This is a genomic window from Rhodoplanes tepidamans, assembly GCF_030813915.1.
Lineage (GTDB): Bacteria > Pseudomonadota > Alphaproteobacteria > Rhizobiales > Xanthobacteraceae > Rhodoplanes > Rhodoplanes tepidamans.
This window is the reverse complement of the sequence record NZ_JAUSUJ010000025.1, coordinates 1-56,478: the sequence shown is the minus strand read 5'-3', so window position 1 is coordinate 56,478 and position 56,478 is coordinate 1. Positions and strand designations below refer to the sequence as shown.

Annotated in this window: 48 protein-coding genes, 1 tRNA gene and 1 pseudogene (1 of these 50 only partly in view); 24 read left to right on the top strand and 26 right to left on the bottom strand. The window is 71.1% G+C overall.

The genetic code is table 11. The annotated features are described in order from the left end of the window. On the top strand, positions 1-1,233 hold the 3' portion of the coding sequence (gene ilvD, locus J2S22_RS24500) for a dihydroxy-acid dehydratase (protein WP_272778401.1). Its footprint begins 618 nt before the window's first position; 1,233 of the gene's 1,851 nt are visible here — the last part of the coding sequence; the start codon falls outside the window, past its left edge; its stop codon occupies positions 1,231-1,233. Positions 1,234-1,511: 278 nt separating this feature from the next. On the opposite strand, the gene J2S22_RS24495 is transcribed toward ilvD, so the two are convergent. The 5 genes from J2S22_RS24495 to J2S22_RS24475 all read right to left on the bottom strand — a co-directional run bounded on the left by J2S22_RS24495 (position 1,512) and on the right by J2S22_RS24475 (position 6,397). Then, positions 1,512-2,852 carry an ABC transporter substrate-binding protein gene (locus J2S22_RS24495; protein ID WP_272778400.1) on the bottom strand — a complete coding sequence of 447 codons (1,341 nt, stop codon included), beginning with the start codon at positions 2,850-2,852 and terminating at the stop codon, positions 1,512-1,514. An 18-nt stretch (positions 2,853-2,870) separates the two neighbouring features. Next, positions 2,871-3,569: an ABC transporter ATP-binding protein gene (locus J2S22_RS24490; protein ID WP_272778399.1), complete on the bottom strand. Its 699-nt coding sequence runs from the start codon at positions 3,567-3,569 to the stop codon at positions 2,871-2,873. Between the two features lie 160 nt (positions 3,570-3,729). Further along, positions 3,730-4,488, bottom strand: coding sequence for an ABC transporter ATP-binding protein (locus tag J2S22_RS24485; RefSeq protein WP_272778398.1), 759 nt, complete (start codon positions 4,486-4,488; stop codon positions 3,730-3,732). Then, the gene (locus J2S22_RS24480) at positions 4,488-5,540 is read right to left on the bottom strand and encodes a branched-chain amino acid ABC transporter permease (protein ID WP_272778397.1); all 1,053 of its coding nucleotides are present in this window, start codon (positions 5,538-5,540) and stop codon (positions 4,488-4,490) included. Before J2S22_RS24480 ends, J2S22_RS24485 begins: the two co-directional genes overlap by 1 nt. Continuing rightward, positions 5,537-6,397 (bottom strand): branched-chain amino acid ABC transporter permease, encoded by an 861-nt coding sequence (locus tag J2S22_RS24475; RefSeq protein WP_272778396.1) that lies wholly within the window; start codon positions 6,395-6,397, stop codon positions 5,537-5,539. Before J2S22_RS24475 ends, J2S22_RS24480 begins: the two co-directional genes overlap by 4 nt. 245 nt (positions 6,398-6,642) lie before the next feature. Here J2S22_RS24475 and J2S22_RS24470 point away from each other — a divergent pair, with 245 nt between their 5' ends. Both J2S22_RS24470 and J2S22_RS24465 read left to right on the top strand, forming a co-directional pair. After that, the gene (locus J2S22_RS24470) at positions 6,643-7,440 is read left to right on the top strand and encodes a TrmB family transcriptional regulator (RefSeq protein ID WP_272778395.1); all 798 of its coding nucleotides are present in this window, start codon (positions 6,643-6,645) and stop codon (positions 7,438-7,440) included. Next, positions 7,437-8,507 (top strand): carbon-nitrogen hydrolase family protein, encoded by a 1,071-nt coding sequence (locus J2S22_RS24465; protein WP_272778394.1) that lies wholly within the window; start codon positions 7,437-7,439, stop codon positions 8,505-8,507. The genes J2S22_RS24470 and J2S22_RS24465 overlap by 4 nt, the downstream gene beginning before the upstream one ends. A gap of 118 nt (positions 8,508-8,625) precedes the next feature. Here the strand turns inward: J2S22_RS24465 and J2S22_RS24460 are convergent, their stop codons facing one another. Continuing rightward, on the bottom strand, positions 8,626-9,576 hold the full coding sequence (locus tag J2S22_RS24460) for a VOC family protein (RefSeq protein ID WP_272778393.1): 951 nt from the start codon (positions 9,574-9,576) through the stop codon (positions 8,626-8,628). Between the two features lie 718 nt (positions 9,577-10,294). On the opposite strand from J2S22_RS24460, the gene J2S22_RS24455 reads away from it, so the two are divergent. Next, a complete protein-coding gene (locus tag J2S22_RS24455) occupies positions 10,295-11,554 on the top strand; it encodes a YeeE/YedE thiosulfate transporter family protein (protein WP_272778392.1) in 1,260 nt (419 codons plus the stop codon). Positions 11,555-11,686: 132 nt separating this feature from the next. Here J2S22_RS24455 and J2S22_RS24450 read toward each other — a convergent pair whose 3' ends face one another. The 3 genes from J2S22_RS24450 to J2S22_RS24440 form a co-directional block, all read right to left on the bottom strand. Further along, positions 11,687-12,982 carry an MFS transporter gene (locus tag J2S22_RS24450; protein ID WP_272778391.1) on the bottom strand — a complete coding sequence of 432 codons (1,296 nt, stop codon included), beginning with the start codon at positions 12,980-12,982 and terminating at the stop codon, positions 11,687-11,689. 121 nt (positions 12,983-13,103) lie between these two features. Further along, positions 13,104-14,321 (bottom strand): mandelate racemase/muconate lactonizing enzyme family protein, encoded by a 1,218-nt coding sequence (locus tag J2S22_RS24445; protein WP_272778390.1) that lies wholly within the window; start codon positions 14,319-14,321, stop codon positions 13,104-13,106. 63 nt (positions 14,322-14,384) lie between these two features. Continuing rightward, the gene (locus J2S22_RS24440) at positions 14,385-15,800 is read right to left on the bottom strand and encodes an MFS transporter (RefSeq protein ID WP_272778389.1); all 1,416 of its coding nucleotides are present in this window, start codon (positions 15,798-15,800) and stop codon (positions 14,385-14,387) included. Between the two features lie 300 nt (positions 15,801-16,100). On the opposite strand from J2S22_RS24440, the gene J2S22_RS24435 reads away from it, so the two are divergent. The 3 genes from J2S22_RS24435 to J2S22_RS24425 all read left to right on the top strand — a co-directional run bounded on the left by J2S22_RS24435 (position 16,101) and on the right by J2S22_RS24425 (position 21,660). Further along, positions 16,101-16,904, top strand: coding sequence for an AraC family transcriptional regulator (locus J2S22_RS24435; RefSeq protein WP_272778388.1), 804 nt, complete (start codon positions 16,101-16,103; stop codon positions 16,902-16,904). A gap of 44 nt (positions 16,905-16,948) precedes the next feature. Beyond that, positions 16,949-17,875, top strand: a complete 927-nt coding sequence (locus J2S22_RS24430; protein ID WP_272778387.1) for a glycine reductase — start codon at positions 16,949-16,951, stop codon at positions 17,873-17,875. A gap of 173 nt (positions 17,876-18,048) precedes the next feature. Next, positions 18,049-21,660, top strand: a complete 3,612-nt coding sequence (locus J2S22_RS24425) for a hydantoinase B/oxoprolinase family protein (RefSeq protein WP_272778386.1) — start codon at positions 18,049-18,051, stop codon at positions 21,658-21,660. Between the two features lie 125 nt (positions 21,661-21,785). Here J2S22_RS24425 and J2S22_RS24420 read toward each other — a convergent pair whose 3' ends face one another. Further along, complete coding sequence (locus J2S22_RS24420) at positions 21,786-22,682, bottom strand: SDR family oxidoreductase (protein ID WP_272778385.1); 897 nt, start codon at positions 22,680-22,682, stop codon at positions 21,786-21,788. A gap of 140 nt (positions 22,683-22,822) precedes the next feature. On the opposite strand from J2S22_RS24420, the gene J2S22_RS24415 reads away from it, so the two are divergent. Then, a complete protein-coding gene (locus J2S22_RS24415; RefSeq protein ID WP_272778384.1) occupies positions 22,823-23,317 on the top strand; it encodes a winged helix-turn-helix transcriptional regulator in 495 nt (164 codons plus the stop codon). Positions 23,318-23,377: 60 nt separating this feature from the next. Here the strand turns inward: J2S22_RS24415 and J2S22_RS24410 are convergent, their stop codons facing one another. From J2S22_RS24410 to J2S22_RS24400, 3 genes are all read right to left on the bottom strand, one after another. Beyond that, positions 23,378-24,658, bottom strand: a complete 1,281-nt coding sequence (locus tag J2S22_RS24410; RefSeq protein ID WP_272778383.1) for a type II toxin-antitoxin system HipA family toxin — start codon at positions 24,656-24,658, stop codon at positions 23,378-23,380. Then, a complete protein-coding gene (locus J2S22_RS24405; RefSeq protein WP_272778382.1) occupies positions 24,655-24,939 on the bottom strand; it encodes a helix-turn-helix domain-containing protein in 285 nt (94 codons plus the stop codon). The genes J2S22_RS24410 and J2S22_RS24405 overlap by 4 nt, the downstream gene beginning before the upstream one ends. Positions 24,940-25,150: 211 nt before the next feature. Further along, positions 25,151-25,235: transfer RNA gene (locus J2S22_RS24400), tRNA-Leu, on the bottom strand. Between the two features lie 171 nt (positions 25,236-25,406). Between J2S22_RS24400 and J2S22_RS30965 the strand changes: the two genes are divergently transcribed. Continuing rightward, on the top strand, positions 25,407-26,195 hold the full coding sequence (locus tag J2S22_RS30965) for a flavin reductase family protein (RefSeq protein WP_437182553.1): 789 nt from the start codon (positions 25,407-25,409) through the stop codon (positions 26,193-26,195). A 10-nt stretch (positions 26,196-26,205) separates the two neighbouring features. Here the strand turns inward: J2S22_RS30965 and J2S22_RS24390 are convergent, their stop codons facing one another. Beyond that, positions 26,206-27,198 (bottom strand): hypothetical protein, encoded by a 993-nt coding sequence (locus tag J2S22_RS24390; protein ID WP_272778381.1) that lies wholly within the window; start codon positions 27,196-27,198, stop codon positions 26,206-26,208. 78 nt (positions 27,199-27,276) lie between these two features. Next, positions 27,277-27,759: a hypothetical protein gene (locus tag J2S22_RS24385; RefSeq protein ID WP_272778380.1), complete on the bottom strand. Its 483-nt coding sequence runs from the start codon at positions 27,757-27,759 to the stop codon at positions 27,277-27,279. Between the two features lie 277 nt (positions 27,760-28,036). On the opposite strand from J2S22_RS24385, the gene J2S22_RS24380 reads away from it, so the two are divergent. Continuing rightward, entirely contained in the window at positions 28,037-28,327 is a 291-nt protein-coding gene (locus tag J2S22_RS24380) for a hypothetical protein (protein WP_272778379.1), read from the top strand. A gap of 78 nt (positions 28,328-28,405) precedes the next feature. Further along, positions 28,406-28,939 (top strand): hypothetical protein, encoded by a 534-nt coding sequence (locus J2S22_RS24375; RefSeq protein ID WP_272778378.1) that lies wholly within the window; start codon positions 28,406-28,408, stop codon positions 28,937-28,939. A gap of 32 nt (positions 28,940-28,971) precedes the next feature. Here J2S22_RS24375 and J2S22_RS24370 read toward each other — a convergent pair whose 3' ends face one another. Then, a complete protein-coding gene (locus tag J2S22_RS24370; RefSeq protein ID WP_272778377.1) occupies positions 28,972-29,328 on the bottom strand; it encodes a DMT family protein in 357 nt (118 codons plus the stop codon). Between the two features lie 207 nt (positions 29,329-29,535). On the opposite strand from J2S22_RS24370, the gene J2S22_RS24365 reads away from it, so the two are divergent. Next, positions 29,536-30,600, top strand: a complete 1,065-nt coding sequence (locus J2S22_RS24365; RefSeq protein WP_307155885.1) for a hypothetical protein — start codon at positions 29,536-29,538, stop codon at positions 30,598-30,600. Here J2S22_RS24365 and J2S22_RS24360 read toward each other — a convergent pair. Beyond that, positions 30,582-31,844, bottom strand: a complete 1,263-nt coding sequence (locus J2S22_RS24360) for an NnrS family protein (protein ID WP_272780385.1) — start codon at positions 31,842-31,844, stop codon at positions 30,582-30,584. The genes J2S22_RS24365 and J2S22_RS24360 overlap by 19 nt on opposite strands. Before the next feature lie 499 nt (positions 31,845-32,343). Here J2S22_RS24360 and J2S22_RS24355 point away from each other — a divergent pair, with 499 nt between their 5' ends. Then, positions 32,344-34,602 carry a TonB-dependent receptor family protein gene (locus J2S22_RS24355; protein ID WP_272780386.1) on the top strand — a complete coding sequence of 753 codons (2,259 nt, stop codon included), beginning with the start codon at positions 32,344-32,346 and terminating at the stop codon, positions 34,600-34,602. A gap of 168 nt (positions 34,603-34,770) precedes the next feature. Here the strand turns inward: J2S22_RS24355 and J2S22_RS24350 are convergent, their stop codons facing one another. The 3 genes from J2S22_RS24350 to J2S22_RS24340 form a co-directional block, all read right to left on the bottom strand. Beyond that, a complete protein-coding gene (locus J2S22_RS24350) occupies positions 34,771-35,361 on the bottom strand; it encodes a cupin domain-containing protein (RefSeq protein WP_272780387.1) in 591 nt (196 codons plus the stop codon). 55 nt (positions 35,362-35,416) lie between these two features. Beyond that, a complete protein-coding gene (locus tag J2S22_RS24345; protein WP_272780388.1) occupies positions 35,417-37,222 on the bottom strand; it encodes a CocE/NonD family hydrolase in 1,806 nt (601 codons plus the stop codon). A 96-nt stretch (positions 37,223-37,318) separates the two neighbouring features. Further along, positions 37,319-38,692 carry an MFS transporter gene (locus tag J2S22_RS24340; RefSeq protein ID WP_272780389.1) on the bottom strand — a complete coding sequence of 458 codons (1,374 nt, stop codon included), beginning with the start codon at positions 38,690-38,692 and terminating at the stop codon, positions 37,319-37,321. 524 nt (positions 38,693-39,216) lie between these two features. Between J2S22_RS24340 and J2S22_RS24335 the strand changes: the two genes are divergently transcribed. Continuing rightward, a complete protein-coding gene (locus J2S22_RS24335; RefSeq protein WP_272780390.1) occupies positions 39,217-39,915 on the top strand; it encodes a TetR/AcrR family transcriptional regulator in 699 nt (232 codons plus the stop codon). A gap of 40 nt (positions 39,916-39,955) precedes the next feature. On the opposite strand, the gene J2S22_RS24330 is transcribed toward J2S22_RS24335, so the two are convergent. Continuing rightward, on the bottom strand, positions 39,956-40,201 hold the full coding sequence (locus tag J2S22_RS24330; RefSeq protein WP_272780391.1) for a hypothetical protein: 246 nt from the start codon (positions 40,199-40,201) through the stop codon (positions 39,956-39,958). A gap of 179 nt (positions 40,202-40,380) precedes the next feature. Between J2S22_RS24330 and J2S22_RS24325 the strand changes: the two are divergent. Continuing rightward, positions 40,381-40,584: pseudogene (locus tag J2S22_RS24325) on the top strand (VapC toxin family PIN domain ribonuclease); the annotation flags it as partial. Between the two features lie 43 nt (positions 40,585-40,627). Here the strand turns inward: J2S22_RS24325 and J2S22_RS24320 are convergent. Both J2S22_RS24320 and J2S22_RS24315 read right to left on the bottom strand, forming a co-directional pair. Beyond that, on the bottom strand, positions 40,628-41,263 hold the full coding sequence (locus J2S22_RS24320; protein WP_272780402.1) for a glutathione S-transferase family protein: 636 nt from the start codon (positions 41,261-41,263) through the stop codon (positions 40,628-40,630). A 238-nt stretch (positions 41,264-41,501) separates the two neighbouring features. Further along, positions 41,502-42,773 carry a glycosyltransferase family 87 protein gene (locus J2S22_RS24315; RefSeq protein WP_272780392.1) on the bottom strand — a complete coding sequence of 424 codons (1,272 nt, stop codon included), beginning with the start codon at positions 42,771-42,773 and terminating at the stop codon, positions 41,502-41,504. Between the two features lie 255 nt (positions 42,774-43,028). On the opposite strand from J2S22_RS24315, the gene J2S22_RS24310 reads away from it, so the two are divergent. From J2S22_RS24310 to J2S22_RS24290, 5 genes are all read left to right on the top strand, one after another. Continuing rightward, complete coding sequence (locus J2S22_RS24310; RefSeq protein ID WP_272780393.1) at positions 43,029-44,231, top strand: pyridoxal phosphate-dependent aminotransferase; 1,203 nt, start codon at positions 43,029-43,031, stop codon at positions 44,229-44,231. A 204-nt stretch (positions 44,232-44,435) separates the two neighbouring features. Beyond that, positions 44,436-44,909, top strand: a complete 474-nt coding sequence (locus J2S22_RS24305) for a DUF992 domain-containing protein (RefSeq protein WP_272780394.1) — start codon at positions 44,436-44,438, stop codon at positions 44,907-44,909. Between the two features lie 287 nt (positions 44,910-45,196). Then, the gene (locus J2S22_RS24300) at positions 45,197-47,245 is read left to right on the top strand and encodes an elongation factor G (protein ID WP_272780395.1); all 2,049 of its coding nucleotides are present in this window, start codon (positions 45,197-45,199) and stop codon (positions 47,243-47,245) included. Positions 47,246-47,319: 74 nt separating this feature from the next. Next, positions 47,320-47,577 carry a type II toxin-antitoxin system VapB family antitoxin gene (locus J2S22_RS24295; RefSeq protein ID WP_272780396.1) on the top strand — a complete coding sequence of 86 codons (258 nt, stop codon included), beginning with the start codon at positions 47,320-47,322 and terminating at the stop codon, positions 47,575-47,577. Between the two features lie 126 nt (positions 47,578-47,703). Further along, a complete protein-coding gene (locus J2S22_RS24290; RefSeq protein WP_272780397.1) occupies positions 47,704-47,973 on the top strand; it encodes a PIN domain-containing protein in 270 nt (89 codons plus the stop codon). A 23-nt stretch (positions 47,974-47,996) separates the two neighbouring features. Here J2S22_RS24290 and J2S22_RS24285 read toward each other — a convergent pair whose 3' ends face one another. Continuing rightward, positions 47,997-48,545 (bottom strand): hypothetical protein, encoded by a 549-nt coding sequence (locus J2S22_RS24285; RefSeq protein ID WP_272780398.1) that lies wholly within the window; start codon positions 48,543-48,545, stop codon positions 47,997-47,999. A 311-nt stretch (positions 48,546-48,856) separates the two neighbouring features. Here J2S22_RS24285 and J2S22_RS24280 point away from each other — a divergent pair, with 311 nt between their 5' ends. From J2S22_RS24280 to msrP, 3 genes are all read left to right on the top strand, one after another. Then, complete coding sequence (locus J2S22_RS24280) at positions 48,857-49,696, top strand: EAL domain-containing protein (RefSeq protein ID WP_272780399.1); 840 nt, start codon at positions 48,857-48,859, stop codon at positions 49,694-49,696. Between the two features lie 320 nt (positions 49,697-50,016). Beyond that, entirely contained in the window at positions 50,017-51,435 is a 1,419-nt protein-coding gene (locus J2S22_RS24275; protein WP_272780400.1) for a caspase family protein, read from the top strand. A gap of 348 nt (positions 51,436-51,783) precedes the next feature. Then, positions 51,784-52,758 carry a protein-methionine-sulfoxide reductase catalytic subunit MsrP gene (gene msrP / locus J2S22_RS24270; RefSeq protein ID WP_272780401.1) on the top strand — a complete coding sequence of 325 codons (975 nt, stop codon included), beginning with the start codon at positions 51,784-51,786 and terminating at the stop codon, positions 52,756-52,758. Positions 52,759-53,533: 775 nt separating this feature from the next. Here msrP and J2S22_RS24265 read toward each other — a convergent pair. Next, the gene (locus tag J2S22_RS24265) at positions 53,534-54,427 is read right to left on the bottom strand and encodes a LysR family transcriptional regulator (protein WP_272780004.1); all 894 of its coding nucleotides are present in this window, start codon (positions 54,425-54,427) and stop codon (positions 53,534-53,536) included. A gap of 175 nt (positions 54,428-54,602) precedes the next feature. After that, positions 54,603-55,568 (bottom strand): thioredoxin-disulfide reductase, encoded by a 966-nt coding sequence (gene trxB / locus J2S22_RS24260; RefSeq protein ID WP_272780003.1) that lies wholly within the window; start codon positions 55,566-55,568, stop codon positions 54,603-54,605. A gap of 250 nt (positions 55,569-55,818) precedes the next feature. On the opposite strand from trxB, the gene J2S22_RS24255 reads away from it, so the two are divergent. Beyond that, positions 55,819-56,301: an Lrp/AsnC family transcriptional regulator gene (locus J2S22_RS24255; protein ID WP_272780002.1), complete on the top strand. Its 483-nt coding sequence runs from the start codon at positions 55,819-55,821 to the stop codon at positions 56,299-56,301. Positions 56,302-56,478 lie beyond the last annotated feature (177 nt).

The following is a 56,478-nucleotide window of genomic DNA, read 5'->3' as shown; positions in this document are numbered from 1 at the left end:
CTCACCGAGGCGCTGGGTCTCTCTCTGCCCGGCAACGGCACCCTGCTCGCCACCCATGCCGACCGCCAGCGCCTGTTCGTCGAGGCCGGTCACCTGATCGTCGACCTGTGCCACCGGTACTACGAGCAGGACGACGCGTCGGTGCTGCCGCGCTCGGTCGCCACCTTCCAGGCCTTCGCCAACGCCATGGCGCTCGACATCGCCATGGGCGGCTCGACCAACACGGTGCTGCACCTGCTCGCCGCCGCCCAGGAGGGCGAGGTGCCGTTCACCATGCAGGACATCGACAAGCTGTCGCGCCGCGTGCCGGTGCTGTGCAAGGTCGCGCCCTCGGTCGCCGACGTGCATGTCGAGGACGTGCACCGGGCCGGCGGCGTGATGGCGATCCTGGGCGAGCTCGACCGCGCCGGGCTGATCGACGGCTCGGTCGGCACCGTGCACACCAAGACGCTGGCCGAGGCGCTCGACCGCTGGGACGTCGCCCGCACCAATTCCGAGACCGTGCAGACGCTGTTCCGCGCCGCGCCGGGCGGCGTGCCGTCGATCGCGGCGTTCAGCCAGGACCGGCGCTGGGACGACCTCGATCTCGACCGCAAGGCGGGCGTGATCCGCAGCGCCGAGAACGCCTTCTCCAAGGACGGCGGCCTCGCGGTGCTGTACGGCAACATCGCCGAGGACGGCTGCATCGTGAAGACGGCGGGCGTCGACGCCTCGATCCTCACCTTCACGGGCAAGGCCCGGGTGTTCGAGAGCCAGGACGCCGCCGTGGAGGGGATCCTGGGCGGCGCCGTGAAGCCCGGCGACGTGGTGCTGGTCCGCTACGAGGGCCCGCGCGGCGGCCCCGGCATGCAGGAGATGCTGTATCCGACCAGCTACCTGAAGTCGAAAGGCCTCGGCAAGGTGTGCGCGCTGGTCACCGACGGCCGCTTCTCGGGCGGCAGCTCGGGCCTCTCGATCGGCCACGTCTCGCCCGAGGCGGCCGAGGGCGGCGCCATCGGCCTGGTCGAGGACGGCGACGCGATCGAGATCGACATCCCGAACCGCAAAATCCATCTCGCCGTGAGCGACGAGGAGCTCGCCCGCCGCCGCGCCGCCATGGAGGCGAAGGGCGACAAGGCCTGGCAGCCGGCGACGCGCGACCGCAAGGTCTCGGCCGCCCTGCAGGCCTACGCCGCCTTCACCACCAGCGCCTCCCGCGGCGCCGTCCGCGACGTGAAGCAGGTGCGGCGGTAAGCGACCGGCTCGCGTCGAATCGAGCCGCTGTTCACTTCGGATCCAGATGACGAGCGTCGGCGTTCGGGGCCTCCCCCCACCCCCGCCCCCTCCCCGCCACTCGCTTCGCGAGCGGGGGGAGGGGAGCCGCAGCGCCGTGCGCGATCACGTCGAGTCGTCCCCCTCCTCTCCCCTCCCCCCATTCGCCGTTGCGAATGGCGGGGAGGGGTCGGGGGTGGGGGGCGGTTCTTGCTCTGAGGCTGGTTTCTCTCGACCGAACCGACCAACCAAAAACGTCCTCACACCGCCTGCTTCGACAGGTCGAAGCGCACCGGCATCATGGCGGCGAGGTCTTCCTTCGCCACCTTTGTCTTGACCTGCAGCTCGTCGTTCTCCACCCGGCTGATGTAGCAGTCGATGATGCCGGAGTGGTCCTCCTTGCGGAGCGTCTTGGCGCCCTGGGGATGGCCGAGCGCGTTCGCCATCTGCATCCCTTCCAGCGCCTCGATGACGCCCTTGTCGTCCTTCTTGGTCTTCCAGCCGGACGCCTCGATGGCCTGCTTGAGGGCGAACATGTTCTCCCAGTTCTGCCAGGAGTGGCTCTTGGCGTTGACGCGCTCGGAGCCGGTCTCGCGGCCGTGCACGTCGTCGGTGCCGATCGCCTTCAGGTAGTCGCGGTGGAAGCCGTCGTCCTTGTACTTCGCCATGCGCGGAAAATTCTCGACGATGTAGACGCCCTCGGCGGCGCCCTTCAGATCCGCCGGCGCGATCGCCTCGATGGTGCCGGAGACCGAGTACATCCGCATGGTCTTCTCCAGGCCCATCGACTTCGCCTGGGTGTAGAAGGCGACCGACAGCGCGCCGAAGAACACCGAGAACAGCACCTCGGTATCCTGCGGGATCTTGGTGAGATACGGCACCAGATCCTTGGCGTCGAGCGGCACGAAGATCGGATCGTTGACGTGGCCGCCGAGCTTCTCGACCACCGCCTTGTGCTCCTTGTAGTGGCTGTGGCCCCAGGCGTAGTCGGGCGAGATGATGGTCCAGCGCTTGCCGAGGTTCTTGAACGCCCAGGGCGCGCCGGCGGCGGCGAGCCCGTAGGTGTCGGTACCGGTGCGGAACGAGTAGCGGGTGCCCTTCTCGCCGGTCGCCTCGGTCGCCTCGCCGGAGGAGAAGTAGACGGTCTTCAGCTCGGTCGCGACCGGGATGGCGGCGAGCATCACGCCGGAATGCACCGAGCCGACCACGAAGGAGGCGCCGTTGCGTTGGATCAGCGAGCGCAGCTTCCGGGTGCCGGTCGCCGGGTTCGACTCGGTGTCCTCGGTGACCAGCTCGACCTTGCGGCCGGCGATGCCGCCCATCTCGTTGATCAGCTTGACGGCGGCGGCGCCGCACTTGTTGTGCCAGTAGCCCCACGAGGCGAAGCCGCCGGTCAGCTCGCAGTGCTGGCCGATGACGATCGGCCCGCCCGCCTGGGCGAAGGCCGACATGTCGCGGCCGAGCGCCACATAGGCCGTCCCGGCGAGCGCGCCGCCCGCCAGCGCCGTCTGCAGGAAGCTGCGGCGCGACGGGTGCGCCGCGTCCGATCCCGTCGCGACATCTGCGCTCGTCGCCCTGTCCGGCCTGCGCTCCGTCGTCATGCCAAAGATCCTTTCTGGCTAGAGGGCGACACCGAGATAGCGGTGGACGGTGTCGGGGGTCTCGCGCAGCGCCGCCGGGGTCGCCTCGTGGACGACCTGGCCGCGCTCCATCAGATAGACGCGATCGGCGAGCCTCAGCGCCGTGCGGAGATTCTGCTCGACGATCAGCACGGCGATGCCGCGCTTGGCGATGGCGGCGATCTCGGTGCGGATCTGCGAGACGAGCTTGGGCATGATGCCCTCGGTCGGCTCGTCCAGCATGATCAGGCTCGGCCGCATGATCAGGCAGCGGGCGATGGCGAGGATCTGCTGCTCGCCGCCCGACAGCGTGCCGGCGGCCTGGCGGCGGCGCTCGGCCAGCCGCGGGAAGCGCTCGTAGAGCTCGGCGAACAGGTCGGCCGGCGGCTTGCCCTTCAGCCCGAGGCAGAGATTGTCCTCGACGGTGAGCAGCGGGAAGATGCCGCGCCCCTGTGGCACGTAGCCGAGCCCGAGCGCGGCGAGCCGGTGCGGTGCGAGGCCGCCGAGATCCTGGCCCTGATAGCTCACGCTGCCGCCGGTCCGGCGCAGCAGCCCGAGCACGGCGCGCAGCGTCGAGGTCTTGCCGACCCCGTTGCGGCCGAGAAGCGCCACCGTCTCGCCCGGCGCGACCGAGATCGACACGCCCTTGAGCACCGGGATGCGGCCGATGTCCGCCGTGAGGCCGGCGACGCTCAGCATGGGAGCCTCGCGTCGTGTCGCACAGTCCCGGTCATTCCGGGGCGCGGCGGAGCCGCGAACCCGGAATCCAGCCACGGGCACCGAATTCGCGGCTGGATTCCGGGTCCGGCGCTGCGCGCCGTCCCGGAATGACGAGAGCCATGGCCCGCCGCCCGCCGTGTCATTCGTCGTCCTCCGGGGCGCCCAGATAGGCCTCCTGGACGCGCGGGTCGCGGCTGATCTCGTCCGGCGTGCCCTCGGCCAGGATGGCGCCGGAGGCCATCACCACGATGTGCGAGGCGAGCGAGAACACCACCTCCATGTCGTGCTCGATGATGACGACGTCGACCTTGCTCGCCACCGCGCGGATGCGCGCCACCGCCCGCTCGGTCTCCTCCGGGCCCATGCCGCAGACCGGCTCGTCGAGCAGCAGGAGCTTCGGCTCGGCGGCGAGCGCCAGCGCCAGCTCGAGCAGCGCGACGTCGCCGTAGGAGAGCGCCGAGGCCTTGCGGTCGCGATGCCGGGCGAGCCCGACCTCGTCGATCAGCGCATCGACCCGTTCGCCGACGGCGCGGTACGACGCCGCGGGGCGAAACGCCGAGCGGATGCCCTGGTGCGCCATCACGGCGGCCCGCACGTTGTCGGCGACCGTGAGGCCGCCGAACACGCTCTTGATCTGCAGCGTCCGCGACACGCCCTCGCGGACGATCCGGTGGGGCGGCAGCCCGGTGATCGGCACGCCGGCGGCCAGCACCTCGCCGTCGTCGGGGCGCAGCTCGCCGGTGACCAGGTTGAACAGCGTCGTCTTGCCGGCGCCGTTGGGGCCGATGATGGCGTTGACGCGGCCGGAGCGCAGGCTGAACGACACGCCGTCGACCGCGACGAGGCCGCCGAACCGCTTGGTGAGGCCGCGCGTCTCCAGCGCGATCGCCGGCTCCATCAGCGGCCTCCCGGGACGGCGCGCGCATCGGCGGACGGCGCGACAGGGTCGGCGGGGGCTTCCGCAGGCGCCGCGCGCGGCGCCGTCAGGCGCCCGAGCGCGCCGCGCCACAGGCCGGCGAGGCCGAGCGGCGCGAACATCACCACCAGCACGGTGAGGCCGCCGACCGCGAACAGGTAGTTCTCCCACACGGTCGAGACGAGCTCGCGGAACACGATCAGCAGCGCGGTGCCGAACAGCGGCCCGAGCAGCGTGCCGATGCCGCCGACGATCGCCCACACCACCGCCTCGCCGGAGACGTGATAGACCATGTAGGAGGCCGACGCGTAGCGGCCGAAGAAGGCGAACAGCGCGCCGGAGACGCCGGCGAGCGCGCCGGCCAGCACGAAGGCGACGAGCCGGGTGCGGTAGACGTCGATGCCGATCAGCCGGGCGCGGCGGTCGTTCTCGCGCACCGCCGCGAAGGCGAGGCCGAGCGGGCTCCTCACCACCACGCCCATGATGGCGTAGCAGGCCGCCACCACGCCGAGCACGGAAAAGTACTGGGCGAGCGGATCGGCGAGCGTGACCGTGACGCCCGCCATGTCGAAGACGGCCGGGGCCGAGAAGGACAGGCCGTCGTCGCCGCCGGTCAGCGTCTTGTTGCTCATCGCCGCGAAGTAGAAGATCAGCGAGAACACCACGGTGATGATGGCGAAGTAGTGCCAGGTGAGCCGCACCGCGAGCGCGCCGGCCACCGCTGCCATGGCGGTCGCGGCGAGCGTGCCGGCCAGGAGCCCGGTCCAGAAGCCGGCCTCCCAGTGGATCACGGCGAGCGTCGCGCCGTACATGCCGAAGCCGAAGAACAGCGCCTGCCCGAAGGAGAGGAGCCCGACATAGCCGAACAGCAGGTTGACGCTGGCGGCGAGCAGCGACCAGATCAGGATCTCGGTGACGATGTTGACCCAGAACCCGTAGCCGAGCTCCGGCAGGACGAACGGCACGGCGAGAAGCGCGGCGCCGAGCAGCGCGAGGCCGCCGCGCCCGATCCAGGCGGCCGCGCCGCCGCTCATCGGGTCGCTCCCGCGAACAGGCCGTGCGGCCGGAACAGCAGGACACCGCTCATCACGGCGAGCGAGACGATGCGGGCGACGGTGGGGTCGGAGACGCTGGTCACCACGCCCTCCATCACGGCGAGCAGCACGGCCGCCGCCACCGTGCCCTGCAGGTTGCCGAGCCCGCCGATGACGACGGCCATGAAGCAGAACGGCAGGATGTCGACGCCGGTGCGGAACTCGACCGTGGTGATCGGCGCCGCGATGACGCCGCCGAGCGCCGCCATGGCGGTGCCGAGCGCGAACGTGATGCCGCAGATGCGGGCGACCGGGATGCCGAGCGCCGTGGCGGTCTCGGGATCGTGGCGCACCGCGCGGATCCAGGTGCCGAGCTTGGTGCGCTGCAGGAACAGGAAGAAGCCGGCCAGCGCCAGCGCGGCGAACAGCGCGGCGGCGATGCGGTAGACGTCGTAGTCGATTCCGAACAGCGGAACCGTGCCCTCGATCGGCGGCGCCATGCGGCGCGGCTGCGCCCCGTAGGTCGCCCGCACCGCCTCCTGCAGCATCATCGACAGGCCGAAGGTGGTGACGATGGTGAGCGCCGCCTGCCGGATGGTCGGCCTGATCACGACCCGCTCCAGCACCAGCCCGAGCACGAAGCCGAGCACCGGGACCAGCACCAGGGCCAGCCAGAACGAGCCGGTCGCCACCGTGACGGCGAGGCCGCCGACCGTGCCGACCATGAACAGGTCGCCATGCGCGACGTTGATGATGTCGAGCAGCCCGAAGATGATCGACAGGCCGAGCGCGATCAGGGCGATGATCAGGCCCCACACCAGTCCGTTGATCGCCAGAGCCAGGACGACGTCGCTCAAGCCGTGTCTCCCGGGCGCCGGGGGGCGCCGCCGCGTTCAGCCGGCCGCGATCTTCGGGACGCTTGGCATTCATTGTCAAGTCGGCCCGTATCGACACGCGACGGAATCTCGCAGATTGGCGTTTAATCGAGCGTGATGCACAAAGTTTGTTGTCTCCGCTGCTCGACTGTCGATCTTTTCCGACAGGTCGGCTAAGGTGCGCCCGACGCCGGCGCGACGACCCGCCGGCGAAGGACCGCACCGCCATGACCCTCGCCCGCACGCTCGCCGAGCTCGGCATCCCGGAAACCGAGGCGCGCTTCTATCTCGCTGCGCTGGAGCTGGGCGAGATGCCGATCCGCGACATCGCCGAGAAGGCCGGCATCAGCCGCACCAACGCCTACGACGTGCTGGCCCGCCTGCTCGACGAGGGGCTCGTCACCACCCACGAGGGGCCCGGCAAGGTGCTGCGCGTCGCCGCCGTCGGTCCCGAGCGGCTGATCGCGCTGTTCGACGACCGCCGCCGCCGGCTCGCCGGCATCCTGCCGGAGCTGCAGTCGCTGCATGTCGGCTCGTCGGCTAAGCCGCGGGTGCGCTTCTACGAGGGGACCGACGGCATCGAGACGGTGCTGGAGGAGACGCTCGCCTGCCGCAGCAAGCAGCTGGTCGGCATCCTGTCGATGCGGGACCTCTACGAAGCGCCGGGGCGCGACTGGATGGACGGTCTGGTGCGGCGCCGCATCGCGGCGGGCGTGTCGCTGCGGGTGGTGCGCGCCCGCTCGGCCGACATCCACGCCAACTGGATGGACAGCGCCGAGGAGCTGCGCGAGCTGCGCTTCGCGCCCGAGAGCTTCGTCTCGACCATGACGACCTACGTGTACGACGAGAAGGTCGCCATCATCTCGTCGCGCCGCGAGAACTTCGGCATGACGATCGAGAGCCCCGAGTTCGCCGCCCTGCAGCGCCAGCTGTTCGACGCCCTGTGGGCGGCGAGCACGCCGGCGCCGCAGACGCCACGCCCGCCGAAGAGCACCCGATCGCGCCGCCCGGAGATCGCCCGATGAGCCTCGCCTATCCCCGCTTCAAGGCCGCCGCCTGCCACGCCGCGTCGGTCTATCTCGACAGCGCCGCGAGCGCCGACAAGGCGGCGGCGCTGATCGCCGAGGCCGCCGGCCACGGCGCGAGCCTGGTCGCCTTCCCGGAGAGCTTCCTGCCGGGCTTTCCGGTGTGGGCGGCGCTGCGCGCGCCGATCCTCGGCCACGACCTGTTCCGGCGGCTCGCCGGCGAGGCGGTGCGGCTCGACGGGCCCGAGATCGCGCGGGTGCGCAGCGCGGCGCGCCGCCACGGCGTCCACGTGTCGATCGGCATCACCGAGGGCACTGACGCGAGCGTCGGCTGCCTGTGGAACGCCAACCTGCTGATCGGCCCGGACGGCGCCGTGCTGAACCTGCACCGCAAGCTGGTGCCGACCTATTACGAGAAGCTCGTCTGGGCGAACGGCGACGCCCGCGGCCTGCGGGTGACGCCGACCGCGATCGGCCGCCTCGGCATGCTGATCTGCGGCGAGAACACCAACCCGCTGTCGCGCTACGCCCTGATGGCGGAGGGCGAGCAGGTGCACGTCTCGACCTATCCGCCGCTGTGGCCGACCCGGCCCGACGGCGCGCCCGGCGCCTACGATCTGCGGCGCGCCATCGAGATCCGCGCCGGCGCGCACTCCTTCGAGGCGAAGGTGTTCAACGTGGTGTCGTCCGGCTTCGCCGACGCGGCGCTGATCGACACGGTGTGCGGCGACGACACGGCGGCGCGCGACGTGATCGCCCAGGCGCCGCGCAGCGTCTCGATGATCCTCGATCCGACCGGCACCCCGGTCGCGGTCGGCCCGAGCGACGGCGAGTCGATCGTCTATGCGGAGGTGGACGTCGCGGCGTGCGTCGAGCCCAAGCAGTTCCACGACGTGGTCGGCTACTACAACCGCTTCGACATTTTCGACGTGCGCATCGACCGCACCCCGCGCGAGCCGGCCACCTTCGCCGACGCGCCGCGCCTCGACACGCTGCCGCCCCTCCCGGCCGACGAGGCCGAAGCCCCGGCCTGGCCGCCGGCCGGGCGGCGGCGCACGGGGTCGTGAGTCACGGGGCGCGATTCACGACCGCGTGCCCCGGACAAGGCATCAGCGAAGCAGGCGCCTCTTCACCTCTCCCCGCCCGCGGGGAGAGGAAAAAGGAAGCGCAGTTCCGCGTGAAAACTCACCCGACCGGCGGGGTGCCGTGGGTGTGGAAGCTCTCGATGGTCTTCAGGCCCCAGGCCTGGCCCTTCAGGCGCTCGGTCTGGGTCCAGGTCACCGGCTCCCAGTCGGGCGCCAGGATCAGCCGGGCGCCGGCATTGGCGAGCTCGACGCGGTTGCCGGCCGGCTCCCAGACATAGAGGAAGAAGGTCTGCTGGACGGCGTGCTTGTGCGGGCCGGTCTCGATGTGGACGCCGTTCTCCAGGAACACGTCGGCGGCCTGCAGGATGTGCTCGCGCTGGTCGACCGCGAAGGTGACGTGATGGAAGCGCCCGCGCGTGCCGGTCATGTCGCGCGTATAGGCGACGTCGTAGGACTTGTTGTTGACCGTGAACCAGCAGCCGCCGACCGTGCCGTCGTCGAGCACGATCTGCTCGGTGACGCGGCTGCCGAGCGCCCGCGGCAGGAACGCGCGGATGGCGCCGACGTCGGTCGCCAGCAGGTTGAGGTGGTCGAGCCGGCGCGGCGCGATCGCCCGGTTCGGCACCCGCTGGGCCTGATTCTTCAGCGCCGGCGCCTCGCCGGCCGGGGGCACGTAGCGGCGCGTCTCGTAATAGATCTCGAACGCGTGGCCGTCCGGGTCGGCGAACCGGTAGGCCGGGCCGTGGCCGAGATCGCCGTCGGTCCAGCCGAGCCCCGCCCCCATCGCCTCGAGCGCGGCGACGCGGCGCGCCAGCGCCTGCGGGCTCGCCGCCCGGTAGCCGACATGGCGCATGCCGGTGGTCGGCGCCGCGGTCAGCTTGAGGCTGTGGAACTCGTAGTCGTCGAAGGCGCGCAGGAAGACGCTCTCGCCCTCGCGGCCGCTCTCGGAGAGGCCGAGCACGCGGGTGAAGAAGTCGAGGCTCTCGTCCGGCTTGTCGGTGAGGAGCTCGACATGGCCGAGATGGGCGATGTCGAAGATCGGTTCGTCCATGCGGGGGGTCCTCGCGGCGGCGCGCCGTCCGGCACCGCGCCGGAGGGCAGCCGCGCCAGAATAGGCGGGGGCAGCCGCGCGGCAAGCCGATCTCGCTTTCTCAGATGCTGCGTAATCCGGGCGTTTTCATTTGCACCGCAACAACATCCATCCGGATTCGTGCGGGTGGCCCATAGCTCCTTCAGGCGTATCCTGGAGATCCATACGCCCGACCGATCTTCGGCGGCGTACGATGATCTGCCCCCGGCCCGGGTCGGCGACGCCCCTCCGGGGGCGGTTTCGTTTCGGGGGGTGTCCGGCCCCGCCCCGACCGCCGGCCGGCGCCCACCTCTCCCGGCCTCGCCCCCCGAAAACGGAACGGGCGGTCGTGAGAAAATCTCATCGACCGCCCGTAGCGCATCACGCCGCACGCGCCCGCGAAGCGAGCGGAGCGCCCGGTCAGGGGTCTAGGAAAACCGGGGGGACTCCACTTTGACCTGGATCATTGAATCGTCGCTTTGCGGGTCTGCCGGCGCGGCCGTGCACGGCTCCGCGAACCGCAAGGACGCGAGGAGACCGCCGCGTCCCACCGGGGCGTGCAGATCGCCGGGGAAGCGTCTTCTCCGGGCCGGCGCTCCGGCGACAACGACTTTGCTCCGCCGACCGGCCGGAGGACGTCGTTCTCCTTATTTTTCGCGGCCGATTGACCGCCCGGCGGGTCCGCCGCCAACTCCCGGGCATGTCCCTGACCGCCGACACCCGGCTCGACGCCGCCCTCACGCCGACGCACCCGGCCGCCTCCCGCGCCGCTGCGCCGCCCCGCCCTGACGCCGCGCGCCGGCTCCAGCCGCTGGTGGTCGGCGCCGCCGGCACGGCGCTGGCGCTCGGCGCCGCCGGGCTGGCGACCGTCTCGGGCGGCCGCATCGCCGCCCTGTGGATCGTCGGGGCGCTGCTCGGGATCGCGCTCTATCACGCCGCCTTCGGCTTCACCCACGGCTTCCGGGTGCTGTTCGCCGAGCGGCGCAGCGCCCATGTGCGGGCCCAGCTGCTGCTGCTCGGCACCGCCGTGCTGCTGTTCTATCCGCTGCTCGCGGCGGGCGGCGTGCTCGGCCAGCCGGTGCGCGGCTTCGTCTTTCCGGCCGGGGTCGAGGTGGCGCTCGGCGCCTTCCTGTTCGGCGTCGGCATGCAGCTCGGCGGCGGCTGCGCCTCCGGCACGCTCTACACGGCGGGCGGCGGCTCGACCCGCATGCTGGCGACGCTGGCGAGCTTCGTCGCCGGCGCCACGCTGGCGGCCTTCACGTACGAGCACTGGCACGGGCTGCCGAGCCTGCCGCCGATCGGCGCCGTGCAGACGCTCGGCCTCGCCCCGGCGCTCGCCGGGACGCTCGCCGTCCTCGGCCTCCTCTGGTGGATCGCGGCGCGCACCGAGCGGGCCCGCCACGGCGGCATCGAACCGATCTTCGGCGGCGGCAGCGCCGGGCACGGCCGGCTGTGGCGCGGGCCCTGGCCGTTCGCCTGGGCGGCGCTCGCGATCGCCGCGCTCGAGCTCGCGACCCTGCTGCTCGCCGGACGGCCGTGGGGCATCACCCAGGCCTTCGCGCTGTGGGGCTCGCACGCCGTCGACCGGCTCGGCCTCGACGACCCGACCTTCTGGGCGTTCTGGGAGGCGCCGACCCGGGCCGACGCGCTGCTGCGGCCGCTCGCCGCCGACATCACCACGGTGATGGATCTCGGCCTGATCGTCGGGGCCCTGCTGGCCGCCGGGCTCGCCGGCCGCTTCGCCCCGGCGCTGCGGGTGCCGCTGCCGCATCTCGCCGCCGCCGTGCTGGGCGGGCTGCTGCTCGGCTTCGGCGCCATCATGGCGACCGGCTGCAACATCAGCGCCTACGTGTCCGGCATCGCCTCCGGCAGCCTGCACGGCTGGCTGTGGATCGCCGCCGCCCTGCCCGGCAACTGGGCCGGGGCGAAGCTGCGCCCGCTGTTCCGCCTCGGCGCCTGATCGCCCCTCCCCGAAACGCCAGCGGCCCGGGCCGGAGCCCGGGCCGCGCGGCGGCGTGCCTTCCGCCAGGCGCCGCCACGACGCGCCGCCGCCATCGCACGGCGGCGCCCCGACGGTCGGCGCAAGCGCGCGTCAGCGTCCCTTGAGCGTCAGGATCAGGGTGGCGACCCCGCCCACCGCGGCGCAGCCGACCAGGTAGTACAGGCCGCCCGCATAGGAGCCGGTGACCGTGATCAGGAAGCCGATCGCCACCGGAGCCAGCGACGAGAAGCCGTTGCCCAGCCCGTTCATGATGCCGGCCGCCGTCGAGATGCCGCGGCTCGGCACGATGTCCTGCATCAGGGTCCACGCCGCCGGGCCGCCGAGGCCGATCGAGCCGACCCCGAAGGCGAGGAAGATCGCCGCCGTCATGTTGTCGGCCGCGGTGGCGCCGAAATAGATGCCGGTGCCGACGCCGATCATGGCGAACAGGATCACGGGCGCGCGCCGGCCCATCTTGTCGCACAGCACGCCGGAGATGATCTTGGTGACGACGCCGAGGATCCACGGCAGCGAGGCGAGCGCGCCCATGGCGGCCCAGGAGAAGCCGCGCGCCTCCTTCAGGTAGCTCGGCACCCAGGTCATCGCGCCCCAGATCACCGAGGTGTGGACGACGTAGTACACGACCAGCAGCCAGAACTGATAGTCGCTGGCGAAGGACTTGAACTTGCTCCACAGCGTGTCGGTGGCGTCGGCCGGCACGGCGGCCGCCTTGGCGCGCTCCGCCGCGAGGCCGGCCTCGATGTGGTCGATCTCCAGCTGGTTGATGCGCTTGTGGTCGCGCGGCTTGTCGGCGGTGAAGAACCAGATCGCCGCGAGCGGGATCAGGCCGGCCGTCGCCAGGATGAAGAAGCTGGACCGCCAGCCGGTGAGATGGATGATCGCCGTGAACAGCGGCATCGCCACGGCCGGCGCGATCGCCATGCCGGTCTGCCACACGGCGTTGGCCTTGCCGCGCTCGTCGGGCCGGAACCACTCCTTGATGTACTTGCTCTGCATCGGGAAGTGCAGGCCCTCGCCGAGGCCGAGGATGACCCGCGAGAACAGCATCAGCATGAAGGTCGGCGCCAGCCCGCCGATGATCAGCGAGATGCCCCACAGCACGACCGACAGGGCCATCGCCTTGCGCGGTCCGAGGAAGTCGCCGATCGGCGCCAGCACGACGTTGCCGACCCCGTAGGCGACCAGGAACAGGGTCATCAGGAGACCCTTCTGGACCGCCTGGCCGGTGATTCCGAAGTAGTCGAGGAACTCGGGATCGACGACCAGGATCGAGACGTTGACCCGGTCGATGTAGGAGAAGAAGACGACGAGCAGCAGGATTCCCGCCAGCACGTGACGCTGGTGCGTCGGCTTGGCGGCCTGGTCGATCGCGACAGCCGTCGACATGACGAAGCCTTTCCGTTTCTGATGTCGGGCTCCGCTCGGCGCCCCGTCGTCCGGAGGGATCGGACGGCGGGGTGCCGGCGGGCGGCGGTTCGAGTGCGGCGGACCCGCGGGTCCGTCGAGGTCAGCTCATGTACTTCTTGGAGCGCGTCACCGTGACGATGTTGCACTTGGCGATCGTCTCCGGCGTCGGCTCCTGGCCGATGCCCGGCAGGTCCGGCACCTTGTACTTGCCGTTCACCGGCTGGTAGTCGTACAGGCAGGTCGCCCGGCTCTCCGGATTGAGCGCCCGCTGATGGTGCTCGTGGATGATGAAGTTCGGGATCACGGCCTCGATCTGCAGCGCCGCCGCCTTGGAGATCGGGCTGCCGCAGACGTGGATCTGCACGGCGCAGTCGTAGGTGTTGGCCATGTCGCAGATCTTCTTCGCCTCGGTGAGGCCGCCGCACAGGCACAGATCCGGCTGGATCACGTCGATCGAGCGGTCCTCGAGGAACGGCCGGTAGCCCCAGCGCGTGTAGATGCGCTCGCCGGCGGCGATCGGCATCTTCACCGCCTTCTTGATCTCCAGCATCGAGCGCGAGTTGAGCGGGTGGCAGGGCTCCTCGTAGTAGAAGATCCGCAGATCCTCGAGCGCCTGGCCGATCTGGATCGCCGAGATCGTGTCGGTGTTGGCGTGGTGCTCCAGGATGATATCGAGATCCGGCCCGCCGGCCTCGCGCATCGCCGCCATCCGGTCGTAGACGGTGCGGATCACCCGGTTCTCCAGCGGCCCGGTGATCTTCCACGGGCCCTTGCCGTCCGGCTGGTCGGAGAAGATGATCGGGTCGACCTTGATCGCGTCGTAGCCGTCGGCCATGGCGACGCGGGTCACCTGGGCGTAGTCCTCCGGCGTGATCAGCACCTGCTTGTCGATCTTCGGGCCCCAGTTGAACTGGAGCTGGCTCGCATAGGTGCGCAGGTCGTCGTTGGTCTTGCCGCCCATCAGCTGCCAGACCGGCATGTTGAAGGCCTTGCCCTTGAGATCCCAGAGCGCGATGTCGATGCCCGAGATCGCGGCGTTGACCACGGTGCCGCCGCCCATGCCCCAGAAGGTCTTGCGGAAGATGGTCTCCCAGATCTTCTCGATGTTGAGCGGGTCCTCGCCGATGATCACCTCGGCGAAGTCCTGCACCATGCCGAAGCCGGCGCGCCAGCCCTTGCCGTAGGCGAGGCCGACCTCGCCGAAGCCGCTGATTCCCTCGTCGGTGTTCACCCGCACGATCACGGGCGACCAGTCTCCGCGCGACGATCCGGCGTTGCCGCTCGGCATCTGCATGACGTCGACACTGACGATTTTCATGGTTCTTCCTCCGTCTTGGTCAGGGTGTCTGTGGGTGGGCGGCCCGCCGCGCGGGCGGCCCGGTCAGGGTTTCGAGCGGGGTGCCGTGGCGGGGACGAGCCCCGGCACGGCGGCGGAAGCGGGACGGCCGGACGCGTCTCGCGACGCGGCGGCGGTCCCGCCCTCGCGGAAGCGGGAGAAGACGACGAGGCACAGCGCGAGGCCGACCATCGGCACCGCGAAGGCGCGGGAGTAGAGCGCCACCGGATCGGCACCGGCGCCGACCAGCGCGGGATGGCCGATGACGACGCCGATGACGTACTGATAGAAGGCGCCGCCGCACTGCAGCATCATGGTGACGGCACCGACCGCCGCGCCGGCGTAGCGCGGGTCGAACAGCTCCTTGGAGGCGGCGAAGCACACCACGAAGGCGCCGCCCGAGAGGCCGTACCAGAGGAACAGGGCACCGAGCAGCCACGGGTTCATGTCGCCCGTGAAGAACACCAGCGGCACGTAGGAGACGAGGTGCAGGAGGCCGCCGAACAGCAGCACCGGCCGGCGCGCGCCGAACACCTTGTCGGACAGCCAGCCGGCGAGCGGGCAGCCGACCGTCATGCCGAGCGGGAACAGCATCAGGATGTGGCCGGCCTCCTGCTTGGAGAGGCCGTAGACCGTGTGCAGATAGGGACCGGCCCACAGCGAGCCGACGCCCATGAAGGTGCCGTAGAACGAGAAGACCAGGATGCCGAGCAGATAGATGCGACGCTCGGAGAACACCTCGGCGATCGCGCCGCGCAGCATGGCGAGGCCCGACGGACCCGGGCGCGGCGGCGCCGGCGGCGACGACGGCATGCGGCGCCGCTCGAGCTGGGCCGGCGTGTCGACCACGACCACCCAGGAGATCACCGCCGCGAACGCGGTCAGCGCCGCCACCATCGTGAACACGTCGCGCCAGCCGATCGCCGCGATGGCGGCGGCGAGCGGCGCCGTCGACAGGAGCGCGCCGACATTGCCGAAGGCGAGCAGCAGGCCCGAATAGGTGGCGAGCTCGTCCGGGCCGTACCAGTCGGAGAAGATGCGCAGCGCCGCGACGTAGACGACGCTGACGCCGAGCCCGATGACGAAGCGGCTCGCCGCCAGCGTGCCGGTGCTCTGGCCGTACGCGAAGGCGAGGCCGGCGAGCGCCGCGATCAGCACGAACACCGCCATGGTCTTGCGTGCGCCCCAGCCGTCCGACAGGAGGCCGGCCGGGAACACGGTCGCGGCATAGGCCCAGAAGTACATCGACGCCATCAGGCCGAGCTCGGACGGGCTCAGGCCGAGCTCGCCCGCGATGACGGGTCCGACCACCACGGGCGCGGCGCGATGGAAATACGAGATCACGTAGGTGAACGCGATCACGACGAAGATCAGGGCGCGGCGGCGCCGGATCGGCGCGTCGAGCATCGCTGATCCGCGCGTGTCGCGGGTCGATCCGGAGGTGGTGGCTCGGTGGCTCATGCGGAATGCTGCGGTCTGCTGCGGTGCGGTCGCCTGCGGGAGGCCGCCGTTCGGAACCGGCGTCGCCGAAAGGCCCGATGTTTCAGGCCGGGCGCGCACCGGATAAGGAGAGTTACGGAGAACGCGGTGGTCGTGAGAGCGCCGGTCTACATGCGCGGAGATCCTGCTGAGGAGCCGGCCGGCGGGTGCCGGGCCGGTACGTGGTAGCGCGAACCATGTCAGGTTAGCGTTGAGGAAGCGGCGCGCCTTCGATATCAGGACGAAAACTATCGACGACCTGCCAATCTGGCCGACGCCGCCATGACCATCAGAACCGACGACTGGATTCACCTGAGCGTGCCGGAGCTGCACGGGCTCCAGCGTCCCGTCGTGCTGCGCTCGCAGCATCTGCCGAAGCGCCACCTGTTCCCACGTCATTCGCACACGTGGAATCAGTTCGTCTACGCGACCTCGGGCACGCTGTTCGCCGCGATCGAGAACGCCTGGTACGTGATCTCGCCCGAGCAGGCCTACTGGGTGCCGACCGGCATCGTGCACATGACCGGCGCCCTGCAGGACTCGGAGTTCCGCAGCCTCTACATCGACGACAGCGTCGCCGCCGAGCTGCCGCGCGAGGGATTCGTCTTCTCGGTGACGCCGCTGATGCGCACGCTGATCATCGAGCTGTCCGAGCTGGAGAAGGCCGGCGAGCGGAGCGACTACTCCGAGCGGGTGGAGCGTCTGATCCTGGATCAGCTCGTGCGGCTGCCCAAGGAGAGCTTCCACCTGCCCTGGCCGCACAGCCCCATGCTGCTGAAGATGTGCCAGGAGCTGTTCGACAATCCGTCCGACGACCGCGACATCGAGGCGTGGGGCCGCGAGCTCGGCGCCTCGCCGCGCACGCTGCACCGCCGCTTCGAGCGCGAGGTCGGCATCGGCATCCGTGAATGGCGCAATCGCCTGCGGGTGTTCCGCGCCATCGATCTCCTGGGGGCGAGCGACAACATCACCGAGATCGCGCTGGAGCTCGGCTACAGCACGCCGTCGGCCTTCACCTACATGTTCCGCCAGCGGATGGGTTGCGCGCCGAGCGAATGGCGGCGCACAATCCGCACGACCCAGTAGCGTCGGCGCCCGCGCGCGGCGCCGGCCGACTGCGAGGCGAGGCGATGCAGGACGAGACGACGAGGACCGACGACCCCGACGCGCCGATCCCCTACATGGCGCGCACCCGCGCGTACTACCTCGCACTCGGCTACGACACGCCCTATGTCTGGGCCCGTCACGACGACGTGCCGTTCACCCCGCTGATGCAGCCGCTGGCGCAGTCGCGCGTCGCGCTGGTGACGACAGCGGCGCCGTACCAGCCCGACAAGGGCCCGCAGGGGCCGGGTGCGCCCTACAATGCGGCGGCGAAGTTCTACACGGTCTATTCGGGCGACACCGCGGTCGACCCCGACCTGCGCATCGCCCATGTCGGCATCGACCGGCGCCACACCAGCATGGAGGATTCCGGCACCTGGTTTCCGCTGCCGCTGCTGCGGGCGGCGGCCGCCGCGGGCAGGCTGCGTCTCGCGCCGCGCTTCCACGGCTTCCCCACCAACCGCAGCCAGCGCCAGACCGTCGACGTCGACGCGCCCGAGCTGTTCGAGCGCTGCTTCGCCGACCGCGTCGACGCGGCCGTGCTGGTCGCCAACTGCCCGGTGTGCCACCAGAGCCTGTCGCTCGCCGCGCGGCTCCTGGAGGAGAACGGCATCCCCACCGTGGTGATGGGCTGCGCCCGCGACATCGTCGAGCACTGCGGCGTGCCGCGCTTCGTGTTCAGCGATTTTCCGCTCGGCAACGCCGCCGGCAAGCCGCACGATCCGGAGTCGCAGCGCCTCACCCTCGACCTCGCGCTCGACCTGCTGGCGTCCGCGACGGGCCCGCGCACCACCGTCGTCTCGCCGCTGCGGTGGAGCGACGATCCGACCTGGAAACGCGACTACGCCAATCCGGCCCTGCTCTCGCCCGCGGAGCTGGCGCGGCTGCGCGCCGAGGCCGAGGCGGCGCGGCTCGCCGCCCGCGACATCCGCATCGCCGAGACGACGCGCTGAAGCGACCGCGAACGGCCGCGGGATACGAGGTCGTTTCGGCACGGCGCTTGCTCGCTCGCGAGGCGGGGTGGCGCCGAGGCGGTCCCCCGGATCATCACGACGACACGGACGGCGTCCCCCGGGCCGCCGTCACGAGCACGAGCGCAACGAAAAGAGTTTTGACGAGCATTTCGATGAGTTGGGATTTCTGGATCGACCGCGGCGGCACCTTCACGGACGTGATCGGCCGCGACCCGGCGGGCGCGCTGCACGCGACGAAGCTGCTCTCCGAAAACCCCGGCGTGTATCGCGACGCCGCGGTGGCCGGCATCCGCCGGCTGCTCGGCCTCGCCCCCGGCGAGCCGATCCCCACCGGCGCGATCGGCGAGGTGCGGATGGGCACCACGGTCGCCACCAACGCGCTGCTGGAGCGCAAGGGCGAGCGCACCGCCTTCGTCACCACCCGCGGCCTCGCCGACGTGCTGGAGATCGGCTACCAGGACCGCCGAAAGATCTTCGCCAGGGCGATCGTCAAGCCCGACCAGCTCTACGAGCGGGTGATCGAGGCGGACGAGCGCGTGCTCGCCGACGGCACCGTCGAGCGTCCGCTCGACGAGGGTTTGGCCCGCCGCGACCTGCAGGCGGCCTACGACGCCGGCATCCGGGCCGTGGCGATCGCCCTCATCCACGGCTTCCGGTTCCAGGATCACGAAAGGGCGCTGGCCCGCATCGCCGAGGAGATCGGCTTCACCCAGATCTCGGTCAGCCACCGGGTGTCGCCGTTGATAAAGCTGGTCGGGCGCGGCGACACCACGGTGGTCGACGCCTATCTGTCGCCGATCCTGCGGCGCTACGTGGCGCAGGTGTCGGAGGAGCTCGACGTCGCCCGCACCGGGGCGCGGGTGATGTTCATGACCTCGGCCGGCGGCCTCACCGGCGCCGACCTGTTCCAGGGCCGCGACGCGATCCTGTCCGGCCCGGCCGGCGGCGTGGTCGGCATGGCGGCGACCGGCAGGGCCGCCGGCTTCGACGCGGTGATCGGCTTCGACATGGGCGGCACCTCGACCGACGTCGCCCATTTCGACGGCACGTTCGAGCGCGCCTTCGAGACCGAGGTGGCGGGCGTGCGCATCCGCGCGCCGATGATGCTGATCCACACGGTGGCGGCAGGCGGCGGCTCGATCCTGCATTTCGACGGCGCCCGCTTCCGGGTCGGCCCCGACTCGGCCGGCGCCGTGCCGGGCCCGGCGAGCTATCGCCGCGGCGGCCCGCTCACCGTCACCGACGCCAACCTGATGGTCGGCAAGCTGGTGCCGGAGTTCTTTCCGGCGATCTTCGGACCCGATCAGAACGAGCCGCTCGACGCCGGCGTGGTGCGGGAGAAATTCGCCACGCTGGCGGCCGAGGTCGGCGACGGGCGCTCGCCGGAAGAGGTCGCCGACGGGTTCCTGAAGATCGCCGTCGCCAACATGGCCGAGGCGGTGAAGAGGATCTCCGTCCAGCGCGGCTACGACGTTACCTGCTACGCGCTCAACTGCTTCGGCGGTGCCGGCGGCCAGCACGCCTGTCTGGTCGCCGACGCGCTCGGCATGGAGCGCGTGCTGGTGCATCCGCTCTCCGGCCTGCTGTCCGCCTACGGCATGGGGCTGGCCAGCGTGCGGGCGACCCGCTTCGAGACCATGGATCTGCGGCTCGACGCGGCGGCCGACGCACTCCGCGTCGCGCGAAAGAAGCTCGGCGAAGCCTGCGTGAACGAGCTCGCCGGCCAGGGCGTACCGGCGCGCGACGCGACCGTGTCGGTGATCGCCCATGTCCGCTACGAGGGCACCGACACGTCGCTCGACATTCCGGTGCCGTTCGCCGGCGGCGCCCTGCCCGCCTCCGCCGTCGCGGAGATGCGCGAGACGTTCCTTTCCCTTCATCTGTCGCGCTTCGGCTTCGTCGATCGCGACAAGATCCTGATCGTCGACGCCGTCTCGGTGGAAGCGGTGGGCGGCGCCGCGCCGCAGTCCGAGGCGACGCTGGAGGAGGAGGAGCGCGCCGCGCCGGTGCCGCACCAGACCCGCCGCTTCTTCTCCGGCGGCGCCTGGCACGCGGCCGGCATTTTTCTGCGCGGCGATCTCGCGCCCGGCCACGCCGTCACCGGGCCGGCGATCGTGATCGAGCCGAACCAGACCATCGTGGTCGAGCCCGGCTGGCAGGCGCGACTCACGGCGCACGACCATCTGGTGCTGAGGCGCGTCGTGGCGCGGCCGCAGACCGAGGCGGTCGGCACGAGGGCCGACCCGGTGATGCTGGAGATCTTCAACAACCTGTTCATGTCGATCGCCGAGCAGATGGGCGTGACGCTGCAGAACACCGCCTATTCGGTGAACATCAAGGAGCGGCTCGACTTCTCCTGCGCCGTGTTCGACGCGAACGGCGCGCTGGTCGCCAACGCGCCCCACATGCCGGTGCATCTCGGCTCGATGGACAGGTCGGTCGAGACCGTCATCGCCCAGAACGCCGTGATCCGGCCCGGCGACGTGTTCGTCCTCAACGCGCCCTACAACGGCGGCACGCATCTGCCCGACATCACGGTCTGCACCCCGGTGTTCGACGACGCGGGCACGCGGATTCTGTTCTGGGTGGCGAGCCGCGGCCACCATGCCGACGTCGGCGGCATCGCGCCCGGCTCGATGAGCCCCAAGGCGACGACCATCGAGCAGGAGGGCGTCTACATCGACAACTTCAAGCTGGTCGAGGAGGGCCGGCTGCGCGAGGCGGAGCTGATCGCGCTGCTCTCCGGCGGCCCGTACCCGGTCCGCAACGTCGTCCAGAACGTCAACGACCTGAAGGCCCAGATCGCCGCCAACCAGCGCGGCGCCGCCGAGCTGACGAAGATGATCGCCCATTTCGGGCTCGACGTCGTGCAGGCCTATATGGGCCACGTCCAGGACAACGCCGCCGAGAGCGTCCGCCGGGTGATCGACCGCCTCGGCGACGGCCGCTTCGCCTACGAGATGGACGACGGCTCGGTGATCCGGGTGACGATCTCGGTCGACAACGAGAAACGCGAGGCGACCGTCGACTTCACCGGCACGCGGGCGCAGCGCCCGGACAACTTCAATGCGCCCGCGCCGGTGACGCGCGCGGCCGTGCTCTACGCGTTCCGCGTGATGGTCGACGCCGACATCCCGATGAACGCCGGCTGCCTCCGCCCGGTGCGGCTGATCGTGCCGGAGGGCTCGATGCTGTCGCCCGTCTATCCGGCCGCCGTGGTGGCCGGCAACGTGGAGGTGAGCCAGGCCGTCACCAACTGCCTGTTCGGCGCGCTCGGCGCGATGGCGGCGGCGCAGGGCACCATGAACAACCTGACCTTCGGCAACGATCGTCATCAGTATTACGAGACGATCTGCTCCGGCTCGCCGGCGGGCCCCGGCTTCGACGGCGCGCCCGCCGTGCACACCCACATGACCAATTCGCGCCTCACCGATCCGGAGATCCTGGAGACGCGCTTCCCCGTCGTGCTGGAGGAGTTTTTCGTCCGCCGCGGCTCTGGTGGAAAAGGACGTTGGACGGCCGGCGACGGCACCCGGCGGACGATCCGGTTCCGCGAGACGATGGAGTGCGCCCTGCTCTCGGGCCACCGGCGCGTCGCCCCCTTCGGCCTCGCCGGCGGCGCGCCGGGCGAGACGGGACAGAATCTCGTCCGCCGCAACGACGGCACCGTGGAGGAGCTGCCGGGCGCCGCCTCCACGGTGCTCCAGGCCGGCGAGGCCGTGACCGTGATCACGCCGACCGGCGGAGGGTATGGGCGGGGGTGAGAGGCGCGCTGTCATTCCGGGGCGCCGCGCAGCGGCGAACCCGGACTCCAGCGGCACGCTCGGCATCCGTGGCTCGATTCCGGGTTCGTGAACCTTCGGTTCACGCCCCGGAATGACGGGGGCGATCAGTGCCCCTTGGCGAACATCCCCTTGTTCTCGGCGAGCCACGCATCGAAGCTCTGCGGCTGCGTGCCGGTGATCTCGAAGAAATCGTTCGTCACGGTCTCGAACTTTCCGGCCGCCGTGTTGGCGTCGAAGGAGGCGAAGACGCGGGCGACCGGCTCCGGCACGCCGTGCGCCACCATGCCCTGCACCAGCACGTCGATCGTCACGGGCACGACCGTGATGGATTTTCCAACCGCGGCGCCGATCTTCTCCGCGATCTCGGTCCGGGTCAGCGCCTGCGGGCCGGACAGCGTCCAGGTGCGGCGGCCGGTCTCGCCGCCGGCCAGCACGGTCGCGGCGGCGCGGGCGAGATCGTCCCGCGAAATGTCGGCCGAGCCGCGATGGCCGTCGGCGCTGTACCACTGGCCGGAGGCCAGCGCCGCGGGGATCGCATAGGCCAGGTTCTCGAAATAGAAGTGGTTGCGCAGCACGGTCCAGCCCGGGATCGCGCTCGCCGCCAGCGCCTGCTCGGTGCCGAGATGGTCGGGCGCGAACAGGACCAGCGACGTCTCCGGCCCCGGCATCGAGGTGTAGACCACGTGCGACACGCCGGCCCGCTCGGCCGCCGCCACGGCCGCCCGGTGCTGGGCGAGGCGCGCGCCCGGCCGGTCGAGCGTGTCGGTGGAGATCAGCAGCAGCCGGTTCACGCCGGCAAAGGCGCGCACGAGCGACGCCGCGTCGTCGAAATCGGCGCCCCGCACCGTGACGCCGCGGGCGGACACGTCGGCGAGCGCCTCCGGCTTTCGCGAGGTCGCGACGATGCGGCCGGCCGGCACCGTCAGGGTGTCGAGCAGATGATGGAGGACGCGGCGGCCGAGATGGCCGGACGCGCCGGTGACGAGCAGGGTGTCGGACACGGGAGGCTCCTGGGGCTGAAATCGAGAGATCTGGTCTCTTTTAGAGACCTGATCTATATTGGAGCCCATCGCCGGCGGTAAAGAAGGCAGCTTTCCGTCATCAGGTTACGTCGAGGGAACCGACCCGAAGGAGCCGACCCATGCCCTCCGCCGCAAAGGCGCCCTCCGCCGCGAAGGCCCGGTCCGTCGCGAAGCCCCCGCACGTCGTGAAGGCCGCGCCGGCGCCGGCCTGCAGCCCGGCCGTGGAGACGCTGGTCCGCACCGTCGCCGGCTTCCGGGAGCTGGACTTCGACGTCGCCAACTGCCCGGTGCGCGACGTGCTCGACCGGATCGCCGGCAAGTGGACGACGCTGCTGATGATCATGATGGCCGAGCGGCCGCACCGGTTCGGCGAGCTGCGCCGCGGCCTGCCCGACATCTCGCAGCGCATGCTGACCCAGAGCCTGCGCGACCTGCAGCGCGACGGGCTGGTGAGCCGCCACGTCCACCCGACCGTGCCGCCGAGCGTCGAGTATCGCCTCACCCCGCTCGGCGCCTCGCTGCTGGAGCCGCTCGCCGCGATCGTCGCCTGGGCGGGCGAGCACCACGCCGCGATCCGCGCCGCCCGCGCCGCCTACGACGCGGCGGCGGCGTGACGGGGCGCGGCCTGGCCCATCCGGACCGGCCGCCGGACGGACCGGGAGACGGGAGATCGGCTACGCAGCGGCGAGAGACTTGCGGCACGCGGCCGCGCGTTCGATCAGCCGCTCCGTCAAATGGTCGATGATGGGCATGTCGAGCCCTTCCTCGCGCGCGCCCGTGCGCGCGGCGCTCGCCGCGTCGGGGAGTCTCGCGGCCATCGCGGCGAGCCGCTCGATCAAGCTCTCGGCATCGACGCGCATCTCGCGCGCGAACTTCTGCCACTGACGCAAGCCGACGAGGCCGAGCTTGTATTCGCCACCGATCGTCATGGCGAGCTTGACCTTGCGGAGGTCGAACGCGTCATAGGGAAGAATGCTCGCCACGTCGTAGAGCGGCGCGAGGCGGACACGGCCGCGACCGAGCAGCAGCGAGTAGTTCTTGGCGTGCGCGTCGGTGCCGCCGATGAGCCAGTTGAAGCCGAGAGCGTCGATGAACGTGTCGACGTCGACCTCGCGGTCCGTCGAAGAGGTGCGCAGGAGCTGGACGATGTCGTAGGCATTCGGGCCGCCCTCGTTCTGGTACTTCCTGGTCGGCGGAATCCCCAGCGCCTGACACGCGTCTTCCTGGTGCACCCGGATGATATCGTTGCCCTTGTGCTGGCGGTCGTAGCGCTCGACGACGATGGCGACCTCGGTCTCGAACGTCATGACGCTCGATCGCGCCGCCGGCAGACCGAAGCTTCGCGCCAGCGTGAGGCAGAGGTGCTCGTTCTCGGCGTGGCCGTCGAAGTGCCCGGTCGGCGGCTTCAGGATATGCGTCGTGGGAAGGCGCCCCGACGGAATGCCCCAGCGTCCATTCTGCAGAAGCAACGCCGTCTTGGGCTGAGCGCCGGCGAGGCTGAACTGTCCCGCGTCGCGCGGCAGGCGCCATGCGGCGTGATCCTTGCGAAGGGTTTCGAGCCGCTTGGCGATGTCGGCTTCGTCCAGCCACTCGACCTTGTCGTCCCTGGCGCCGCGGATCGCGGCGAGCCGTTCCGGCGTGACGAACTGCACGGCGCCGGCACAATCCTCCCCGACGTGCGAGATGAGCGCGAAGACGTTTCGGGCCGAGACCTGGAATCTCGCGGCCCAGCGGGCGAGCACGTGCTCGTTGTCCGGCAGGAGGCCCCACAGGAACGCCTCGGTCACCGCCCGGTCGTGCTCCCTGGCACCGAGCGGCATCGACAAGGAGATCGGATAGGCATCGGCCGCCGTTCGCCACGCGTCGTCGTAAAGGAACCTGATGCCACCGCGCGCATCGCGCCGTACGCGGCCGACCTCCTTTCCGTCTAGAAGTGCGACGAGCTCGCCGGTCACGGCTTCGCCCTTCTGGCCCTGGCCACGATGGCGTCGATGTCGACGCCGTCCGACGGCGGGTGATCTGCTGCCGGTCCGACGGCCGCATCGAGACGAAGGCCGAGAACATCGATGGCGCGAAGCACGAGAGCGAGTTCCGCACGGGGGTGGCCGCGCTCGATCTCGATGACCCACTGGCGGCTGACGCCGATCCGTTTGGCGACGGTCGCCTGGTCGAGGTCGAGGTGCTTGCGCCGGTCACGGAGGACGGCGCCGAGGTCGGCGGGTGTACGGACGAGCATGGGGCATCCAAAGTTACCGTTCGCTGACATTAGCATATGTCGGCGAACGGCGACAATTGAAAATGTAATCGTTCGACAACATTTTCTCGACCCAAGACGGCTTTTGACGACGACACGGCTGCGCGGACCCTGACCGTGACACGCGCCGACATCGAGCCGGAGCTGGTCGCTCCCGAATGCCTGAGGTCCGTGCTGGATCTCGGTCGCTCGGTGGTGCCGGTGGTCGGGATCGAACCGACACTCCTTGCGGAACACGATTTTGAGTCGTGCGCGTCTACCAGTTCCGCCACACCGGCGCGGCGCGGACTATAGCGACGGGCGGGCGCGGCGCCAAACGGAACCGTGCGCCGGTGGACAGGCCTGCGGCCCGCCGCTTCGCCCGCCCGCGCGGCGGCCGGCTCGGCTATGATGGCGGGCCGGCGGGCCGCGTCGCGCGGGCCCGCCGCGTCCGATCCCGGAGCCCGCCCATGCCGTCCGCCCGCACCACCAAGCCCGCCGCCAGGACCAGGCCCGCCAGCAAGTCCAAGCCCGCGACCAAGACCAAGCCTGCGGCCAAGGCCAAGTCCGCGACCAAGGCCAAGCCTGCCGTTCGCAAGCCTGCCGCCCGCGAGCCGGCCGCCGCGCCGAAGCGCCCGGCCGCGAAACCCGCCGCACCGGCCAGGGCCGCCGCCCGATCTCCGCACGGGCGCGTCGGCCCGGTCAGGAAGGTCGACGTCCCGGTCGAGGACGTCCGCCGCTTCCTCGAGCCCGGGCCGATCGTGCTGGTCTCGTCGTCCTTCGAGGGCGAGACCGACATCATGACCATGGGCTGGCACATGGTCATGGGATTCGAGCCGTCGCTGGTCGGCTGCTACATCTGGAACGCCAACCACTCCCACGCCCTGATCCGCCGCAGCAGGGTCTGCGTCATCAACGTGCCGACCGTCGACCTCGCCGAGACCGTGGTGGACATCGGCAACTGCTCGGGCCGCGACACCGACAAGTTCGAAAAATTCGGCCTGACGCCGCAGCCCGGCGTCATGGTGTCGGCCCCGCTGATCGCCGAATGCGTGGCGAGCTTCGAGTGCCGGCTGGCCGACGCCAGCCTGATCGACAGGTACAACCTGTTCGTCTTCGAGGTGGTGAAGGGCCACGCCGCGCCGAGCGCCATCAAGGCCTCGCCCCGGACCCTGCACTATCGCGGCGACGGCGAGTTCATGATCGCCGGCGAGACCACCCGCCAATGGCGCCGCCGCTTCCGGCCGGAGATGCTGTGAAGCGACGCGCTCAGGCGGCGACGCGGTCGAGGATCGGCAGCAGCCGCCGGTGCAGGTGGGCGCCCCGGCTCTTGAGGAAGTTGATCAGCGCCACCTCGTTCTCGTGCAGGGAGCCGCGTCGGCCGATGCGGGCGGCCGCCCAGCGCACGTCGTCGTCGCTCGCCGCCGGCGGCGGATCGTCGAGCGCGAAGCTCTCGCCGCCGCGGCGCGGCGCGCCGTCGAGCGTGCCGTGCTCGATCGCGTCCCACACCGCCTCCAGGCCGCCGGTGAGCATGCGGCCCATGAACGCGCCGACGCCGGGGGTCGGCGCGTCGAGCCAGGCGGCACGGCGCAGCGCCTCCTGGCGGGTCGGCACCGTATAGCCGGCTCCCGCCATCAGGAAGCTGGTGATCGCCTTGGCGAACAGGTCCGACCAGGCGGGATGGTTCTCGGCCTCGGCGGTCGCGTCGTTGATGTCGAACAGGAGCTCGGCCTCGCGGCGCGTGATCGCGATGTTGCCGTCGCCGCCGAAGGCGTAGAGGATCCGGCGCAGCAGCTCGACCTCGGCCGCGTCGATCACGCCGGGCCGCAGCCGGTGGCCGCGGCCGACCGGCCCCTCGCCGGTCAGCACGCCGCGCTCGACCTGCTCGATCGCGAAGGCGACCAGCCGCACCGGGCTCGACTGCGCCTTCTCCAGCACCCTGACGAGCAGCTCGAGCTCGGAGGCGGTGTCGACCCGCCCCGAATGCGCGATGCGGGCGATCAGCCAGTCGGCGTTCGCCTCGGAGACGTATCCGTGCGGCTCGGCCTGGTTCACCAGGTAGTCGACCAGCGCCTCGACGAAGAACGGCGCGAAGCCGGGATCGGCGGTCGGGCCGAGCCGGTCGTTCAGCCGGAACACCATCTCGGCGTCGGCGGCGGTGACGACGCCCTTCCAGAACACCCGCTGGCGCAGCGCCAGCACGTCGGCGGCCGTGATCGCCCCGCGCTCCAGGATGGCTCGGACGGCGGCACTGTCGGGCATGGCGGCCCCTCCCGTGGTCGGACGGGCCGCACCCTGCCAGCTTTCTCTTGCGTTTTGGCTAAGACGGGAGGCCGCGCCTTACCGCCGCTTGAGCGTGTAGATCACGTCGTCCCAGGCGAACAGCGCGGTGTTGCGGTCGCGGAAGTGGTAGGTGAAGTAGCCGCCGGCGCAGTCGACGTCGACGCTCGGCACGTCGGCGCCGGCCTTGGTCAGGCCGAGGTCGCGGGCGATGCGGTCCTGGCTGCCGTCGGGCAGCAGGCCGCGGAACAGCGCGTCGGTCGGATAGGTGCCGATCTGGTACATGGCCCGCCGGCAGGCGAGGCCGTGATTGGTCGAGACGATCGACCCCGCCTCGAACGTCACCTCGGTCGCCACCAGCTTGCGGCCGTGCTCGAGCAGGCCGTTGCGCTCCTTGCCGCGCACCCACGGCCCCGGCACCGCCTCGACGATCGACCACGAGCCGATCAGCCCGTTCTTCTCGGCCGCCACGGCCGGACCGGGCGCCGCCGCCCCGATCGCGAGCAGCATCGCCGGCACGAGCGTCAGCCTCGCCTTCCTCATGTCCGCCTCGGTTCCCCTCTCGATCACGCCCCCGGGGGCGAACAAAAGCCAAAGCACGGCAAAATTACGAACACGGAGTCCGCCCGACCCGGCCGGCCCCGCCATGGTCCCGGACCGACGCCGGCGCGGGCTCCCGCCCCGGCCGCGGCCCGGCGGCGTTAACCGGGCGTTAAGACGATGCCTCGCCTTTGCCCGAACCAAGCCGAACACCCGCCCCGATGTTTCGGTACGAGCCTGCCGAAACCTCGACGGGCCCCCCGACGACACACGCGCGACCATGACCCCGACACAGATCGACCACTGCGGCTTCGACGCGGACCGCCACTCCCGCTTCCCGCGCCGGCGCGCCACCGTCGTGGCGCAGCTCGTCGCCAGCCTGGCGCTCGTCCTGTCGATCGCCGTGCTGATCACGGTGGTCGGCCTGCAGGCCGCCGTCGCGGCGCCGCTCCATCACGGCACCACCGGCGGGCTGCCGATCGCCGGCCTGGTCAGCCTCGGGCTGGTGGCGGTCGGCGGCCTCACCGTGCTGATCGCCGGCCACGGCCGCGCGCTGCACCCCCGCGACTGAGGCCGATCGCCCTGCCGGACGCTGCGCCCGCGCCGCGGACGCGCTATCAGGGAGGCCGACCTCACGGGAGCCCTCGCCATGCACCTGCGCCGTCTCGCCCGCCTGCCCGTCCCGCCCCTGCCCGTCCCGCGCCGGCCCGCCGCCGGCCTGCTCGTCCTCGCCGCCCTTCTGGCGGCCGCGACCGACGCCGCCGCCGGCTGGTCGACCCGACGGGGCGGCGAGCTCGGCACCCTGGTGACCACGTCGACGCCGGCCGGCGACGAGCTGTTCCTGTTCTGCAGCCGGTCGGGTCTCGGCGTCGGCATCGTGGCGCGGCTGTCGCCGCGGCCGGGCGGCCCGAGCGACCTCACCCGGGTGCCGGTCACGGTGGCGATCGAGGACCGGCCGCCGGTCGCCCTCGCGGTCGAGGGCTTCGAGGGCGCCTGGGTGGCGTTCGACCGCGAGGCCGCGGCGCTCGCGCCGGCGATCGCGTCCGGGCGCAGCATCGTGCTGACCATCGCGCCGAGCCATGCCGAGGCCTTCGAGGCCGGCCGCCAGGTGTTCGTGCCGGGCGGCGGCTTTGCGACCGCCCTCGACAAGGCCCGCTTCCCGGCCCGCTGCCGGCCGAAGTGACCGGCGGGTCGCGCCCGTCGCGCCGCGACGCCTCACCACTTGTGGAAGATGAAGAACGCCCCGACCGCCACGAAGGCGAAGCCGAGCGCGTGGTTCCAGGCGAGCGGCTGGTTCAGGTAGAGCCAGGAGAAGCCGGCGAAGATCACCAGCGTGATCACCTCCTGGATGGTCTTGAGCTGGGCCGGCGCGTAGACGGTGGCGCCCCAGCGGTTGGCCGGCACGGCGAGGCAGTACTCGATGAAGGCCAGTCCCCAGGAGATCAGCACCACCTGCCACAGCGCCACCTCCTTGAAGCGCAGATGCCAGTACCAGGCCGTGGTCATGAACAGGTTGGAGGCGACCAGGAGGACGATCGGCAGCACGTAGGGCGAGGTGACGAAGGCGGGCATCGGGACGACCTGTCGGCGGTGGACCGGGGGCGGCGGCGCGCGGGGCGATTCGGCCCGCGCCAATCGACAACGCACCGGCGAGAAGGCCTCTGCAAGGCGGCCGTACCGGGGTCGCATTTCGTGCCTAGCGTCCGGGCCGTCGTCACATGCCGGATGCCGCGGCCCCGACGCCGCGCCATCCCGGCCGTCGCAGCCGCTGGAGCCTCGATGCGCCCCTTCCGTCCGATCCCGATCACCGCGACGGCGCACGGCCGGTCCGCCCGCCCGACCGCCGCCCGCCCGACCGCCGCGCGTCTCGCCGCCGCGACCCTGATCGCCGCCGGCCTCCTGCTGCCCGCCGCCGCGGCGGCCCAGTCGGTGCTGCCGCGTCCGTCCGAGCTCCCGCCGGCCGGCGGGCCGGGCGGCACCGCACCGGGCCGCAGCGCACCGGCCCAGACGCCGGCGAAGCCGGCCCCCGCCCAGGCGGCGCCGGGCAGGCCGGCCGCCCCGCAGGCCACTCCGCAGAAGCCCGCCGCCGCGGCCCCCGGTCCGGCGGCGGCCGGGCAGCCGGCGCCCGCCCGGCCCTACGCGTCGGTCGCCGTGACGCCGCCGGCCCCGGCGACCGATCCGAGCTTCGAGGCGTTCCGCAAGCAACTCGGCGAGATCGCCGCCCGCAAGGACCGCGCCGCCCTCGCCGGTCTGGTCGCCAAGAGCTTCTTCTGGACCGCGGCCCAGGGCGAGAAGGCCGACCGCAAGAAGCCCGGCATCGACAACCTCGCCGCCGCGATCGGCCTCGACGCTTCCGACGGCGAGGGCTGGGAGGTGCTGGCGAGCGCCGCCGCCGATCCCACCCTGCAGCCCTTGCCGCAGAAGAAGGGCGTGTCCTGCGCCCCGGCCACCCCGGGCTTCGACGACAAGGCCTTCGAGCAGCTCCTCAAGGCGACCCGCACCGACGTCTGGGACTGGGCCTATCCGGCCGGGTCGAGCATCGCGGTGCGCGGCGGCGCCGCCGCCGACGCGCCGGTGGTCGAGACGCTCGGCGCCGTGCTGGTGCGGGTGATGCCGGAGCCCCAGGGTCCTGCGGCGCAGGGTGCCTCCGCCCAGGGCGGCCCGCCGCCCGGCGGTCCTCCGTCCGGCGGGCCCGACAACGCCCCGCCCCTGAAGGTGGTGACGCCGTCCGGCAAGACCGGCTTCGTCTCGGCCGACGCGGTGCTGCCGCTGGTGTTCGAGCAGCTCTGCTACGCCAAGGGCGCCGCCGGCTGGAGCATCGCGGGCTATCTGGGCGGCGAGTGAGCGCTGCGCTCCGGCGCCACCGCCGGGTGCACCAGCATCGGCCCGTAGACCACGAGGAACCCGCCATAGGCGGCGAGCCAGGCGGCGCCGGCGAGCGACAGCAGCGGCAGCGTCCACTGCGGCATCAGCACGCTGCCGGCCCGCGCCGCGACGGCCAGCGCGATCGCCAGATAGATCGCGGTCGAGCCGGCGACGGCGCGCAGGCTCCGGCCGGTGTGGCCGAGGCTCACCCGGGTCATCAGGGCGAGCGTCATCAGGCCGATGCCGCCGATCGCCCAGACATGGATCACGGCGGCGGCGAGCCCGGCCTGCCCGGTCACGGCGGCCGTGCCGGCCATCAGCAGGCCGAGCGGCGTCATCGCGGCGCCGAGATGCAGCACCCAGACGAGCGGCTCGCGCAGCGTCCGTGACGGCGCCCAGCCGGCCTGGCGGACCAGCAGCAGCACGCCCGCGGCGATCGGCACGGCGCCCCCGAGCGGCGCCGCGGCGCCGAGCCACGGCAGCGCCAGCCAGACGACCAGCGCCGCCAGCCCGAGCCCGACCGCGGCGGCGTCGAGCCACCGCACCGGCTGCGGCAGCGACGCCCGGCCGGTCTCGGAAAGATAGTCGCGGGTGAAGGCCGGGACGATGCGGCCGCCGAGCAGCATCATCTGGGCCGTGACGCCGGCGAGCGCGAGGCGCGCCGCCGCCGCGCCGTCGTGCCCGGCCGCGAGGTCGGCGTGGAACAGGATCTGGGCGACCACCAGGACGGCCAGCGACAGCACGGCCGGCGCATTGTCGCGGCTGCGGGCGGCGACGATCTCGTGCGTCACCAGGCCGGCCAGCGCCGCCGTGAAGGCGATCGCCGCGACCGCGACGCCGGGCGGGCCGAGCCCGGCGAGGCCGGCGACGGCGAGCCGGCCGGCGATCCACAGCACCAGCAGCGCGGCGAGCGTGCCGGTCGCGACCGGCCGCCGGCCGGTCCAGTGCGGCAGCGCGGTGAGCAGGAACCCGGCCTGCACGGCCGGCACGTAGCCGAACAGCAGCTCGTGCGCGTGCCAGGCCGATGGCGCGAGCGGCGGGTCGATCCCGGCGACCAGCGGGAAGGCCGCCCCCCACAGGCCGATCACCAGCACGGCTTCGACGGCCCCGGCCAGGAAGAAGATCCGGAACGAGGCGCCGTGCCGCGCCGCCGCCTCGACGTGCCGCCGGCCGGCGTCGCGCCGGCCCGATCGGCCGGAGGACGGCAGCTCGATCCCGGTCATGGCAGGCCTCGGCGGCGGGGCGCGAATGCGCAGGTCCGGTGGAGAGGAGACGGGATAAGGGAAAACACGAAGATCATTCCGACAAATTATAGCCTATTCGCACGTATTATAACTGTAGTTTTGAATCATTTCAGCTTCCAGATACTCAGTTTTCATTGTTTCTAAACTTTTCAATTAGGATTTGACTCGCCCTAAGCCAAATTCCTACTCATGGCAACATGGTTTCTCCGGCGGCTCTCTCGCCGCACGCCACCCGCCAGCCAGTGCGCCAGATCGCGCCCGCCAGCCTCGTTTCCACCTCGGGCCCACGTTCGGGGCTCGCGCGGCCGGCCGGGGCGCCCCTTTCCCGACAGGGTCGCGCGGACCGCCATCCGCCGCTGCGCCGCCACCCCGGCCGCGACGGCGGATGGCCGCCCTGCCGGCGCGGCCGCACAAACCCGGATTGCAAAGGACCTGGTTCGCGATGAGTGTCGTGTCGATCGATCGGAGATCCGCTCCCGTGCCCACCGAGTCGCTGCTGTCCTGGTCGTGCCCCACGGCGTGCGCGACGACGCCGGGGATCCCGCCCCGCCGGGCCCTGACGGCTGCCGTCTCGGCGCTCGCCCTGACGGCGGCGCTCGGCCTGGGCGCGACCGACGCCCTCGCCCAGTCGGCGGCGCCGGGCGCCACCGTGACGCTCGACGAGCTGGTGGTCGAGGCGGCCGGCGGCCAGCCCGGCGCGCCGGCCACCACCACCGAGGCGGAGGCCCGCCGGCGGCTGGAGGCGACGCCGGGCGGCACCGCCGTGGTCGATCACCGGCGGCTGGAGGCGCGCTCCGACGTGTCGATCGCCGACTCGCTCAACATCGTGCCGGGCGTGATCGCCAACAGCTTCCTGGGCGGCAACGACCAGCCCAAGATCCACATCCGCGGCTCCGGCCAGCAGACCAACCCGACCGAGCGCGGCCTCCTGATCCTGCAGGACGGCCTACCGCTGAACCGCGCCGACGGGTCCTACATCGTCGGGCTGATCGACCCGCGCATGGCCGACTTCTTCGAGGTCTATCGCGGCTACACGGCGAACCGGCTCGGCGCCACCGTGCTGGGCGGCGCCATCAACTTCGTGTCGCCGACCGGCTCCGGCTCGCCCGGCGCCGAGGTGAGCGTCGAGGGCGGCAGCTACGGCTATGTCCGCACCCAGGTGCAGGGCGGCGCCCGCAAGGGCGACTACGACGCCTTCGTGCAGTACTCCTACGGCCAACGCGACGGCTACCGCACCTGGAACGGTTCCGACCGCACCGTGTTCAGCGCCAATGCCGGCGCCAAGATCAACGAGAACATCTCGACCCGCCTGTTCGTCGGCTACACGGATCTCGGCTTCGAGATTCCCGGACCGCTGTCGTGGAACCGGATGATGGCCGACCCGACCCAGGCGGCGCCCGGCGTGCAGGCCGGCGGCGCCGAGCCGGGGCCGAACGCGCTGCGCGACAAGCCCCGCCGCGACACCGAGCAGGCCCGCGTCGGCTCGCGCACCACCGCGACCTTCGGCGAGCACGTGTTCGATCTGGCGCTCGGCTACACCTACACGGACGACACGTTCCGCTTCCCCGTGGGCACCGGCTACCGCATCACCGAGGGCGGCGACTTCACCACCTCGGCCCGCTACGCCTACCGGCCCGACAAGACGGCGGCGCTGCCGCTGTTCGAGACGACCGCCATGTACGTGGTCGGCAGCGCCGACCGCACCTACGCCAACAACCTGCGCGGCAGCCGGACCACGACCTACGGCACCAACGAGCTGGAGGCGCAGACGCTGTCGGTGTGGTCGGGCTTCAACGTGCCGGTCGGCGCCTTCACGATCTCGCCGGCGCTCTCCTACATGATGGCGACGCGCGACAACACCGACACCTGGGGGCTGGCGACGCGGCCGCGCATCACCAACGCCGCCACGGGCGCCACCGGCTCGGTGGCGGCGACCGACACCAGCTTCTCGCGGTCCTACGACGCCGTCAATCCGAGCCTCGCCGTCCTGTATCACGTCGCGCCGAACAACGTCGTCTTCGCCGCCGTGAGCCGCACCTTCGAGGCGCCGACCTTCGACGATCTGCTGGAGGCGACCGGCGGCACCCCGAACGCCAGCCCGACCGGCTTCAAGACGCTGGACCTGAAGGGCCAGAGCTCGATCACGGCCGAGACCGGGTTCCGCGGCGCGTGGGACCGCTTCGCCTGGGACGTGGTGACGTATTATTCGTGGCTGGAGAACGAGCTGATCCGCACGTCCAACGCCGCGGGCGGCAACGCCAGCACCGAGAACGCCGACCGGACCCGGCATTTCGGCGTCGAGCTCGGCGGCAGCGTGCGCCTCACCGATCAGCTCCTGGCGCGCGTCACCTACACGTTCCAGGATTTCCGCTTCTCCGACGACGTGCTCTACGGCGACAACCGCATCGCCGGCGCGCCGCGCCACTTCTTCCTGGGCGCGCTGCGGTACACGGTCGACCCGCGGCTGTGGGTCGAGGGCGAGGTGCAGTGGGTGCCGGACGACGTGCCGGTGGACAACGCCGGCACGCTGTTCTCGGAGGCCTTCGCGGTCGTCAACGCGCGCGCCCAGTACAAGCACGACGCGACGTGGAGCGGCTATGTCGAGGTGCGCAACATCTTCGACACCACCTACGCCGCCTCGACCCTGGCGCTCGGCCGCGCCAGCCGCGCCGACCAGGCCGCCTTCCTGCCCGGCGACGGCCGCGCCGTCTACGGCGGCATCAAGGCGCGGTTCTGAGACGAACTCCAGATCACCGGTTCGCCGTCGTTCCGGGGCGCACCGCAGGTGCGAACCCGGAATCCAGCGACAGGCTCCGAGTTCCCGGCTGGATTCCGGGTTCGAGCGCCTTCGGCGCTCGCCCCGGAATGACAGACGGCCAGTCACCCGGATCATCCGGAACCGGACTCACTCCAGCGGCAGCGCGTCGATCAGGACGAAGGCGACGATGCAGGGCTCGCCCGAGCGGTTGGCCCAGGCGTGGTTGGTGCCGCGCTGGACCAGCATGTCGCCGGCGACGAGCTTCGTCTCGCCGACATCCATGACGGCCCAGATCTCGCCCGACAGGACGATCGCGTAGTCGATCGAGCGGGTGCGGTGCATGTGGGCGTGGCGGACCTCGCCGCCCTTGCTGGCCGACTTCGCCGTCTCGTCGATCGCCACGGCGCCGCCCATCGCGGCCGCCTTGGCGGCCCAGTCCTTGTCGGGCGGGAACTGCACCACCCGGAACACGCTGCCGCCCGCCGGCGGCGCCACCTGGATCGGCAGTCCGCACGGATCGGCCTGCGTCGCCGGCCCGTTGTCGGCCGGCGTGCCGAACGTCTTCCAAAAATCCGTCACGGCGAAGTTCGGCTGGTCCATGATCGGCATCACGTGCGGCGACGCGGCGTCGCTGGTGACGACCGAGTTGCCGTCGGCGTCGTGACCCGTGACGACGACGCGGAAGCGCCGGATGTCCGGGCCCGGCGCGACGGCGGCACGAGCGGCGGTCTCGTTCATGAGGATATCTCCGTCTTTCGATCTCGAATGGGACGCTGGCCGGGGCCGCGGACGATCACGCCTGCGGAATCACCGGCAGCAGCAGATGCGAGGGCCGCGCGGCATCGTGATAGATCGTGTGCAGCGTGGTGCGGCTCGAGACGATGTGGTTCGGCACGTACTCGGCATTGGTGGCGCCGCCGACGCCGGTCGGCATGTCGGCGCTGGCGATCTCGACGCAGATGCGGTGGCCGCGCCGGAACAGGTTGGCGGTGGCGAGGATCTCGATCGCGTATTCGGTCACCTCGCCGGGGACCACCTTCTGCTGCGCCGCGCGGGTGAGCGGATGCCAGGGCCGCCACGGCGTCGAGCGCTCCGGGTCGATCGCGCGGTGCGACGCCTTCAGCCAGCCGCGCGTCACCTCGCGCTCCGGCAAGCCGGCCGGGATCTCGCGCTCGCCCTCGCGCACCGATCGCACCGAGACGTCGGGCCCGACGTCCTTGATGGTCACGAACCAGTTGGTGTCGTCCTGGTCGATCGCGGCGAACAGGTTCAGCACCATCGGGCCGGCGACCAGGAGATCCGCCGGCAGCGGATCGGTGAGATAGCGGAGCTTGGCGACCGCGTTGGTCTGGGTCGGCGGCATCTGCACGAAGGCGTCGGGCGGGCGCTCGTCATCGACGCTCGACGGCACGAACGGATCGCTCCGCAGCCGCTCCCAGGAGTCGAGATAGAGTTTCGTCCACTGGGTCTCGGGCAGCGGCCAGTCGGTGCCCTCGCGCCACTCCTCGGCGCCCATCACCCAGTAGCGCACCGGCGGCTCGGCCATGATGCCGGTGTCGAGTCCCTTGAGCCAGTGATCGTGCCAGCGCAGGATCTCGCCGTGCAGCGTGTGGAACGGCCGCTCCAGATGCGCCGGCCCGGCGAACATCAGCTTCTTGGGCGCCGTGATCTTCTCGAAGTAGCTCTGCGCCCCCTGCAGATGGGTCTTGTACGTGTAGGCGTACCAGCCCGAGCCCGTGTAGGTCGGGACCTCGATGTCGGCGAGCTTCGCCTCGGCGTCGCGCACCGCCTCCTCGCTGTCGTAGGGGTTGATCAGCAGCTCGAAGTAAGGCGGCATGTGCTGGCCTTTCTGGGTCAGCACGTTGAGGAGATGCGGATACATCCGGAAGTCCGGATTGCGCATCGCCTCCTCCCACAGCGCCTCGCGTTCCGGCGGCAGCGCGCCGGGCTTGCCGCGGGTCCCGTGGATCGCGGCGAAATGCATGATCAGATAACGGAACAGGTGCAGCACGCCGCCCGGATACTCCTCGCGGAAGCTGCCCAGCACGCCGTAGGCACCGCGCGGATCGAGCGGGAATATCGCCTTCAGGTGCGGCGGGTTCTGCCGCGCGGCGTGGAGCTGCTCGGCGCCGAAGCCGGAGATGCCGACCATGCCGACATTGCCGTCGCACCACGGCTGCCGGGCGATCCACTCGATCAGGTCGTAGCTGTCCCAGAGCCGCGAGCCGCCCCCGTCCGACTTGCCGACATTGCGGGGCGAGCCGATGACGTGCACGTAGCCGCGCGAAACGAAGTACTTGGTGTCGCCCGCCTCCAGCAGGCCGGCCCACAGCGACGACCAGGCCGGCTGCGGCGGCAGCGTGGCGGCGACGTCGGGACCCTGGAGATCCTTGTTGTAGATCGAGAAGGCCAGCAGCACCGGCAGCTTCTCGTCGGTGTCGGGGCGGTAGACGTCGACCGAGAGGTTGACGCCGTCGCGCATCGGCACGGCGACGTCGCGCTCGGCGATCAGCCCGGAATGGCTCGGTGCGCGGTCGTAGGCGACCGGCGGACGATCGGCGGCATGGGGCAGCCCGGCGGGGCGGTTCGAAGCGGTCATGTCGAAAGGGAACCTCTTGGGAGAGCGGCCGCCCGCCCGTGACGGACGGCCCGGATCACGCGGCGCCGGCGGGGCGCCGCAGCGGGAGACGCCGCCTCAGGGCGAGATGTCCTCGAGCACGCGGCCCTTGGTCTCGACGGCGAAGACCGCGACGACGACGCAGGCCACCGCCGCCACCGCACCGAAGGCGAGGAAGACGTTCTCCAGCCCGCCGCCGATCATCATGCCGACCATGGTCGGGCCGATCATCGAGGCGAGGTTGCGCCACGCCCCGCCGGCGCCGACCCCGATGGCGCGGGCGCGCGTCGGATAGAGCTCGGGCGTGTAGAGATAGATGCCGATGGACAGCACCGAGGAGCAGAAGAAGGCGGTGCTGACCAGGATCAGGACGCGCTCCGGGCTGCCGGCGCCGAACAGCCACAGCGAGCCGAGCGCCAGCGCGACGCCCGCGAAGGCGACCGCGAACCACGGCCGGCGGCCGACGTGATCGATGGTGAGCGCGCAGGTGAGCGTCCCGAACAGACCGACGACCTGGGTGATCAGCCCGTACTGGAGCGACTGGGCCAGCGGCAGGTGGAACACCGTGCGGTACATGGTCGGCACCCACACGACGAGGCCGAACGTGACGATGAAGGCGGCGAACCAGATCGTCCACACGACCAGCGTGCGCCGCAGGTAGTACGGGCCGAACAGATCGGCCCAGGTGGCCGGCTTCTCGTGGGTGACGACCACGGGCTCGACCTGCGGCAGCGGCGCCCCGGTCGCCCGCGCCGTCTCGGCTTCGATGCGGGCGAGCGCCGCCTCGGCCTCCTGGTCGCGGCCGCGGGCGGCGAGCCAGCGCGGCGATTCCGGCAGCAGCCGCTGCATGAACACGGCGAGGATCGCCGGCAGCGCGCCGATCACGAACATGTACTGCCAGCCGAAGGTCGGCACGATCCAGCTGCCGAGGAACCCGGCCGACACGAGGCCGATCGGGAAGATCAGCTCGTAGAGCAGAACGAAGCGGCCGCGGCCCTTGGCCCTGGCGATCTCGCTGATGTAGACGGCGGCGATCGGCACCTCGCCGCCCAGCCCGATCCCCTGGACGGCGCGGAACACGAGGAGCGACTCGTAGCTCCAGGCGAAGGCGCAGGCGAAGCTCATGATCGACAGCACCAGCACCGACCAGACCATCGCCCGGACGCGGCCGTAGCGCTGCGCGACCCAGCCGAAGAACAGTGCGCCGGCGAGCTGGCCGACATAGCCGACCGAGATCATCAGGCCGATCTGCGGCGGCGTGAGCTTCCACAGCGGTGCGAGCACCGGAAGCACGAAGGCGATGGCGAGGCCGTCGAAGGCATCGAAGAAGGTCGCCACGCCGACGACGACGCGGGCCTTCACGTGCCACAGCGAGATCGGCAGTCGCTCGATGCGGGCGACAACGTCGTCGACCTTCGAGCAGGCGGGTCTTGTCAGGATCGCGTCGGACATGCGCGACTCTCCCGGAGCAGGCAGTCGGTTGATACGGTGGGCGATCCGACCGAGGATGCGGGGCGTCGTCCGGGGGAGCCGGACGGGTCGGGAGGGTCGAGCGCCGTCATGACTCCGCCTCCCACGCCTGCGGCAGCGCCGCGTTCGGGATCGACACAGAGAAATCGACACAGGGGCTCGTCGAAGCGACGCGAGTCGTGCGCCGCTCCGAAACCGGCCGGTCAGGGGCCCGGCCCGGAACTACTCGTGGGGGTGTGGTCTCGGTGCCGGGAGGGGTCCGGCCGTCGCGCAGAGGTCGCGGCGTCGAGGTCGTTGCGTCCGTCTCATCCGTCGTCTCCCGGCCGTGGACACGAGGTCCCCGGCGCTAGCGTTTCTTCCCGAGGCGACACCGCGGTTTTCTCCCGCTACAAGGAGAGCGGCGCCTTTATTGAACGCGTTCATTTTTGAACGTGTTCACTTTCGTGTCAAGACGCCAGGCCGCGGCGCGCGCCGCGGCAGGGTTTGTACGGATGTGGACCGGAGCGATGGTGGAGCGCGACACACGAGAGCACGCCCGGCGGGAGCCCGCGTCGGACGACGCGACCGCGGCGCCGCGCGGCAGGCCGGGACGTCGCGAGAAGAACAAGGAGGACAAGCTCCGCCGGATCAAGGACGTGGCGCGCGAGCTGTTCGTCTCGAAGGGCTTCGACGACACCACCATCCGCCAGATCGCGACGCGCGCCGATGTCGGCCTCGGCACCGTCTTCATCTATGCCGCCACCAAGCGCGACCTGCTGTTCCTGATCGCCAACGAGGGGCTCGACGAGGTCGCGAGCACCGCCGCCGCGTCGGTCGACCCGGAGGCCGCACTGATCGACAATCTGCTCGGCGTGTTCGGGCCGCACTACGCCTTCTTCGCGCGGCAGCCCGAGCTGTCGCGGCTCGTCCTGCGCGAGATGGCGTTCTACGACAGCGGCGCGCAGGCGGGCTCGTTCCAGAAGACGCGCGAGGCGCTGATCGAGCTGCTCGGAACGATCGTCCGGCACGCGGCCGAACGCCGGGAGATCGCGACCGACGAGGCGCCGCAGTTCGTCGGGTGGACGATCTTCTGCATCTATCAGGTCGAGCTGCGGCGCTGGCTGTCCGACGGCACCATCGATCTGGAGAGCGGTCTCGACCGGCTGCGCCGCGCCCTGATGCTGCTGATCCGCGGCCTCGGCAGCGGATCGGGGACGACGCGCTGAGGCGCCGCCTTCCGGCCCTCCGCGCATCCGCGCGAAAACGTCACTGCATGCGCGACCGCGTCCGCCGGGCACGGGCCACCACCTTGCGGCAGTGGGCGGCGCTGGCCGAGGAGATGCGGGCGAGCCGGGTGTGGTTCTCGGGCGTGAAGGGGTTCTCGCCCATCACCTTGAAGAACCGCACCAGCGCCTGGTGATAGGCGACGTGCGCGTCGGCGAGCTCGTCGGGCGTGAGCTCGTGCCAGCGCTTCTCGAAAAACGAGCGCCTGTCGAAAACGTTCTTCGGCATCGGACGACGTCTCGGAATGGACAGCGGTGGGCCCTGCGTCGAATCCGGGGAGCCCCGGACCGTCCCATCATTGCCGCGAAACCAATGGGATCGGTTTATTCTGGCGTCGATTACTGATTCAAATTGCGACGCCTCGCGTGAGCTTGCGTTAGGACTGCGGGGGCGCCGGCGGGCGAGGACTCCTGCCCTTCGATACCGAGGCGGCGCGGCGCTGTGCCGATCTCGCCGCGGCGGCGCGGGCGGCCGGACGGGGCGTCCCCACGCCCGACGGCACCATCGCCGCGATCGCCGCCGCGCACGGCTTCGCCGTGGCGTCCGGCGACACGAGCGCCTTCACGGCCGCCGGCCTCACCGTGATCGATCCCCGGACCGCGGCGCGCTGAGCGGCGCGCGGTCGACCGGATCGTGTGCCGTGGATTGCAGGTCCTACCCCGCCGTCTCCAGCGCGCCGGGCACGTCCTCCAGCATCGTGACGTGCCTCGGCTGGGCGGCGACGCGGTCGAGCCAGCGGCGGATGGCCGGGAAGCCGGCGAGGTCGAAGCCCGCCTGGTCGGCGATGTGGGTGTAGGCGTAGAGCGCGATGTCGGCGATGGTGTACCGGTCGGCGGCGAAGAAGCGGTTGGCGTCGAGGTGCTCCTCCATCAGGCCGAGGGCGGCGTAGCCGGCCTCGGTCCAGCCCTCGATCTCGTGCATCTTGAGGTCGCGGCCGCCGCGCACCAGGGTGAGCCAGAAATAGGCCGAGCCGATGCTCGGCTCCATGCTGTTCTGCTCGAAGAACATCCAGCGCAGCGCCTCGGCGCGCTCGAAGCGGTCCTCCGGCGCGAGCGGCGTGCCGCCGGCGATGTACCACAGGATGGCGTTCGACTCGGGCAGCCAGCGCCCCGCCGCGACCTCCAGCAGCGGCACCCGGCCGCTCGGGTTCTTGGCGCGGAACTCGGGGGTGCGGTTCTCGCCCTTCAGCACGTCGATCTCGACGAGCCGATACGGGATGCGCAGCTGCGTCAGCGCGAGACGCACCTTGTAGCAATTCCCCGACCGCCGCATCGAGTAGAGCGTGTACATGCGATCCCGACCGTGGCTCCCGCCGCTGGCTGCCATTCCCGAATCCCGACCGACGCCGTCGCGTCCGAATGTCACGCACGCGAGTCTCGCGCGCCCGAATCTCACGCGCCCGCTTTTCACGCATCCGAGTCTCACGCGTCCGAGTCTCACGCGTCGAAGGCGGGTCGTCGGTCGTCTGCGATTGCGAGGATTGCCGGGCGGTCGCGGCGAGCATTGCATGCTCGAATTGCGACTTCAATTAGGACGCGACCGGCGACCGCAGATGCTCTCGATCGTGGCAGGAAATGGGCGCCGCAGCGACCGCGGCGGCGTTGATGCACTGCCGCACGATCACGATCAGGAGAGCCAGCACCGCGATGGTCCCGACGGGAACGAGCGCGTGCTCGGCGACCGCGCGGGTGAACAGCGGCATCACGAAGACGAACGCCAGGAGTGATTTCTCCCACGCGGCGAATCCGTGGCGCCGGCCGTCCGTGATCAGGAACGCCAGCGCGGGGGCGAGCAGCATCAGGTCGTAGTCGTGGCTGTGCGGGGCGACCAGAAACGCGCCGGCGAGCAGCAGGGCCGAGCGCAGCGCCGGGCGGACGGGCGCCCGCCACGCCCACGCGGTGGCGACGGCGACGGCGAGCGCCACCAGCCCGTGCAGCGCATAGGCGAGCCCGACCGGGCCGCCCCAGAACCGCGTCCAGGCGAACACGCCGTGCAGCTTGTGCCAGCCGGCGGCGCCCTGCTCCAGCACCGTGGTCCGCACCGCGCCGCTCGCCGCCAGGACGGCGCGCCACGGCTCCGGCCCGAGCAGCGCCAGGGTGAGGCCGGCGAGCGCCAGCACGGTCGCGGTCGCGGCGGCCGCGGTCCGCCACCGCCCGCCGGCGACCAGCGCCAGCGGGACCAGCAGGCCGAACTGGGGCTTGTAGACGAGCAGCCCGAGCAGCACCCCGGCCAGGATCGGCCGCCGGTCGAGGATCGCCAGCGCGCCGCCGAACAGCGCGGCGGTGAGGAAGCCGTTCTGCCCGTGCCCGACGGTGACGAACACGGCCGGAAAGGCGAGGACGAGCAGCAGCCACAGCGGGTCGGGCGCCGCGCCATCCTCGGCGCTGCGCAGGATCGCCCGGATCGACAGGACGTAGAGGGCCCCGGTGACGGCGAGCCACAGGCCGAGCGCGACCGGATAGGGCAGCGTCGCGAGCAGGCCGGCGACCAGCAGGAACACCGGCGGATAGAGCCAGCCGTAGAACGGCGTCTCCGGCCCGAAGGTCGCCCGCTGCAGGGCGAACAGCGCGGCGTCGTCGAAGGCGAGCGCCGGGCGGCCCTCCAGCACGAAGCGGCCGGCGGTCCAGAAGCAGGAGAAGTCGGTGGCGAGCGGCCGGCCCTGCCAGTCGGTCCAGCCGTTCGAGGTCGCCGCGACGACGACGGCGGCGACGGCCGAGAAGCCGGCGAGCGCCAGCGCCCACAGCCGCACGCGCTCGCGCGTCAGCCAGTCGCCGCGTCTCAGGGTCTCCCGAAGCGCCATGCCCGCCTCCCGCTCGCCCGCAGCTTACGGCAGGCCGCCTAATGCTTGGTGTGCGGGAGTGCGCCGGCGCGCCTTCGGTCGTCCGGGTCCCCGGCCCGCGCCTCGCGGCGCCCCCCGGGACGTCGGACCGCGGCGCTGGCCGGCCCGCACGGCCACCCGCCCTTGTCGGGCCCGAGCCGCACGAGAACCACTCCGGTCTTGCCCCGCGCCGGCCGGCGCTCTAGGACACTCGGCGCCCGAAGACAGGAGCTTCCCATGGCCTTCCTCGCCGACTCGCTCGCCCGCATCAAGCCGTCCGCGACCATCGCGGTCGCCGACAAGGCGCGCGCCCTCAAAGCGGCGGGCCGCGACGTGATCGGTCTCGGCTCCGGCGAGCCCGACTTCGACACGCCGGACAACATCAAGGACGCCGCCATCAAGGCGATCCGCGACGGCAAGACGAAGTACACGAACGTCGACGGCATTCCCGAGCTGAAGGCCGCGGTGGCGCGCAAGTTCGAGGTCGAGAACGGGCTCACGTACAAGCCCTCGCAGATCTCGGTCGGCACCGGCGGCAAGCAGGTGCTCTACAACGCCTTCATGGCGACGCTGAATCCCGGCGACGAGGTGATCATCCCGGCGCCCTACTGGGTCAGCTATCCGGAGATGGTGCTGCTCGCCGGCGGCACCCCGGTCGAGGTGCCGACCACGCAGGCCTCCGGCTTCAAGCTGACGGCCGAGACACTGGAGCGCGCCATCGGGCCGAAGACCAAGTGGCTGCTCCTCAACTCGCCGTCCAACCCGAGCGGCGCCGCCTACACGCGCGCCGAGCTGAAGGCGCTCACCGACGTGCTGCTGCGCCACCCGCATGTGTGGGTGATGACCGACGACATGTACGAGCACCTCGTCTACGACGACTTCGTGTTCACCACCCCGGCGCAGGTCGAGCCGGGGCTGTTCGACCGCACCCTGACGGTGAACGGCGTGTCCAAGGCCTATTGCATGACCGGCTGGCGCATCGGCTTCGCCGGCGGGCCGGAGCCCCTCATCCAGGCGATGGCGACCATCCAGTCGCAGTCGACCTCCAACCCGAGCTCGATCGCCCAGTGGGCCTCGGTCGAGGCGCTGAACGGGCCGAAGGACTTCATCCCGGCGCACAACAAGGTGTTCAAGGAGCGCCGCGACCTCGTCGTCTCGATGCTCAACCAGGCCAGCGGCATCGACTGCCCGGTGCCGGAGGGCGCCTTCTACGTGTTCCCGTCCTGCGCCGGCACGATCGGCAAGGTGGCGCCGTCGGGCAAGCGCATCGAGACCGACCAGGACTTCGTGACCGAGCTGCTGGAAGCGGAAGGCGTCGCGGTGGTGCAGGGCTCGGCCTTCGGCCACGGCCCCAATTTCCGCATCTCCTACGCCACGGCGACGAGCGCCCTGCAGGCCGCCTGCGAGCGCATCCAGCGATTTTGCGGCAACCTGAAGTGACGGGTAAATAGGGGTTTTTCCTGCCGCCGTGCGGCGAAAAACCCGCGCGACACCTCCTCCGATTCGACCTAAGATGAAGCCTCCCGCACCGCTCGCGGCGCGGGAGGCCGGCGCCGCCGGGCGCCTCCGGGACGGCCCGTGCGGCGCGCTCGAAGGCACCGCGGCCGACCGGGCCGACGGGTCAATCTCAGGGGGAAACACTTCATGCGAAACGTCCTTGCGGGATCGGCGGCGGCCCTCGCGGCCGTCGTGCTGGCCACCGCGGCGCCCGCCCAGGAACGGGTGCAGGCCGGCAGCCTGTCCTGCGACGTGTCCGCCGGCATCGGCCTGGTCGTCGGGTCGCAGCGGCAGGTCTACTGCACCTTCACGCCCTCGCTGAACGGCCCGGTGGAGACCTACACGGGCAGCATCACCCGGGTCGGCCTGGACATCGGCGCCACCGCCGGCGGCGTCATGGTGTGGATGGTCTACTCGCCCACCACCCGTCCGGTCGGCGCGCTCGCCGGCGCCTATGCGGGCGCGAGCGCGGAGGCGTCCTTGGTCGCCGGTCTCGGCGCCAACGTGCTGGTCGGCGGCAACGACCGCAGTGTTGCGCTCCAGCCGGTTTCGGTTCAGGGTCAGGCGGGCGTGAACATCGCCGCCGGCGTCGCCGGCCTCGAGCTCCGGTTCGTCCGCTGATCTGCGCCGATGCCTTTCTCCGTGGCATCGAGCCGTCTTGCCCGCACGTGCCGCCCGGCCGTGCCCGGCTCGTCCGCGGAGGCTCCCGCCAGGCATCGTGACGACCGCACGGTCGTGACGGGGTCTCGCCGGAGCAGACACGCCGGTTCCTCTTGCGGGGCGCCTCCCGCGCCCCCTCTGGATCCGCGAATTCGCCGGGAACGGCACAAGCAGGGCCGGTCCCGTTGTCAGGACATGGCTGCCTCGGCCCCGCGACGGGGTCGAGCCGACCGCGACGGAGGCACGATATGGGAGACAATGGAGGCGGCCCCACAGGCCCACGGTGCATAGCGATCGTCGGACCGTTCCAGAGCGGCAAGACGACGCTCCTGGAGGCGATCCTGGCCCGCACGGGCGCGATCACCCGCCAGGGCACCGTGGACCAGGGGACCACGGTCGGCGACGCCAGCAAGGAGGCGCGCGACCACCGCATGAGCGTCGAGCTCTCGGTCGCCACGACGACCTTCATGGGCGACGCCTACACGTTCGTCGACTGCCCCGGCTCGGTCGAGTTCGTGCACGACATGCGCACCGCGCTGCCGGCCGTCGACGCGGCCATCGTGGTCTGCGAGGCGGACGAGAAGAAGGTGCCGCAGCTCCAGCTCATCCTGCGCGAGCTGGAGGAGCTGAACGTCCCGCACCTCCTGTTCCTCAACAAGATCGACAAGGCCGACACCCGGCTCTCCGACGCGCTGCGCATGCTGCAGCCGGCGTCGCGCGTGCCGCTGCTCCTGCGCCAGATCCCGACCTGGAGCGGCGAGGCCGTCACCGGCTTCGTCGACCTCGCGCTCGAGCGCGCCTTCGTCTACCGCGAGAACCAGCCGTCCGAGATGGTGCCGCTGGAGGGCGACACGCTCGACGCCGAGAAGCAGGCGCGCTTCTCCATGCTGGAGACGCTCGCCGATCACGACGACGCGCTGATGGAGCAGCTGCTCGAGGACATCACGCCGCCGCGCGACCGCGTCTTCGACGATCTGCGCAAGGAGATGCGCGAGCGGCAGGTCTGCCCGATGCTGATGGGCGTGGCGAGCCGCACCAACGGCATCCTGCGCCTGCTCAAGGCGCTGCGCCACGAGGCCCCCGGCCCGGCCCAGACGGCCGAGCGGCTCGGCGTCAAGGCGAACGGCGAGAGCGTCGCCTACGTGATGAAGACCTTCCACACCACGCATGGCGGCAAGCTGTCGATCGCCCGCGTGCTGGCCGGCCAGGTCGGCGACTCGACCGTGCTGCATTCGCCGACCGACGAGGTCGGGCGGGTCGCCGGCGTGTTCAAGATGCTGGGCCAGACCCAGGAGAAGCGCGGCCCGGCGCAGGCGGGCGAGACCGTCGCGCTCGCCAAGCTCGACGGGGCCAGGACCGGCGACACGCTCTCCACCGGCAAGACGCCGCACAAGGCGCTCGTCGCGGTGGCGCCCTCTCCGCCGGTGCTCAACATCGCGGTGGCGGCGAAGGAGCGCAAGGACGACGTCAAGCTCGGCCAGGCGCTGGCCAAGCTGCTCGACGAGGATCCCTCGATCACGGTGATCCAGAACCAGGAGACCCACGAGGTGGTCATCTGGGGCCAGGGCGAGATGCATCTGCGGGTCGCCACCGAGCGGCTCGCCGACCGGTTCGGCGTCGCCATCGAGCGCCACAAGCCGAGCGTCGGCTACCGCGAGACCATCCGCAAGACCGTCACCCAGCGCGGCCGCCACAAGAAGCAGTCGGGCGGCCACGGCCAGTTCGGCGACGTGGTGCTGGAGATCTCGCCGCTGCCGCGCAGCTCGGGCTTCCAGTTCTCCGAGCGCATCACCGGCGGCGTGGTGCCGCGCAACTACATCCCGTCGGTCGAGGAAGGCGTGAAGGACGCCCTCAAGGAGGGGCCGCTCGGCTTCCCGGTGGTCGACATCGCGGTGGCGCTGATCGACGGCTCGTACCACACGGTCGACTCGTCCGACATGGCGTTCCGCACCGCCGGCCGCATCGGCATCAACGAGGCGCTGCCGCAGTGCCAGCCGGTGCTGCTGGAGCCGATCCACGAGGTCGAGATCGTCTGCCCGACCGAGGCGACCGCCAAGATCAACGCGATCCTGTCGGGCCGTCGCGGCCAGATCCTCGGCTTCGACACCCGCGAGGGCTGGCCCGGCTGGGACACGGTGCGGGCCCAGATGCCCGAGTCGGAGATCGGCGACCTGATCATCGAGGTCCGCTCGGCCACCGCCGGCGTCGGCACCTTCACGTTCAAGTTCGACCACATGGCCGAGCTGACCGGCAAGACCGCCGACCAGATCGTCGCCGCCCGGAAGGCGGCGGAGTGAACTGACGGCATTCGACCTCCGGGGGTCGCGGCGCGCCCGCGGCCCCTCCCGGACATCGCCATCCGGAGATCGCGATGAACGAGCTGCCGCACGATATCCTACGGCTCGCCCGGCAGCTCGCCGAGGCTCAGGGCGTGTCCGTGGCGGAAGCGATCCGGCGCGCCGTGGCGGACAGCGCACAGGCGGCCGGACTCGCCGAGACGGGCCCAGCCGGCCGCCGTCGTCGGATGAGCGCCGAGCAGATGCTCGCCGTCGGTCGCGAGATCGCCGCGATGCCGCTGCTCGATTCGCGCACGTCGAAGCAGATCATGGACGATCTCGCATCCCCATGATCGCGGTCGACAGCTCCGCCCTCGTCGCCATTCTCGAAGCCGAGCCCGACGCGGCCGTGTTCGCCGCCGCTCGAACGGGCCGACCGGCTGCTCGTCTCCGCCGTCAACGCCCACGAGACCGCGATCGTGCTGCGGGCCCGTCGCGGGCCGCACGCCGTAGCACGGTTCTGGCGGTTTCTCCGCGTCGAGAACGATTTCGTGATCGTCCCGTTCGACGAGACCCAGCTTCGCGCCGCTGTTGCTGCGTTCGATCGGTTCGGCAAGGGCATCGATCCCGATGCCCGCCTGAACCTCGCCGACTGCGCGGCTTACGCACTGGCGACCACCATGGCCATTCCGTTGCTGTTCGAGGGCGACGACTTCACCCACATGGACGTGGCCCGCGTCGCGTGTTGACGGCGCCTCCGGCGCCGCCCCCCTCAAAGCCCCCAGCGCGGCGGCTTGCGCACGAAGACGAAGCGGTCGTCGGGACGCCAGAGGACGTCCGGGTGGCCGTCGTGGACGTCGAGCCACAGGCCGTCGTCGTCGTGATCGAGCGAGAAGGTCAGCGGCTCCTGGTCGGGCTCGCCGGGCGCCTGCATGGCGAGCACCAGGCGCTCGCCGTGCGGCTGCTCGCGATAGGCGAGGCGCAGCGCCGGGCCGAGCTCGGCCGGCGCGAGGCCGAGCCGCGCCGCCTTGGCGGCGGCCCGGATCTCGCCCCACCGGGCGCCGCGGGGGAAGCCGAGGTCGGCCGGCGACACCACGGCGAGATCGAGCACCCGCTTGCGGTCGCTCCAGCGGACGGACGGGCGGCCGAGCAGCGCGTCGGCGTCGGCGCTGACCTGGATGCCGGCCTCGCCGAGCGCCGCCCGGCAGGCCTCCGCGCCGCGATACCGGCCGACCATCACCGAGCGCCACAGCGGCAGCGTCCGCACCGCGCCGAGATGCAGCCAGCGTCCGACCGGCCCCCAGTTGAGAATGTCCAGCATGCCCCCACCCCGGCCGGTCTCGCCCGGGCGGACCGGTGCCCGCCCCCGCGCGCCCCGGTGAATCGCCCTGCCCGCTGCATCGCCCATGCGGCCGCAAAAGGCAACGCGGCGGGTCCGCGGCGGCGCCGGACGGACCGGCGGGACTTACGGTCTTACCGCGGGTTGTGACGAACTCCTAACCATGACGCCGAACCCCGCCGGGGCGCTACCGAATCTCAAGGACCCGGCCCCGACAGTCGTGGCGACAGCCGACAGAAGATCGACCCCGAGCGACGCCGCGCAGGTCCCGTATGTTCGAGCACATCCGTTCCATGTTGTCGCGCGCCGACGACGAGTGCGGCCCCGACGGCAAGCCCAAGGTGACGCTGCAGAAGGCGCTCGACCGCAAGTGGCTGGAGGTCTGGTATCAGCCCAAGTTCGACCTGCACTCGCGCAGGATGGTGGGGGCCGAGGCGCTGATCCGGGTGCGGCACCCGGAGCTCGGCGTGCTGCCGCCGGGCGTGTTCCTGCCCGGCGCCGCCGACGCGGCGATGCTGGCGATGACCGAGCGGGTGATCGCCGAGGCCCTGCGCGACTGGGAGGACTGCCGGGCGGTCGGCGCGCCCCACCTCAAGCTCGCCGTCAACGTGCCGGCCAACGCCTTCGTGCGGCTGCCGATCGCCCGGATGATCCGCGAGGGCCGCTCGCGCAGCAGGGAGTGGCCGGGCCTCATCCTCGAGGTCACCGAGGACCAGGCGATGAACGATCTCGACGTCGCCAACGAGGTGGCGGCCGAGCTGCGCAGCCAGAACTGCGGCCTCGCCGTGGACGACTTCGGCGCCGGCTACTCGTCGCTCGCGCGGCTGCGCCAGCTGCCCTTCACCGAGCTGAAGATCGACCGCGCCTACGTCACCGACTGCCACACCGACCGCACCAATGCCGGCATGCTGGAGACCATCGTCGAGCTCGCCAAGCGGTTCGACCTGAAGACCGTCGCCGAAGGCATCGAGACGCCGCACGAGAGCCATAAGCTGCAGGGCATCGGCTGCGTGGTCGGCCAGGGCTACCTGTTCGCCCGGCCGATGCCGAAGGACCAGTTCATCGCCACGCTGCAGCGCCACACCGGCGTGCGCGCCCCCGAGCGCCGCCGCTGGAACCCGTTCGCGGCCTGACCGAAGCTGCGCGCCGGTACCCGACGCCGGGGGGCGCTGCGCCGCTGCGGCAGGGGCCGACGCCGGGTTCGGCAGACGGCCTCGGCGCCGAACTCCGCTCGTCCCCGCGAAGGCGGGGACCCAGGGGCGGCCCGACATGTGGCCCTGGATCCCCGCTTGCGCGGGGATGAGCGGACGGTGCGGCGCGGTCTGCGACATCGACGGGCGACCGTCCCGCGCCATCCCGATTGTTTCAATCCGTGTCCGGCTGTTGCAGCCCTGCACTGGCCGCCGTCTGCGACCGGTGGTAGCTGGAGACGACACCCGTTACGAGGTCGGCCATGCGGATCGCTGCTCCAGCCCTGTCGCTCGTGTGCGTGCTCCTGTCCTCGATGGCCGCGCAGGCGGACCGTCGCGTCGCCTTCGTGCTCGGCAACGGCGACTACCGGACCGTGATGCCGCTGCCCAATCCGACCATCGATTCCGCCGCCATGGCGGCGAAGCTGCGCAACATCGGCTTCGAGGTGGTCGAGGGCACGGATCTCACCCGCGAGGGCATGACCGCGAAGCTGATCGAGTTCGGCCGCAAGGCGCAGGGCGCCGACATCGCGGTGTTCTTCTATGCCGGCCACGGCATCGCGGTGAACGGCGTCAACTACCTGCTGCCGGTCGACGCCGACCTGAAGTCCGAGATGGACGTGAAGCTCGGCGCCGCCATCGATGTCGACACCACGCTCGACCAGACGATGGGCGACGCCAAGGTCAAGCTCGTCTTCCTCGACGCCTGCCGTGACAACCCGTTCGCCGAGCGCATCCGCTCGGCGGCCCGCACCCGCAGCGTCACGGTGGGCAACGGGCTGGCCGAGATGAAGTCCGGCGAGGGCACGCTGATCGCCTTCGCGACCGGCCCGGGCCAGACCGCGCTCGACGGCTCGGCCGGCGGCAACAGCCCGTTCACCCGCGCGCTGCTCGAGCACATCGCGACGCCGGGCGTCGAGATCCAGCAGGCGATGACCAAGGTGCGGGCGCAGGTCAACGAGGAGACCCGCAAGCAGCAGCTCCCGTGGGGCCACACCAACCTGATCGGCACCGTCTACCTGAACCCGGCGGCCGACACCGCCTCGGCCTCGACCTCCCCGGGCCCGGCCGTCGCGACGGCCGCGGCGGGCCCGGTCTCGTCCGAGGTGGAGCTGGAGTTCTGGCGGTCGATCCGCGACTCCAACAAGGTCGAGGAGCTCGACGCCTATCTGACCAACTTCCCGAACGGCCAGTTCCGCCCGATCGCGCTGGCCCGCATCGCCTCGCTCAAGGCGGCGCCGCCGAAGCCCGAACGGACGCTGGCGCCCGGCGTCGACCCCGCCGTGCTGACCGCCGAGGCGACCCAGCTCACCGAGGACCGGCTCGGCCTCAAGCAGGCGCAGCGCCGCGACGTGCAGCGCCGGCTGACCGGGCTGGGCTTCGAGGTGACGGCGACCGGCAAGTTCGGCCCGGAGACGCGCGGCGTGATCCGCCGCTGGCAGGCGGCCCGCGGCTATGTCGAGACCGGCTTCCTCAACGCCCCGCAACACAAGGCGCTGCTCGCCGAGGCGCAGCCCGTCGAGGAGCGCCCGACCGTGCGCCAGGCGGCGCCGCGGCCGCGGGTCGAGCAGCCGCCGGCCGGCGAGATGCGGCCGGCCCGGTCGCAGCAGCAGTCGAGCCCGTTCGACGGCGCCGCCGGTGCCTTCATCGGCGGCGTCATCGGCGGCGCCCTGCGGAGGTAAGAGGGGGAACGCCCCTCTCTTCCCTCTCCCCTCGCGGGAGAGGGTGTCTCGGACCGAAGGTCCGAGACAGGGTGAGGGGGCGCCCCTCTCGCTCCGAGTTCGCGGATGGCCCCCTCACCCGCCCGAGCTTCGCTCGGGCACCCTCTCCCGCAAGGGGAGAGGAAGAAGCTGGTGCCGCCCCCTCCCGCATCCGTGACTTGCCGGTGATCCGGGCGGCCCGTAGCTGATGGAGACGACCGCGACGCCGCACCGGCCACGATTCTCGTGGAACCGACGAAACAAGCGCACCGGTTCGGCCGTATCTCCTCGTGAGGTCCCCGCGACCCCGAGAGCCCCCCGGAGTACGCCATGCACGTCATCAAACGTCCCGCCTGGGCCCTGCCCGAGAGTGCCGCCACCCCGGAGGCGTTGGCCTTCGGGATCGACCGCCGCCGCCTCCTCGCCGGGACCGGCGCGATCGCCGCGACGGCGCTGCTCCCCGGCGCCGCGGCGGCGCAGCGCATCGCCGATGCGCCCGACCCGACCGCCTCGCTCTATCCGGCCGGGCGCAACCCGGCCTTCACGCTCGACCGGCCCGTCACCGACGAGCAGGTGAACCTCAACTACAACAACTTCTACGAGTTCGGGTCGTCGAAGTCGGTCGCCCGGGCCGCCCAGGCGCTGAAGCTGCGGCCCTGGACGATCGCCATCGACGGCATGGTGGAGAAGCCGTTCGAGATCGGCATCGACGACCTCCTCAAGCAGGTGTCGCTGGAGGAGCGGCTCTACCGCCACCGCTGCGTCGAGGCGTGGTCGATGGCGATCCCGTGGACCGGCTTCCCGATGGCGCGGCTGGTCGAGATGGCGAAGCCGCTCGGCTCGGCCAAATATGTGCGGATGGAGACGTTCAAGGACCCGAGCGTCGCGCCGGGGCAGCGCCAGACCTGGTATCCGTGGCCCTATGTCGAGGGCCTCACCGTCGCCGAGGCGACCAACGACCTCGCCTTCCTGGTGACGGGCGCCTACGGCAAGCCGGTGGCCAAGCAGATGGGCGCGCCGCTGCGCCTCGCGGTGCCGTGGAAGTACGGCTTCAAGTCGATCAAGTCGATCGTCCGCTTCACCTTCACGGACAAGCAGCCGAAGAGCTACTGGGAGGCCCTGCAGGCGAGCGAGTACGGCTTCTGGGCGAACGTCAACCCGGCCGTCGCCCACCCGCGCTGGAGCCAGGCCTCCGAGCGGGTGCTCGGCACCGACGAGCGCCGCCCCACCCTGCTGTTCAACGGCTACGCCGAGCAGGTGGCGGGCCTCTACGCCGGGATGGAGAAGGAGCGCCTCTGGGCGTGACTCCGGGCGCCGAGATGCGATCGAAGCTACAGCCTCTCGGTGGTCGTCGTCCGCGCAGGCGAGGGCTTCGCATAATCCGTCATTCCGGGGCGCGCCGAAGGCGCGAACCCGGAATCCAGCTCCGAACTCGCCATTCCGGGCTGGATTCCGGGTCCGGCGCTCCGCGCCGGCCCGGAATGACCGGAATAAGCAAAGCCCTCGCGCAGGCGGACGACCCAGTATCCACCGGGCTCCGTTGCTTCGGTCGAGACGTTGCGGCGTACCGGGTGCTCCGCCTTCGCGGAGCACGACGACGGAGAGGCTTCGAACTCGAGTCAGCGCCGATGGGTCCGGGCCCCGGAACGACGGCCCGAAGCGGGTCGGCCCAATAAAAAACGCCGGGTCTCGCGACCCGGCGTAGTTTCGTCGGCAAACGCCGACAACACCTTCCAGAGGGACAGCTGACGGCAAACGGGCAGATGTGGGAGGAAGCCGTCGCCAACAGCTGAGGTCAGCATGTCGGGGGGGCCGCCCCGGTGCAATGGTGGTGACGACATGCCACCATTGCCTAGCCCGCAGGGCTGTTCGCAAGCGAAGAACCGCGGGCGGTTATCGCCCAGAAGACGCGCCCGCGGAGGCGGCCGTCCGTCATGGCCGGGCTTGCTGTCCCGGCCGTCCACGGTCTTCGTCGCCGAACGGGATTGACGACGTGGATGCCGGCACAAGGCCTGTGCCCGGGTCGGCCGAAGGCCGGGCCCGAGTGCCGGCCCCGGTCCGCATCAGCGGGTCGTTGCTCTCAGTAGTTCCAGCGCTGCGCCTTGCTGACCAGGAAGTCGCGGAAGGCCTGCACGCGGGCGACCGACTTCAGCTCCTCCGGATAGACGAAATAGGCGTCGAGCGAGACCGCCTCGTCGTCGCTGAACAGCGTCACCAGACTCTGGTCGTCCTCGAGGATGTAGTCGGGCAACATGGCGATGCCGATGCCGCGCTGGCAGGCGCGCAGCACGCCGGCGATGTTGGTGATGATCAGGTGCGGCGAGCGCAGGTCCTTGCCCTCGCGGCCGGCGGTCAGCAGCCAGCGGGCGCTCTGCAGGTTGATCGGCACCACGGTGCCGCCGAGCACGACGAGGCGGTGCTTGTCGAGGTCCTCGATCGAGCGCGGCGTGCCGAAGCGCTTGAGATACTCCGGCGACGCGTAGGCGTGGTAGTGGACCGAGAACAGCTTGCGCTGGATCAGGTCGGGCTGGGTCGGCTGGCGCAGCCGGATCGCCACGTCGGCCTCGCGCATCGCGAGGTCGAGCTCCTCTTCCGTGGTGATCAGCGTGATGCGGATGTCGGGATAGAGATCCGTGAACTCGCCGAGCCGCGGCGTGAGCCAGTGCACGCCCATGCCGATCGTCGTGGTCACCCGCAGGTCGCCGTGCGGCCGCTCGCGGCTGTCGGTGAGCTTCACCCGCACCGATTCGAGCTTCATGAACACGTCGTGCGCGGTGCGATACAGGAGCTCGCCCTGCTCGGTGAGGATCAGGCCGCGGGCGTGGCGATGAAACAGCGCCACCGCCAGCTCCTGCTCCAGCGCGCTGACCTGGCGCGAGACCGCCGACTGCGACAGCCCGAGCTGCTCGCCCGCATGGGTGAAGCTGCCCGCCTCGGCGGCAGCGTGGAAGACCTTCAGCTTGTCCCAATCCATGTTCGTTCGCGGGCGTCGCCCGTTCCCATCCCGGCCCGCGGTTGCGCGCGAGCACCTGGCCGATCGGGACCGACCGGCGCTTGTCCTTGTCTGGCACGATTCGGGGTCGCGGGCCGTGCCGCCGAGCAACTCCCCGGATCGAAACCGGATGCCATGGTTGAAAAATCCCGACCGGTCATTCGGCGGCTGCGCGCGTCTCGGCATGGGCGGCCAGGAACCGCTCCGCCTCCAGGGCCGCCATGCAGCCCATGCCGGCCGCCGTGACGGCCTGCCGGTAGACGTCGTCGGCGACGTCGCCGGCCGCGAACACGCCCGGCACCGAGGTGGCGGTGGAGAACGGCGCCACCTTGACGTAGCCGGACGGCTTGAGCTCGAGCTGGCCGGCGACCAGCTCGGTCGCCGGGGCGTGGCCGATGGCGACGAAGACGCCGTCGACGGCGCGCTCGGTGATCGCGCCGGTCTGCACGTTGCGCAGCCGGACGCCCGTCACCTTGAGCGGGTCCTCGGTGCCGACGATCTCGTCGATCGCGCTGTTCCAGATCACCTCGATCTTGGGATTCTTGAACAGCCGGTCCTGCAGGATCTTCTCGGACCGGAAGGCGTCGCGCCGGTGCACCACCGTCACCTTGGAGGCGAAGTTGGTGAGGAACAGCGCCTCCTCGACGGCCGAGTTGCCGCCGCCGACCACCACGACCTGCTTGTTTCGGTAGAAGAAACCATCGCAGGTCGCGCAGGCCGACACGCCGTAGCCCTTGAATTTCTCCTCCGACGGAATGCCGAGCCAGCGGGCCTGGGCTCCCGTTGCGACGATCAGAACATCGGCGAAATAGACGTCGCCCGAATCGCAGACGAGCCGGAACGGCCGCTGCTTCAGGTCGACCGCGTTGACGTGGTCGGTGACGATCCGGGTGCCGACATGCTCGGCCTGCTTCTGCATCTGCTCCATGAGCCAGGGGCCCTGGATCGGCTCGGCGAAGCCCGGATAGTTCTCGACGTCGGTCGTGATGGTGAGCTGGCCGCCCGGCTGGATGCCCTGGATCAGCACCGGCTCCAGCATGGCGCGGGCCGCGTAGACGGCCGCCGTGTATCCGGCCGGCCCCGATCCGATGATCACCACGCGGGCATGGGTGGTCTCGGCCATGCAAAGCCTCGTTCTGACGCGTTCGGAGAGCCAGCCGCGACACCGCGGACGGCGGTGTCAATGTAGACATTCCTACGAGGCATGCAAGCCACGCATAACCCCGGAGATGAATATCGGTGAACAACGATGCTCATTTCCGTGAACAACCGGGGGGGCTGCCATACGCAATATTATTTCCGATGGCACATCTCTTGCGATAATGCTGTCGCGAGTCGTGCCCGACGATGCGGCGACGACCCTGGAGAGCCCCGTGCCTTACCGTCTCGATGCGATCGACCACCGAATCCTGAAAGAGCTCCAGGAGGACGGCCGCATGACAAATGTGGAGCTCGCCCGCCGCGTGGGCATCTCGCCGCCGCCCTGCCTGCGGCGCGTGCGGGCGCTGGAGGAGGCCGGCTTCATCACCGGCTACCGGGCCCTGCTCGACGAGAAGCGGCTCGGCTACGAGGTGACGGCCTTCGCCATGGTGCACCTGTCGAGCCAGGCCGAGGCCGACCTCGTCGCCTTCGAGGCCTATGTGCGCTCGAAGCCGCTGGTCCGCGAATGCTGGATGCTGTCGGGCGAGATCGACTTCCTGCTGAAGTGCGTCGCGCCCAACCTGTCGACCTTCCAGGCGCTGGTCGCCGAGTTGACCTCGGCCCCCAACGTGCGCAACGTCAAGACCACGCTGACGCTGCGCAACTCCAAGAACGATCCGATCGTCCCGCTGGAGCTCGACCGCCTCGCCGTGTGAGGCGGGACGACTTCGTTCCGTTCGACGCGGCACGGCCCGACCCTCTCCCCTCGTGGGAGAGGGTGCCGAGCGAAGCGAGGCGGGTGAGGGGGCGTCCCGCGAATTCAGAGTGTGTGGAGCGGGGGCCCCCCCCCCCCGGCGGGGGGCGGGGGGACACCCCCCCCCCCCAACCGCGCT

Coding starts and splice junctions, on each gene's coding strand:
- J2S22_RS24495 (WP_272778400.1), bottom strand. CDS start 2,852: ATGACGACGGAGCGCAGGCCGGACAGGGCGACGAGCGCAGATGTCGCG.
- J2S22_RS24490 (WP_272778399.1), bottom strand. CDS start 3,569: ATGCTGAGCGTCGCCGGCCTCACGGCGGACATCGGCCGCATCCCGGTG.
- J2S22_RS24485 (WP_272778398.1), bottom strand. CDS start 4,488: ATGGAGCCGGCGATCGCGCTGGAGACGCGCGGCCTCACCAAGCGGTTC.
- J2S22_RS24480 (WP_272778397.1), bottom strand. CDS start 5,540: ATGAGCGGCGGCGCGGCCGCCTGGATCGGGCGCGGCGGCCTCGCGCTG.
- J2S22_RS24470 (WP_272778395.1), top strand. CDS start 6,643: ATGACCCTCGCCCGCACGCTCGCCGAGCTCGGCATCCCGGAAACCGAG.
- J2S22_RS24465 (WP_272778394.1), top strand. CDS start 7,437: ATGAGCCTCGCCTATCCCCGCTTCAAGGCCGCCGCCTGCCACGCCGCG.
- J2S22_RS24460 (WP_272778393.1), bottom strand. CDS start 9,576: ATGGACGAACCGATCTTCGACATCGCCCATCTCGGCCATGTCGAGCTC.
- J2S22_RS24455 (WP_272778392.1), top strand. CDS start 10,295: ATGTCCCTGACCGCCGACACCCGGCTCGACGCCGCCCTCACGCCGACG.
- J2S22_RS24450 (WP_272778391.1), bottom strand. CDS start 12,982: ATGTCGACGGCTGTCGCGATCGACCAGGCCGCCAAGCCGACGCACCAG.
- J2S22_RS24445 (WP_272778390.1), bottom strand. CDS start 14,321: ATGAAAATCGTCAGTGTCGACGTCATGCAGATGCCGAGCGGCAACGCC.
- J2S22_RS24440 (WP_272778389.1), bottom strand. CDS start 15,800: ATGAGCCACCGAGCCACCACCTCCGGATCGACCCGCGACACGCGCGGA.
- J2S22_RS24435 (WP_272778388.1), top strand. CDS start 16,101: ATGACCATCAGAACCGACGACTGGATTCACCTGAGCGTGCCGGAGCTG.
- J2S22_RS24430 (WP_272778387.1), top strand. CDS start 16,949: ATGCAGGACGAGACGACGAGGACCGACGACCCCGACGCGCCGATCCCC.
- J2S22_RS24425 (WP_272778386.1), top strand. CDS start 18,049: ATGAGTTGGGATTTCTGGATCGACCGCGGCGGCACCTTCACGGACGTG.
- J2S22_RS24415 (WP_272778384.1), top strand. CDS start 22,823: ATGCCCTCCGCCGCAAAGGCGCCCTCCGCCGCGAAGGCCCGGTCCGTC.
- J2S22_RS24405 (WP_272778382.1), bottom strand. CDS start 24,939: ATGCTCGTCCGTACACCCGCCGACCTCGGCGCCGTCCTCCGTGACCGG.
- J2S22_RS30965 (WP_437182553.1), top strand. CDS start 25,407: ATGCCGTCCGCCCGCACCACCAAGCCCGCCGCCAGGACCAGGCCCGCC.
- J2S22_RS24390 (WP_272778381.1), bottom strand. CDS start 27,198: ATGCCCGACAGTGCCGCCGTCCGAGCCATCCTGGAGCGCGGGGCGATC.
- J2S22_RS24385 (WP_272778380.1), bottom strand. CDS start 27,759: ATGAGGAAGGCGAGGCTGACGCTCGTGCCGGCGATGCTGCTCGCGATC.
- J2S22_RS24380 (WP_272778379.1), top strand. CDS start 28,037: ATGACCCCGACACAGATCGACCACTGCGGCTTCGACGCGGACCGCCAC.
- J2S22_RS24375 (WP_272778378.1), top strand. CDS start 28,406: ATGCACCTGCGCCGTCTCGCCCGCCTGCCCGTCCCGCCCCTGCCCGTC.
- J2S22_RS24370 (WP_272778377.1), bottom strand. CDS start 29,328: ATGCCCGCCTTCGTCACCTCGCCCTACGTGCTGCCGATCGTCCTCCTG.
- J2S22_RS24365 (WP_307155885.1), top strand. CDS start 29,536: ATGCGCCCCTTCCGTCCGATCCCGATCACCGCGACGGCGCACGGCCGG.
- J2S22_RS24360 (WP_272780385.1), bottom strand. CDS start 31,844: ATGACCGGGATCGAGCTGCCGTCCTCCGGCCGATCGGGCCGGCGCGAC.
- J2S22_RS24350 (WP_272780387.1), bottom strand. CDS start 35,361: ATGAACGAGACCGCCGCTCGTGCCGCCGTCGCGCCGGGCCCGGACATC.
- J2S22_RS24345 (WP_272780388.1), bottom strand. CDS start 37,222: ATGACCGCTTCGAACCGCCCCGCCGGGCTGCCCCATGCCGCCGATCGT.
- J2S22_RS24340 (WP_272780389.1), bottom strand. CDS start 38,692: ATGTCCGACGCGATCCTGACAAGACCCGCCTGCTCGAAGGTCGACGAC.
- J2S22_RS24335 (WP_272780390.1), top strand. CDS start 39,217: ATGGTGGAGCGCGACACACGAGAGCACGCCCGGCGGGAGCCCGCGTCG.
- J2S22_RS24330 (WP_272780391.1), bottom strand. CDS start 40,201: ATGCCGAAGAACGTTTTCGACAGGCGCTCGTTTTTCGAGAAGCGCTGG.
- J2S22_RS24320 (WP_272780402.1), bottom strand. CDS start 41,263: ATGTACACGCTCTACTCGATGCGGCGGTCGGGGAATTGCTACAAGGTG.
- J2S22_RS24315 (WP_272780392.1), bottom strand. CDS start 42,773: ATGGCGCTTCGGGAGACCCTGAGACGCGGCGACTGGCTGACGCGCGAG.
- J2S22_RS24310 (WP_272780393.1), top strand. CDS start 43,029: ATGGCCTTCCTCGCCGACTCGCTCGCCCGCATCAAGCCGTCCGCGACC.
- J2S22_RS24305 (WP_272780394.1), top strand. CDS start 44,436: ATGCGAAACGTCCTTGCGGGATCGGCGGCGGCCCTCGCGGCCGTCGTG.
- J2S22_RS24300 (WP_272780395.1), top strand. CDS start 45,197: ATGGGAGACAATGGAGGCGGCCCCACAGGCCCACGGTGCATAGCGATC.
- J2S22_RS24295 (WP_272780396.1), top strand. CDS start 47,320: ATGAACGAGCTGCCGCACGATATCCTACGGCTCGCCCGGCAGCTCGCC.
- J2S22_RS24285 (WP_272780398.1), bottom strand. CDS start 48,545: ATGCTGGACATTCTCAACTGGGGGCCGGTCGGACGCTGGCTGCATCTC.
- J2S22_RS24280 (WP_272780399.1), top strand. CDS start 48,857: ATGTTGTCGCGCGCCGACGACGAGTGCGGCCCCGACGGCAAGCCCAAG.
- J2S22_RS24275 (WP_272780400.1), top strand. CDS start 50,017: ATGCGGATCGCTGCTCCAGCCCTGTCGCTCGTGTGCGTGCTCCTGTCC.
- msrP (WP_272780401.1), top strand. CDS start 51,784: ATGCACGTCATCAAACGTCCCGCCTGGGCCCTGCCCGAGAGTGCCGCC.
- J2S22_RS24265 (WP_272780004.1), bottom strand. CDS start 54,427: ATGGATTGGGACAAGCTGAAGGTCTTCCACGCTGCCGCCGAGGCGGGC.
- trxB (WP_272780003.1), bottom strand. CDS start 55,568: ATGGCCGAGACCACCCATGCCCGCGTGGTGATCATCGGATCGGGGCCG.